Origin of the sequence: Dietzia papillomatosis NBRC 105045 (assembly GCF_001570845.1) — a bacterium.
GTDB lineage: Bacteria > Actinomycetota > Actinomycetes > Mycobacteriales > Mycobacteriaceae > Dietzia > Dietzia cinnamea.
Genome location: NZ_BCSL01000024.1, coordinates 1 through 55,192, shown reverse-complemented (window position 1 = coordinate 55,192; position 55,192 = coordinate 1). Strand labels below are relative to the sequence as shown.

Annotated in this window: 55 protein-coding genes; 20 read left to right on the top strand and 35 right to left on the bottom strand. The window is 69.9% G+C overall.

Translation table 11 applies throughout. From position 1 onward, the window contains the following. From DPA01S_RS10100 to dmpG, 3 genes are all read left to right on the top strand, one after another. Nucleotides 1-1,139, top strand: a 1,139-nt coding sequence (locus DPA01S_RS10100; RefSeq protein WP_061916020.1) for an HNH endonuclease signature motif containing protein, incomplete at its 5' end; no start/stop codon positions are given. 83 nt (nucleotides 1,140-1,222) lie between these two features. Further along, complete coding sequence (locus DPA01S_RS10095) at nucleotides 1,223-2,140, top strand: acetaldehyde dehydrogenase (acetylating) (protein WP_061916017.1); 918 nt, start codon at nucleotides 1,223-1,225, stop codon at nucleotides 2,138-2,140. A gap of 5 nt (nucleotides 2,141-2,145) precedes the next feature. Further along, the gene (gene dmpG / locus DPA01S_RS10090; protein ID WP_061916013.1) at nucleotides 2,146-3,210 is read left to right on the top strand and encodes a 4-hydroxy-2-oxovalerate aldolase; all 1,065 of its coding nucleotides are present in this window, start codon (nucleotides 2,146-2,148) and stop codon (nucleotides 3,208-3,210) included. Nucleotides 3,211-3,266: 56 nt separating this feature from the next. Here the strand turns inward: dmpG and DPA01S_RS10085 are convergent, their stop codons facing one another. The 4 genes from DPA01S_RS10085 to DPA01S_RS10070 all read right to left on the bottom strand — a co-directional run bounded on the left by DPA01S_RS10085 (nucleotide 3,267) and on the right by DPA01S_RS10070 (nucleotide 6,509). Continuing rightward, nucleotides 3,267-3,686, bottom strand: coding sequence for an NADPH-dependent FMN reductase family protein (locus tag DPA01S_RS10085; RefSeq protein ID WP_061227426.1), 420 nt, complete (start codon nucleotides 3,684-3,686; stop codon nucleotides 3,267-3,269). A gap of 24 nt (nucleotides 3,687-3,710) precedes the next feature. Continuing rightward, entirely contained in the window at nucleotides 3,711-4,772 is a 1,062-nt protein-coding gene (locus DPA01S_RS10080) for a ferredoxin--NADP reductase (protein WP_061916010.1), read from the bottom strand. Between the two features lie 118 nt (nucleotides 4,773-4,890). After that, a complete protein-coding gene (locus DPA01S_RS10075; RefSeq protein WP_007627940.1) occupies nucleotides 4,891-5,286 on the bottom strand; it encodes a hypothetical protein in 396 nt (131 codons plus the stop codon). Beyond that, nucleotides 5,286-6,509 carry a 3-ketosteroid-9-alpha-monooxygenase, oxygenase component gene (locus DPA01S_RS10070; protein WP_061916007.1) on the bottom strand — a complete coding sequence of 408 codons (1,224 nt, stop codon included), beginning with the start codon at nucleotides 6,507-6,509 and terminating at the stop codon, nucleotides 5,286-5,288. Before DPA01S_RS10070 ends, DPA01S_RS10075 begins: the two co-directional genes overlap by 1 nt. A 190-nt stretch (nucleotides 6,510-6,699) precedes the next feature. Between DPA01S_RS10070 and hsaA the strand changes: the two genes are divergently transcribed. The 5 genes from hsaA to DPA01S_RS10045 all read left to right on the top strand — a co-directional run bounded on the left by hsaA (nucleotide 6,700) and on the right by DPA01S_RS10045 (nucleotide 11,861). Further along, complete coding sequence (hsaA, locus tag DPA01S_RS10065) at nucleotides 6,700-7,875, top strand: 3-hydroxy-9,10-secoandrosta-1,3,5(10)-triene-9,17-dione monooxygenase oxygenase subunit (protein WP_061916004.1); 1,176 nt, start codon at nucleotides 6,700-6,702, stop codon at nucleotides 7,873-7,875. Between the two features lie 33 nt (nucleotides 7,876-7,908). Further along, complete coding sequence (gene hsaC / locus DPA01S_RS10060) at nucleotides 7,909-8,811, top strand: iron-dependent extradiol dioxygenase HsaC (protein ID WP_061916000.1); 903 nt, start codon at nucleotides 7,909-7,911, stop codon at nucleotides 8,809-8,811. 88 nt (nucleotides 8,812-8,899) lie between these two features. Next, nucleotides 8,900-9,484: a 3-hydroxy-9,10-secoandrosta-1,3,5(10)-triene-9,17-dione monooxygenase reductase subunit gene (hsaB, locus tag DPA01S_RS10055; protein ID WP_061915997.1), complete on the top strand. Its 585-nt coding sequence runs from the start codon at nucleotides 8,900-8,902 to the stop codon at nucleotides 9,482-9,484. Further along, the gene (locus DPA01S_RS10050) at nucleotides 9,481-10,665 is read left to right on the top strand and encodes a hypothetical protein (RefSeq protein WP_084374748.1); all 1,185 of its coding nucleotides are present in this window, start codon (nucleotides 9,481-9,483) and stop codon (nucleotides 10,663-10,665) included. The genes hsaB and DPA01S_RS10050 overlap by 4 nt, the downstream gene beginning before the upstream one ends. A gap of 14 nt (nucleotides 10,666-10,679) precedes the next feature. After that, the gene (locus DPA01S_RS10045) at nucleotides 10,680-11,861 is read left to right on the top strand and encodes a sulfotransferase family protein (RefSeq protein ID WP_061915989.1); all 1,182 of its coding nucleotides are present in this window, start codon (nucleotides 10,680-10,682) and stop codon (nucleotides 11,859-11,861) included. A gap of 3 nt (nucleotides 11,862-11,864) precedes the next feature. On the opposite strand, the gene DPA01S_RS10040 is transcribed toward DPA01S_RS10045, so the two are convergent. The 8 genes from DPA01S_RS10040 to DPA01S_RS10005 all read right to left on the bottom strand — a co-directional run bounded on the left by DPA01S_RS10040 (nucleotide 11,865) and on the right by DPA01S_RS10005 (nucleotide 20,510). Continuing rightward, nucleotides 11,865-12,686, bottom strand: coding sequence for an inositol monophosphatase family protein (locus DPA01S_RS10040; RefSeq protein WP_061915986.1), 822 nt, complete (start codon nucleotides 12,684-12,686; stop codon nucleotides 11,865-11,867). 23 nt (nucleotides 12,687-12,709) lie between these two features. Next, a complete protein-coding gene (locus DPA01S_RS10035) occupies nucleotides 12,710-13,876 on the bottom strand; it encodes an acyl-CoA dehydrogenase family protein (protein WP_061915983.1) in 1,167 nt (388 codons plus the stop codon). Next, nucleotides 13,873-14,895, bottom strand: a complete 1,023-nt coding sequence (locus DPA01S_RS10030) for an acyl-CoA dehydrogenase family protein (RefSeq protein WP_061915979.1) — start codon at nucleotides 14,893-14,895, stop codon at nucleotides 13,873-13,875. The genes DPA01S_RS10035 and DPA01S_RS10030 overlap by 4 nt, the downstream gene beginning before the upstream one ends. 19 nt (nucleotides 14,896-14,914) lie before the next feature. Beyond that, nucleotides 14,915-16,084 (bottom strand): acyl-CoA dehydrogenase family protein, encoded by a 1,170-nt coding sequence (locus DPA01S_RS10025; RefSeq protein WP_061915976.1) that lies wholly within the window; start codon nucleotides 16,082-16,084, stop codon nucleotides 14,915-14,917. 4 nt (nucleotides 16,085-16,088) lie between these two features. Then, entirely contained in the window at nucleotides 16,089-17,039 is a 951-nt protein-coding gene (locus tag DPA01S_RS10020) for an enoyl-CoA hydratase (protein WP_061915973.1), read from the bottom strand. 79 nt (nucleotides 17,040-17,118) lie between these two features. Beyond that, on the bottom strand, nucleotides 17,119-17,928 hold the full coding sequence (locus DPA01S_RS10015) for an SDR family NAD(P)-dependent oxidoreductase (protein ID WP_061915969.1): 810 nt from the start codon (nucleotides 17,926-17,928) through the stop codon (nucleotides 17,119-17,121). Further along, nucleotides 17,925-19,562: a FadD3 family acyl-CoA ligase gene (locus DPA01S_RS10010; RefSeq protein WP_061915965.1), complete on the bottom strand. Its 1,638-nt coding sequence runs from the start codon at nucleotides 19,560-19,562 to the stop codon at nucleotides 17,925-17,927. The genes DPA01S_RS10015 and DPA01S_RS10010 overlap by 4 nt, the downstream gene beginning before the upstream one ends. 96 nt (nucleotides 19,563-19,658) lie before the next feature. Next, nucleotides 19,659-20,510 (bottom strand): mycofactocin-coupled SDR family oxidoreductase, encoded by an 852-nt coding sequence (locus tag DPA01S_RS10005; protein ID WP_061915962.1) that lies wholly within the window; start codon nucleotides 20,508-20,510, stop codon nucleotides 19,659-19,661. A gap of 77 nt (nucleotides 20,511-20,587) precedes the next feature. On the opposite strand from DPA01S_RS10005, the gene DPA01S_RS10000 reads away from it, so the two are divergent. The 4 genes from DPA01S_RS10000 (at nucleotide 20,588) to DPA01S_RS09985 (ending at nucleotide 24,564) form a co-directional block, all read left to right on the top strand. Then, entirely contained in the window at nucleotides 20,588-21,835 is a 1,248-nt protein-coding gene (locus DPA01S_RS10000) for an acyl-CoA dehydrogenase family protein (protein WP_174705773.1), read from the top strand. Next, complete coding sequence (locus DPA01S_RS09995) at nucleotides 21,832-22,638, top strand: SDR family oxidoreductase (RefSeq protein WP_061915959.1); 807 nt, start codon at nucleotides 21,832-21,834, stop codon at nucleotides 22,636-22,638. The genes DPA01S_RS10000 and DPA01S_RS09995 overlap by 4 nt, the downstream gene beginning before the upstream one ends. 147 nt (nucleotides 22,639-22,785) lie before the next feature. Further along, nucleotides 22,786-23,367, top strand: a complete 582-nt coding sequence (locus DPA01S_RS09990; RefSeq protein WP_061227407.1) for a TetR/AcrR family transcriptional regulator — start codon at nucleotides 22,786-22,788, stop codon at nucleotides 23,365-23,367. A gap of 27 nt (nucleotides 23,368-23,394) precedes the next feature. Then, nucleotides 23,395-24,564, top strand: a complete 1,170-nt coding sequence (locus DPA01S_RS09985; RefSeq protein ID WP_061915956.1) for an acetyl-CoA C-acetyltransferase — start codon at nucleotides 23,395-23,397, stop codon at nucleotides 24,562-24,564. A gap of 85 nt (nucleotides 24,565-24,649) precedes the next feature. On the opposite strand, the gene DPA01S_RS09980 is transcribed toward DPA01S_RS09985, so the two are convergent. From DPA01S_RS09980 to DPA01S_RS09955, 6 genes are all read right to left on the bottom strand, one after another. Continuing rightward, nucleotides 24,650-25,207: a hypothetical protein gene (locus DPA01S_RS09980; protein WP_061227405.1), complete on the bottom strand. Its 558-nt coding sequence runs from the start codon at nucleotides 25,205-25,207 to the stop codon at nucleotides 24,650-24,652. 166 nt (nucleotides 25,208-25,373) lie between these two features. Beyond that, nucleotides 25,374-25,967 (bottom strand): hypothetical protein, encoded by a 594-nt coding sequence (locus DPA01S_RS16795; RefSeq protein ID WP_061915953.1) that lies wholly within the window; start codon nucleotides 25,965-25,967, stop codon nucleotides 25,374-25,376. Nucleotides 25,968-26,129: 162 nt separating this feature from the next. Then, entirely contained in the window at nucleotides 26,130-27,212 is a 1,083-nt protein-coding gene (locus DPA01S_RS09970; protein WP_061915949.1) for an NAD(P)H-dependent flavin oxidoreductase, read from the bottom strand. After that, nucleotides 27,209-27,979, bottom strand: a complete 771-nt coding sequence (locus DPA01S_RS09965; RefSeq protein WP_061915946.1) for a CoA-transferase subunit beta — start codon at nucleotides 27,977-27,979, stop codon at nucleotides 27,209-27,211. The genes DPA01S_RS09970 and DPA01S_RS09965 overlap by 4 nt, the downstream gene beginning before the upstream one ends. After that, entirely contained in the window at nucleotides 27,979-28,836 is an 858-nt protein-coding gene (locus tag DPA01S_RS09960; RefSeq protein WP_375544766.1) for a CoA transferase subunit A, read from the bottom strand. The genes DPA01S_RS09965 and DPA01S_RS09960 overlap by 1 nt, the downstream gene beginning before the upstream one ends. A 68-nt stretch (nucleotides 28,837-28,904) precedes the next feature. Then, nucleotides 28,905-29,699 carry an enoyl-CoA hydratase family protein gene (locus tag DPA01S_RS09955; protein ID WP_061915940.1) on the bottom strand — a complete coding sequence of 265 codons (795 nt, stop codon included), beginning with the start codon at nucleotides 29,697-29,699 and terminating at the stop codon, nucleotides 28,905-28,907. 77 nt (nucleotides 29,700-29,776) lie between these two features. On the opposite strand from DPA01S_RS09955, the gene DPA01S_RS09950 reads away from it, so the two are divergent. Both DPA01S_RS09950 and DPA01S_RS09945 read left to right on the top strand, forming a co-directional pair. Beyond that, a complete protein-coding gene (locus DPA01S_RS09950) occupies nucleotides 29,777-30,550 on the top strand; it encodes an SDR family oxidoreductase (RefSeq protein ID WP_061915937.1) in 774 nt (257 codons plus the stop codon). Nucleotides 30,551-30,573: 23 nt separating this feature from the next. Then, nucleotides 30,574-31,491: an SDR family oxidoreductase gene (locus DPA01S_RS09945; protein ID WP_061915933.1), complete on the top strand. Its 918-nt coding sequence runs from the start codon at nucleotides 30,574-30,576 to the stop codon at nucleotides 31,489-31,491. A 166-nt stretch (nucleotides 31,492-31,657) separates the two neighbouring features. Here DPA01S_RS09945 and DPA01S_RS09940 read toward each other — a convergent pair whose 3' ends face one another. The 4 genes from DPA01S_RS09940 to DPA01S_RS09925 all read right to left on the bottom strand — a co-directional run bounded on the left by DPA01S_RS09940 (nucleotide 31,658) and on the right by DPA01S_RS09925 (nucleotide 35,671). Then, nucleotides 31,658-33,079, bottom strand: a complete 1,422-nt coding sequence (locus DPA01S_RS09940) for a hypothetical protein (RefSeq protein WP_061915930.1) — start codon at nucleotides 33,077-33,079, stop codon at nucleotides 31,658-31,660. A gap of 339 nt (nucleotides 33,080-33,418) precedes the next feature. Continuing rightward, nucleotides 33,419-33,922, bottom strand: a complete 504-nt coding sequence (locus DPA01S_RS09935) for a nitroreductase family deazaflavin-dependent oxidoreductase (RefSeq protein WP_061915927.1) — start codon at nucleotides 33,920-33,922, stop codon at nucleotides 33,419-33,421. After that, a complete protein-coding gene (locus DPA01S_RS09930) occupies nucleotides 33,919-34,503 on the bottom strand; it encodes a GNAT family N-acetyltransferase (RefSeq protein WP_061915925.1) in 585 nt (194 codons plus the stop codon). The genes DPA01S_RS09935 and DPA01S_RS09930 overlap by 4 nt, the downstream gene beginning before the upstream one ends. Nucleotide 34,504: 1 nt before the next feature. Then, nucleotides 34,505-35,671 (bottom strand): steroid 3-ketoacyl-CoA thiolase, encoded by a 1,167-nt coding sequence (locus tag DPA01S_RS09925; protein ID WP_061915920.1) that lies wholly within the window; start codon nucleotides 35,669-35,671, stop codon nucleotides 34,505-34,507. Between the two features lie 166 nt (nucleotides 35,672-35,837). Here DPA01S_RS09925 and DPA01S_RS09920 point away from each other — a divergent pair, with 166 nt between their 5' ends. Beyond that, nucleotides 35,838-37,082, top strand: a complete 1,245-nt coding sequence (locus DPA01S_RS09920; RefSeq protein ID WP_061915918.1) for a cytochrome P450 — start codon at nucleotides 35,838-35,840, stop codon at nucleotides 37,080-37,082. A gap of 250 nt (nucleotides 37,083-37,332) precedes the next feature. Here the strand turns inward: DPA01S_RS09920 and DPA01S_RS09915 are convergent, their stop codons facing one another. Genes DPA01S_RS09915 through DPA01S_RS09895 form a run of 5 tightly spaced genes read right to left on the bottom strand, consistent with a single transcriptional unit; the run spans nucleotide 37,333 to nucleotide 42,062 of the window. Further along, entirely contained in the window at nucleotides 37,333-38,238 is a 906-nt protein-coding gene (locus tag DPA01S_RS09915; protein WP_061915913.1) for a TIGR03619 family F420-dependent LLM class oxidoreductase, read from the bottom strand. 1 nt (nucleotide 38,239) lies between these two features. Further along, entirely contained in the window at nucleotides 38,240-38,758 is a 519-nt protein-coding gene (locus tag DPA01S_RS09910; protein WP_061915910.1) for a nuclear transport factor 2 family protein, read from the bottom strand. Then, on the bottom strand, nucleotides 38,758-39,948 hold the full coding sequence (locus DPA01S_RS09905) for a thiolase family protein (RefSeq protein WP_061915907.1): 1,191 nt from the start codon (nucleotides 39,946-39,948) through the stop codon (nucleotides 38,758-38,760). Before DPA01S_RS09905 ends, DPA01S_RS09910 begins: the two co-directional genes overlap by 1 nt. Further along, on the bottom strand, nucleotides 39,945-41,006 hold the full coding sequence (locus DPA01S_RS09900; protein ID WP_061915904.1) for a thiolase family protein: 1,062 nt from the start codon (nucleotides 41,004-41,006) through the stop codon (nucleotides 39,945-39,947). Before DPA01S_RS09900 ends, DPA01S_RS09905 begins: the two co-directional genes overlap by 4 nt. 12 nt (nucleotides 41,007-41,018) lie before the next feature. Continuing rightward, nucleotides 41,019-42,062: a Zn-ribbon domain-containing OB-fold protein gene (locus DPA01S_RS09895; RefSeq protein ID WP_232303096.1), complete on the bottom strand. Its 1,044-nt coding sequence runs from the start codon at nucleotides 42,060-42,062 to the stop codon at nucleotides 41,019-41,021. A 125-nt stretch (nucleotides 42,063-42,187) separates the two neighbouring features. Between DPA01S_RS09895 and DPA01S_RS09890 the strand changes: the two genes are divergently transcribed. The 3 genes from DPA01S_RS09890 to DPA01S_RS09880 all read left to right on the top strand — a co-directional run bounded on the left by DPA01S_RS09890 (nucleotide 42,188) and on the right by DPA01S_RS09880 (nucleotide 43,842). After that, entirely contained in the window at nucleotides 42,188-43,222 is a 1,035-nt protein-coding gene (locus tag DPA01S_RS09890) for an LLM class F420-dependent oxidoreductase (RefSeq protein WP_061915901.1), read from the top strand. 123 nt (nucleotides 43,223-43,345) lie between these two features. Further along, a complete protein-coding gene (locus DPA01S_RS09885; protein ID WP_061227387.1) occupies nucleotides 43,346-43,606 on the top strand; it encodes a ribbon-helix-helix protein, CopG family in 261 nt (86 codons plus the stop codon). After that, complete coding sequence (locus tag DPA01S_RS09880) at nucleotides 43,588-43,842, top strand: BrnT family toxin (protein WP_061227386.1); 255 nt, start codon at nucleotides 43,588-43,590, stop codon at nucleotides 43,840-43,842. Before DPA01S_RS09885 ends, DPA01S_RS09880 begins: the two co-directional genes overlap by 19 nt. A gap of 9 nt (nucleotides 43,843-43,851) precedes the next feature. Here the strand turns inward: DPA01S_RS09880 and DPA01S_RS09875 are convergent, their stop codons facing one another. From DPA01S_RS09875 to DPA01S_RS09865, 3 genes are all read right to left on the bottom strand, one after another. Then, nucleotides 43,852-44,163, bottom strand: a complete 312-nt coding sequence (locus tag DPA01S_RS09875) for a hypothetical protein (protein WP_157076971.1) — start codon at nucleotides 44,161-44,163, stop codon at nucleotides 43,852-43,854. Further along, a complete protein-coding gene (locus tag DPA01S_RS09870) occupies nucleotides 44,133-44,789 on the bottom strand; it encodes a DUF1707 SHOCT-like domain-containing protein (RefSeq protein ID WP_061915893.1) in 657 nt (218 codons plus the stop codon). The genes DPA01S_RS09875 and DPA01S_RS09870 overlap by 31 nt, the downstream gene beginning before the upstream one ends. A 70-nt stretch (nucleotides 44,790-44,859) precedes the next feature. Then, entirely contained in the window at nucleotides 44,860-45,738 is an 879-nt protein-coding gene (locus tag DPA01S_RS09865; RefSeq protein ID WP_061915890.1) for a DUF1707 SHOCT-like domain-containing protein, read from the bottom strand. Nucleotides 45,739-45,844: 106 nt separating this feature from the next. On the opposite strand from DPA01S_RS09865, the gene DPA01S_RS09860 reads away from it, so the two are divergent. Continuing rightward, the gene (locus DPA01S_RS09860) at nucleotides 45,845-47,440 is read left to right on the top strand and encodes an acyl-CoA synthetase (protein ID WP_181366016.1); all 1,596 of its coding nucleotides are present in this window, start codon (nucleotides 45,845-45,847) and stop codon (nucleotides 47,438-47,440) included. 102 nt (nucleotides 47,441-47,542) lie between these two features. Here the strand turns inward: DPA01S_RS09860 and DPA01S_RS09855 are convergent, their stop codons facing one another. Beyond that, complete coding sequence (locus tag DPA01S_RS09855) at nucleotides 47,543-48,382, bottom strand: hypothetical protein (RefSeq protein ID WP_061915886.1); 840 nt, start codon at nucleotides 48,380-48,382, stop codon at nucleotides 47,543-47,545. Nucleotides 48,383-48,556: 174 nt separating this feature from the next. Here DPA01S_RS09855 and DPA01S_RS09850 point away from each other — a divergent pair, with 174 nt between their 5' ends. Next, nucleotides 48,557-50,017, top strand: coding sequence for an aldehyde dehydrogenase family protein (locus tag DPA01S_RS09850; RefSeq protein ID WP_061915883.1), 1,461 nt, complete (start codon nucleotides 48,557-48,559; stop codon nucleotides 50,015-50,017). Nucleotides 50,018-50,023: 6 nt separating this feature from the next. On the opposite strand, the gene DPA01S_RS09845 is transcribed toward DPA01S_RS09850, so the two are convergent. The 4 genes from DPA01S_RS09845 to DPA01S_RS16345 all read right to left on the bottom strand — a co-directional run. After that, a complete protein-coding gene (locus DPA01S_RS09845; protein WP_061915880.1) occupies nucleotides 50,024-51,568 on the bottom strand; it encodes a sensor histidine kinase in 1,545 nt (514 codons plus the stop codon). Then, nucleotides 51,565-53,007 (bottom strand): glycosyltransferase family 2 protein, encoded by a 1,443-nt coding sequence (locus DPA01S_RS09840; RefSeq protein WP_061915877.1) that lies wholly within the window; start codon nucleotides 53,005-53,007, stop codon nucleotides 51,565-51,567. The genes DPA01S_RS09845 and DPA01S_RS09840 overlap by 4 nt, the downstream gene beginning before the upstream one ends. Beyond that, nucleotides 53,004-54,260, bottom strand: a complete 1,257-nt coding sequence (locus DPA01S_RS09835; RefSeq protein ID WP_061915874.1) for a HEAT repeat domain-containing protein — start codon at nucleotides 54,258-54,260, stop codon at nucleotides 53,004-53,006. Before DPA01S_RS09835 ends, DPA01S_RS09840 begins: the two co-directional genes overlap by 4 nt. Nucleotides 54,261-54,362: 102 nt before the next feature. Continuing rightward, the coding region (locus DPA01S_RS16345; protein WP_157076970.1) for an IS3 family transposase at nucleotides 54,363-55,192 on the bottom strand (830 nt) is incomplete at its 5' end.

The window sequence follows — 55,192 nt, the reverse complement described above, 5'->3', positions numbered from 1 at the left end:
CCATCGATATCGCCTGCAAGTTGGCTGCAGTGCCCGACTCGATCCTCTCCGACGTGGAAGACGAGTTGATAGCCGGGCTCACCGGAGACCTGGGGGGCGGGGACCGGCCGAGCCGCACCGAGGTGGACTCGCGGATCGACGAGCTCGTCGGCCGGTTCGACCCCGCAGGGGCGGAGGAGGCGGAGGCCGAGGCTCTCGCTACCCGCATGGTGCGGTTTCGGACCGGCCGCAACGGTATGGCCGACCTCGTGGCGAAACTGCCCCCGGCGGAGGCTGAGTTGCTGCGCGGGCGCATCGAGGCCGAGGCCCGCGCCGCGTCGGCGGACGGCGTTCCCGGGACGCTGGACCAGCTTCGCGCAGACGCCCTCGCGTCGCTGGCTGTGTACCCGAACAACGGCGATTCGAGCTGCGCGAGTGGCGGTGACGCGGTCAGCGGTGAAGCCGCGGGCGAAGAAGCGATCGAGCTAGGCGATGTCCGAGCGGGCGCGGACCTGCCGCGGCCGTCGCTCGGTAACGCCGCGAACGCCGGGCAGGCGATCCGGATCAGCGTGATCGCCTCGGCCGCGCAGGGGCTCCCCAACCGGGTCGAGTTCGTCCACGGCGCGTACAGCAGCTACAACTGGCTCTGCCAGCAGCTCCTGGAGGGCGACGACGCCAGCGTGCGCTTCGAGCTGATCGACCCCGCGCCCGGCGCCGTCGACTCGCCGGACCACGCACTGCGATACCTGATCAGCCCGGCCATGGCGGAGCGGATCCGCCTCCGGGACGGTACGTGCCGGCACCCGGGGTGTTCGGTGCCGGCGAAGGACTGCGACGTGGATCATGTGATCGCGTTCAACAAGCGCGATCCGGAACTCGGTGGCCCGACCCTCGAATGGAACCTCGTGTGCCTCTGCCGCAAGCACCACCGCGAGAAGACGTTCGGTACCAACGCCTACCGTCCCGGCCCGCTCGGTGAGCTGATCATCCTCACAGAGACCGGTCACCGGCACCGCACCAGACCACGGGGCCCGTTGGCCCGCGCCCGCGACGGTATTCGGGAACGGGCGTGGGAGGACTACGCCGACCGGCTGATCTCCGCGGACGGGTACATCACCAACCCGCCGGGGACGGAGCGGTCCCGCGGGCGACCCGCCTAGCGAGCGCCACCGGACCAGGTCGTTGTGCCGTTGAGTGGCACAGCTGTTTGTGGCGTGCGTTCCCCGCGCGCGACACTGCTCTCATGACAGAGAAGGCCAAGCTCACAGCAGCGATCGTGGGGTCCGGCAACATCGGCACCGACCTGATGTACAAGCTCGAGCGCAGTGAGTACATCGAGCCCAAATGGATGATCGGCATCGACGCCGAATCCGAGGGTATGAAGCGCGCCGCCGAACACGGCCTCGTCTGCATGGCCGGCGGCGCTGACGAACTGCTCGCCTCCATCGAGGCCGGCGGCGAGAAGCCCGACCTCCTCTTCGAGGCCACCAGCGCATACGTGCACAAGGACTACGCGCCCAAGTACGAGGCCGCCGGCATCGTCGCCATCGACCTGACGCCCGCGGCCGTCGGTCCCATGGTGATCCCACCCGCCAACCTCCGCGAGCACCTCGGCGCGCCCAACACCAACATGGTCACGTGCGGCGGCCAGGCCACCATCCCGATGGTCCACGCCGTCTCCTCGGTCGTCCCCGTCGACTACGCGGAGATCGTCGCCTCGGTGTCCAGTGCGTCCGCTGGCCCCGGCACCCGCGCCAACATCGACGAGTTCACGCAGACCACCAAGCTGGCCATCGAGAAGGTCGGCGGCGCCAAGCAGGGCAAGGCGATCATCATCCTCAACCCGGCCGAGCCGCCCATGATCATGCGCGACACGATCTTCTGCTCGATCCCTGAGGACGCCGACCACGACCTCATCACCACCGCCATCCGCAAGCGCGAGAAGGAGATCCAGGAATACGTGCCGGGCTACCGGCTGCTCCAGGAGCCGCAGTTCGACCCGCCCACCGAGATCACCGGCGGCATGGCCCGCGTGGCGATCTTCGCCGAGGTCGAAGGCGCGGGGGATTTCCTGCCGCCCTACGCCGGCAACCTCGACATCATGACCGCCGCCGCCGCGAAGGTCGGCGAAGAGATCGCCAAGAGCAAGCTCGGAGTGTGACAGACATGGGCAAGACCAACCCCCACAACGCCGACGCACGGGCGTACAGCTCCGAGCTCGACATCCGCATCACCGACTCGTCGCTGCGGGACGGCTCCCACCACAAGCGGCACCAGTTCTCGGTCGAGGACGTCCGCAACGTCGTCGGCGCCCTCGACGGCGCGGGAGTCCCCGTCATCGAGGTCACCCACGGTGACGGGCTCGGCGGCGCGTCGTTCAACTACGGCTTCGCCAAGTCCTACGACCAGGATCTCATCAAGGCCGCGGCAGAGACCGCCAAACAGGCCAAGATCGCGTTCCTCACGCTGCCCGGCCTGGGTATCAAGGACGACATTCTCGCCGCGCGCGACAACGGCGGCTCCATCTGCCGCGTCGCCACCCACTGCACCGAGGCCGACGTCTCGATCCAGCACTTCGGCTACGCACGCGAGCTCGGTCTGGAGACCGTCGGCTTCCTCATGATGAGCCACACCCAGCCGCCGGAGGCGCTCGCCAAGCAGGCGCGCATCATGACCGACGCCGGCTGCCAGTGCGTCTACATCGTCGACTCGGCCGGCGCGCTGGTAATGGACCAGGTCTCCGACCGTGTCTCCGCGCTCGTCGCGGAGCTCGGTGACGACGCCCAGGTGGGCTTCCACGGCCACGAGAATCTCGACATCGGCGTGGGCAACTCGATCATGGCCATCCGCGCGGGTGCGCAACAGATCGACGGTTCAACCCGCCGCTTCGGCGCGGGCGCGGGCAACACGCCTGTCGAGGCGCTCGTCGGGTGCTGCGACAAGCTCGACATCCGCACCGGCATCGACTTCTTCAAGATCGCCGACGCGGCCGAGGACGTCGTCCGTCCGCTCATGCCCACCGAGTGCGTCGTCGACCGCCAGGCCATGATGCTCGGCTACGCGGGCTGCTACTCGTCGTTCCTCAAGCACGCCGAGGGGCACGCGCAGCGCTACAACGTGCCCGCGTCGGAGATCCTGCTCCGCGCCGGCGAGCGTCGTCTGGTCGGCGGTCAGGAGGACCAGCTCATCGACATCGCGTTGGAGATCCAGAAGGAACTGGCGAACGCCTGATCCTCACCCCGCCCGCCGCAGTCGCGCACCCGGGGCGGGGCGGGGCGTCGTGGCTGTCACGGGTCGACCCTGACCCCGCCGAGTGCCCAGGTCACGACCGGCTCGAGGGTCGCCGCGTCGACCAGTTGGAGGCGGCGGGAGTGCAGTAGCAGCTGCGCGGCGGGAGCCTCGGGCGTCCTGCGGAGTTCGCGGCGCAGGGCGGCCAGGTCACCGCGCCCGGGGTCGTCGGCGGGGGAGAGTCCGACGACGACGAGGGCTGCGCGCCCGGGAGCGGAGCGGATCGCCCGGATGATCCGACGTCGCCCGAGGATGCGGGTCGCGTTGACAGGTGCGAGCACGATCAAGGGGTCGGCGTCGTGGGCGGTGGTCAGCGTCGACAGTTCGACGGCGGGCGTGCTGAGCTGCTCCGCTAGGGCGACGGCGTAGCGGCGCGTGGAACCGTACTTCGAGGTGAAGGCGACGAGCGGGGAGTTCACGCTCCCCAGTCTGTCACCGTGGACTTACTCGGAGTAGGAAACCTCGACGCGGTCGGTCTTGGGCAGGAGCTGACAGCTCAGGACGTAACCCTCCTCGACCTCCTCGGGGTCGAGGATCCCGTTGTGGATCATCTCGACCTCTCCGGACTTGAGGATGCAGGCGCACGCGGAGCACTCGCCCTTGCGGCAGGAGAACGGCGCCTTGATGCCCTTGGAGAGCAGGACGTCGAGGAGGGGGGTCTGACGTGGCCAGGGCACCTCGTGCACCTCGTCGTCGAGCTCGACGATCGCGGTGGCCGGGCCGGCCCCGTCCTCGCCGGGGGAGTCGTCGATGACGATCTCCGCGAACGGGTCGCCCTCGATGGAGGAGAACACCTCGGTGTGGATGAGGTGCATGTCGGCGCCGGAGCGGCGCAGGCCGTTCTTGACGGTCTCCATGAACGGCGCGGGGCCACAGATGTAGGAGTGGCGCTTGGCGGCGACCGGCTGGAGGAGGTTGCCGATCATCTCGGCGGTGGGGATGCCGGAGACGGACTCGAGCCAGTGGACGACCGTGAGGCGGTCGGGGTTGTTGCGCTGCAGGTCCTGTAGCTCGTCCTTGAAGATGACCGACTTCTCGTCACGGTTCGCGTACACCATGACGATGTGGCCGGTGCCCTGCGCGAGCGCGGACTTGAGGATCGACATGACCGGGGTGACGCCCGACCCGGCGGACAGGAGGATGAAGTCCTGGTCGAGGTTCTTGGGGGTGAAGATGCCGGACGGCGCGAGCACGTGCATGCTCATGCCGGCCTCGGCGTTGTCACACAGCCAGTTGGAACCGTAGCCGTCGATCGTGCGCTTGACGGTCACCTTGAGCCGGGCGTCCTCGGTGGGGGAGCTCGACAGGGAGTAGCAGCGCGCGACCGAGCCGGTCTGCTCGCTCGGGATGCGCAAGGTGAGGAACTGCCCCGGGGTGTACCTGAAGTCGTCCTCGCAGCCGGCGGGGATGTCGAAGACGATCGACTTGGCGTCGGCGGTCTCCTCGATCACGTCCGCGATCGTGAGTTCGCGGACGAAGGAGCCGAGCTGTGGGGTGTCGGTCATGGATGCGGAGCCTATCGCTTTGATACGCGGGGACGGGTGGTCGCAGGGCACTATGGCAGACGGCGGCGACCTCCTCCGAGCGTTTCTCACTCAGTGGAAGTCGCCTGCCGTCAGGGTGTTACTCGGGTACGAACAGCGGGTTGACCATGTGTTCGTCGTCGGCCGGGTCCACGCCCTCGGAGATGGTCAACAGACCCTCCGCGTAGGCGTAGCGGATGCTCGCGAGCATCCGGGGGCAGGTGTCCTCGCCCTCGGGCCGTTCGCCACCCGCGCGCCAGTCGGTGAGCACGGGGCACTTGCGGTCGCTGCCCTCGGTCCACTGGATGGACGTGTGCTTTTCGCTGTTCTTGCGAACCGAGACGCACGTCCCGCAGCTACGACACTCGACGGGCTGGAAGCCCGCGCGGGTGTACGTCTCGCGGTCGAGGTCGGTGTACGAGTGGAGTCGCGCGGCGCGCGCCGGGTCGGTGTCGTCCCAGGTCGGCGCGCGCCGCGAGTCGTTCTTCTTGAACATCAGTGCTGCGACCGGGTGGCGTTGGCCTCGCCGGCGACCTCGGCCATGCCGGTGTACTGGGTCTGCTCGTCGGAGATCTCGGCCTCTCCGGCCTCCTGCTTGCGCATGTTCTCGGCGACCTCCTTCTCCCAGTACTGGTTGGCGGCGGTGGTGTCGACCTCGAACTCGAAGCGCTCGGTCATCTCGGGCGTCACCTTGTCGCGGTCCACGTAGAACTGCTCGTACCAGCGGCGGAGCTGGTAGACGGGACCGTCCTCCTCGCAGAGGAGGGGGTTGGCGATCTGGGACTTGCGCTGCCAGATGCGGACGTCCTGGAGGAAGCCCTCGCCGAAGAAGGTCGCGATCTTGGCGGCCATCTTCTCGGAGGTGGCGTCGTCGAAGCCCTGGGGCTTCTTGACCGAGAGCCCGTACATGAGCACGAACGAGTTCTGGTCGATCGGGTAGTGGCAGTTGATGAGGATGGCCTCGGTCTCGAACCCGCCGTACATCTGCTTGAGCGGGTTGATCATGTAGGCCGGGCCGAAGTAGGAGGCCTCGGACTCCAGCAGCGTGTCCCCGTACTTGCCACCGGACGGGTCGTGATCGGGACGGCCCTTGGTGTTGAGGTACTGGGTGGCCTTCTGGCCCTCGAAGACGTTCTTGAAGTACGTCGGGAAGGCGTAGTGGATGTAGTAGAAGTGCGCCATGTCGACTACGTTGTCGACGATCTCCATGCAGTTGGAGCCCTCGATGACGAGGCGGTTCCACTGCCAGTCGGTCCACTCGCCGGTCTCGTACTCGGGGATCGCGGGGATGGCGTCCTCGGGCTGCGGCGGCTTGCCCTCGTGGTCGTGCCACACGAAGACCTGGCCGGACTGGACGTTGGTGATCCACGAGCGGGTCTTGGCGCGCAGGGGCACGCGCTTGGCGTACGGGATGCCCTTGCACTTGCCGTCGCCACCCCAGCGCCAGTCGTGGAACGGGCAGGCGATGTTGCCGTCCTTGATGGAGCCGTCGGACAGGTCCCCGCCCAGGTGGCGGCAGTAGGCGTCGAGCACGTTGATCTCGCCCTCGTCGTTCGCCCACACCACGAGCTTGGTGCCGAAGGCCTGGATGGAGTGGGGCTTGCCGTCGGTGAACTCCTTGACGGTGCCGATGCAGTGCCATCCGCGCGCGTAACGATCCCGGACCTCGCCGGTGTCGATTTCGCGGACGGCTCCGGGGGCCGAACCGGGTGCGGTCATGATGATCCTCCTGAGGGGCGCGAGCCGTATGAGAACAGGTTATAGAATGAGGTGGCGGGCCACAACCAGGGAGCGTTAGCGCTGGCCCGGGGTGCCAGGGTCTTTCTTCCGGGAGGGGCTGCCTGGTGCGAAACTGTAACGTGTTCTAGTCTAGACCGCATCACCCCCACGCACTGCCAGAGAGGTACACATGAGCGAGTACGCCTCCCACGAGGTCATCGACCGCATCAAGGCCCTGCTGCCCGGCTTCGCCGAGCGCGCGCAGGAGACTGAGGACCTGCGCAAGGTCCACCCGCAGAACATCGCGGAGCTCGACGAGGCCGGCTTCTTCAAGCTCTGCCAGCCGGCCCAGTGGGGCGGGTACGAGGCGGACATGGAGACCTTCTACACCGCCGCCATGACGATCGCGACCGCGTGCCCGTCCACGGGCTGGTGCGCGAGCATCCTCGGCATCCACAACTGGCACCTCGCGCTGTTCCCCCAGCAGGCGCAGGAGGACGTCTGGGGCGAGGACCCGACCGTGCGGATCTCGTCGTCGTACGCCCCGATGGGCGCGGCCAAGAAGACCGCCGACGGGCTGGTGCTCAACGGCAAGTGGTCCTGGTCCTCGGGTAGCGACCACGCCGACTGGGTCTTCGTGGGCGGTCCGGTCCTCGACGAGAACGACAAGATGGTGGACTTCTGCACCTTCCTGGTCGAGAAGTCGCAGTACGAGATCGTCGACGTGTGGCACGTCGTCGGCCTCAAGGGCACCGGGTCCAACGACATCGTGGTCAAGGACGCGCTGATCCCGGAGCACCGTGTCCTGTCCTTCGGCCTCATGGCCGCCACCAAGGCGCCGGGGCTCGAGGTCAACACCAACCCGATCTACAAGATGCCGTGGGGCACCATCCACCCCACCACCATCTCCACGCCCATCGTCGGCATGGCGTTCGGCTGCTACGACGTGCACCGCTCGCACCAGCAGGACCGCGTCCGCGCCGCGTTCGGGACCAAGGCCAAGGACGACCCGTTCGCCAAGGTCCGCCTGGCGGAGGCCGCCGGCGACATCGACGCCGCGTGGCTGCAGCTCATGCGCAACGTGCGCGAGGAGCAGGACCTCATCAAGGCCGGGGACTTCCCGGGCATGGACATCCGCACGCGTGCCCGTCGCGACCAGGTCCGCGCCACGCAGCGCGCGATCGACGCGATCGGTCTGCTGTTCCAGAACTCCGGTGCCCGCGCGCTCGAGGTGAGCTCGCCGATCCAGCGGTTCTGGCGCGACGCCAACGCGGGTAGGGTCCACGCCGCCAACGAGGCGACGAAGGCGTTCATCATGTATGGACAGAACGAGTTCGGCGAGAAGGTCACCGACTCGATGGTCTGATCCGTCGTCGGCGGATCGAGAGGACTGGCAAATATGGCGATCAGCAATTTCGGGTACGTCCGGGTCTTCGCCACGGACATGGACGCCTGGCGGGAGTACGGCACCAAGGTGCTGGGCTTCGTCGTGGGCTCGGGGGAGGACCCCGACGCCCTCTACTTCCGCATGGACGACCACCCCCACCGGTGGATCATCGTCCCCGGCGAGGAGGACAAGCTCTCCGCCATGGGCTGGGAGTGCGCCAACGAGGGCGAGTTCGAGGACGTCAAGCGGCGCCTCGACGCGGCTGGCGTGCCGTGGGAGGACGCGCCGGCCGAGGTCAAGCGTGACCGCAAGGTGCGGGGGCTGATCACCTGCCAGGACCCGGCCGGGTTCACGCTGGAGATCTACCACACCATCGCGCTGCAGCACCGCCGCATCCCGACGCCCTACGGCCACGAGTTCGTGACCGGCGACCAGGGCGCGGGCCACATCGTGCTGTCCACGCCGGACGAGGCCGCCGCGCTCGAGTTCTACCGGGACGTGCTGGGGTTCTCCCTGCGCGACTCGATGAGCCTGCCGCCGGAGATCGTCGGCCGCCCGGCCGACGGCGAGCCGGCGTGGCTGCGGTTCCTCGGGTGCAACCCGCGGCACCACTCGCTCGCGTTCACGCCGTTCCCCAACCCGACCGGCATCATCCACCTCATGGTGGAGGTCGGCACGGCGGACGATGTCGGGCTGGCGCTCGACCGGGCCATGCGCAAGAAGGTCCGGCTGTCGGCCTCGCTCGGTCGGCACGTCAACGACAAGATGCTGAGCTTCTACATGAAGACGCCCGGCGGCTTCGACTGCGAGTACGGGTGCGAGGGCCAGCAGGTGGAGGACGACGAGAAGTGGGTCGCCCGTGAGTCCACGGCCGTGAGCCTGTGGGGTCACGACTTCTCCGTCGGCCGCAAGTAGTTCCCTAGGCTGGGCCCCGTACCCCCGCGGGGCCCGGCTGCCGCCGCGCCCGTCCCGACGATCTTGAGTCCAGGAAGGACCGACCCCCATGAGCAGCACCGACGAACGCCCGGAGGGGCAGTCCTTCAGCAGCCGTGAACTGCGCGACGCGCTGGGCCAGTTCTGCACGGGCATCACCGTCATCACCGCGGTCGAGGACGACAAGCCGGTGGGCTTCGCCTGCCAGTCGTTCTCGGCGTTGTCGCTCGAACCGCCGCTCGTGCTGTTCTGCCCGATGAAGACGTCGGGGTCGTGGAAGGGCATCGAGAAGGCGGGCCGGTTCGCGGTGAACATTCTCTCCGAGGACCAGGAGGACGTCTCCTCGACGTTCGGCCGCCGCGGGGACGACAAGTTCGCCGAGATCGACTGGGGACCGAGCCCACTCGGTTCGCCGGTGATCAAGGGCGTCATGGCGTGGTTGGACTGCGAGATCGACCAGGTCCTCGACGGCGGGGACCACTGGATCGTGCTTGGTCGGGTCGACAACCTCGGCCCGACCAAGCGGGACATCCGCCCGCTGCTGTTCTACCGCGGCGCCTACCTCAGCATCGAGGAAGACGTCGTGGATCCGACGCCCGAGCAGGAGGAGTTGGCCAACTTCATCACCTCTGCCGACAGTTACACCTGGCTGTGAGCGGGGTGACCGGGCCGCTGGCGAAGGCGCTGGCGGAGGCGGAGGAGGTCATCAGGTCGGCGCCGCACGTGCGCACCGACGAGGACGTGGCCGAGGGACTCGAGTACCTGCTCGGGACGATCCGCGGGGCGATAGAAACGGGCCAGCACCGCGGACGCACGCACCCGCAGCTGTTCGAGGCGACGGGGCCGTACACCAAGATGGGACTGGATAACCCGGACACGCTGTACTACTACGCCAACCTCGCCGACGGCGCGGAGTACGCCATCGAAGGCCGCCGTGGCACCACGGCGGACCTGTCGTTCCAGGTCATGGCCGGGACGTATTCGGCCGACGAGCGCGCCGCGTCGCACGCGGCGTTCGACGACCGTGCCTTGGAGATCGACGCCGACGGCCGGTATCGCTTCCGATTGGGACCGGCGAGGTACGACGACGACGAGGGCGACGCCGGCTACGTGGTGCTCCACCCGGGATCGTCCATGATCGCGGTCCGCGAGGTGTACTCCGACTGGAGCCGTGAGGAGGCCGGGTCGGCGATCATCCGCAGACTCGACACGGTCGGCACCGCGCCGGAACCCGTCTCGCTCGCGGGGCAGGAGAAGTTCTACGCCAAGCTCGCCGAGGCGCTCGTCGGGCGGCTGCGGACGTGGCTGGCCTTCCCCGGTTGGTTCTTCGGCGAGCAGCCGCGCAATACTCTCAACGTGCCCCGGCAGACCCCGGGGGGGCTCACCACCCAGTTCTCGTCCGCCGGGATCTTCGAGCTCGGCCCGGACGAGGCGATCGTCATCTCGGTGCCCGATGCCGGCGTGCCCTACCAGGGCTTCCAGCTGGGCAGTATGTGGTACGCCTCGCTGGAATACGTGCACCAACAGACGAGTCTCACCGCGGACCAGGCGCAGGTCACCTCCGACGGGCTCATCCACCTTGTGGTGTCCGAGCGCGATCCCGGGCTGGCCAACTGGGTCGAGACGCTCGGCCGCCGCGAGGGCATCATGCAGTTCCGGTGGCAGCGGACCGACGGGCCCATCGGCCCGGAGCTCGGCCCGACGGTGAAGGTCGTGCCGTTCGACCGGGTGCCGGACGAGGTCCCGTGCCACGACGAGCTGAGGGTGACCGGGGAGCAGTGGCGCGAGCGGATCGCCGCGCGTCAGGACGCCTTCGCCCGGCGCGGATTGTCGTGAGATCGGGGACTGTCGTGAGCGATGAAGACCGGGTGAACGTCGGCACGGTCGAGGACCTGCACGCCAGCGCCTCGCGCACCGTGGGTCTCGAGGACTTCGGCGACGGCGAGGACCGCCACCGGGAGGCTCTGGGCGTTCTGCTCGACTCCCTGCACTCGGACGCGGGGCTGACCCCAGCCGGGAGCAAGTACTGGCGCTCCGTGCTCAAGGGAGCGCTGACCGCGAGGCTCCTGTCGACGTCGGCCCTCGCGTCCGACCCCGCGGGAGCGGAGGTGGCGATCGAGCGGCCCGTCGTCGTCACCGGGTTGCCCCGCACCGGCACCACGGCGTTGCACCGGCTCCTGGGAGCCGACCCGGCCAACCAGGGGCTCGAGCTGTGGTTGACCGAGGTCCCGCAGCCACGGCCCCCGCGCGAGACGTGGGAGGACGACCCCGCCTACGTCGGCCTGCGCGACCTGTACTCCGGATTCATGGCCGAGAACCCCGACTACGGTGGTGTGCACTACCTCTCCGCCGACGACCTCGAGGAGTGCTGGCAGCTGCTGCGGCAGTCGCTGACCTCGGTGTCGTACGAATGCCTGGCGCGGCTCGACGGCTACTCGCAGTGGCTGACCGGCGTCGACTGGGTGCCCGCGTACCGCCGGCACGAGCGCAACCTGCAGCTCATCGGGGGAGACGACCCCGACCGGCGCTGGGTGCTCAAGAACCCCAGTCACCTGTTCGCGCTCGACGCGCTGCTCGAGGTGTACCCCGACGCGGTGGTGGTGCAGACGCACCGCGACCCGCGGAAGTCGATGGCGTCGATGTGCTCGCTCGCGCACCGGACGGCCGCCGACTGGTCCACGCGCTTCACCCCGGAGTACATCGGCTCCTCGCAGCTGGACCTGTGGGCACGGGGGGTCGAGACGTTCGACGCCGCGCGTGCCCGCCATGAGGCGGACCCGGCGTCGCGGGCGACGTTCGTCGACGTCGACCACCACGAGTTGCTGGACGACCCCGCCGGCGTGGTCGAGCGTGTATACGCCGCGGCGGGCACGGAACTGTCGGAGGACGTGCGCGCGGCCGTGGTCGCGGAGAACGAGCGCAGCCTCTCCGGGGGCCGGGCGCCTGCTCACCGCTACACCCTGGCCGACTACGGCCTCAGCGAAGAGCGGATCGCCGAGCGCTTCGCCGGCTACCGCGGCCTCGACGCCTGACGCTCAGAGGTACTCGGCGACCGCCTCGATGACGCGGTCGGCGACTTCGCGGGTGCAGACGAGCAGATCGGGGTACTCGATCTGCTCGACGTTGTAGACCAGTTCGCTGCCGTCCAGGGCGCTGGCGTGAAGGCCGCGCTGCTGCACCACTCCGACGGTCGCGGCGGAGTCCCACTGGTGGTGACCGCTGGTGTGGATGTACGCGTCGCACTCGCCCTCGAGCACGGTGGCGGTCTTGCCGCCGCCGGACCCGAGGTGCACAAGAGACGCGTCGAGTTTGGCGGCGAGATCCTCGGCGAACGCGGGCGGCTCGGCCTCGGAGACGGCGATGCGCAGACGGTCGTCATCGCGGGGCGGCACGAGAGGCCCGGGCCGGGGGCCGCGGATGATCGACATCGGCTGGTACGTGGTGGCGCCGCGTCCGGTGAGGACCCTGCCGTAGGCGGGCATGGCGATCGCGCAGGCGGTGATCCCGCCGACGCCATCGGGGCCGGACTCCCACAGCGCGACGTGCACGGCCCAGTCGGGGCGCCCCTCGGTCACGTAGGAGCGCACCCCGTCGAGGGGGTCGACGAACCACACCCGGTCGGCCTCCAGCCGGGCGCGGGAGTCGGGGTTCCACTCGCCGTACACGAGGTCATCGGGCCGCGCGACCGCGAGGCGGTCGAGGATGACGGACCGGGCCTCGCCCTCGGCGAACTCGCCCAGATCTTCGGGCGCCACCCTGGAGACCCGGAGGTCGGTGAGCAGGCGTCCGGCCTGGGCCGCGAGGTCCTCGGCCGACCGCTGGTCATTGGTCCGTCCATGCGCGGGGAAGGGGGTCATGCGGCCGATTCTAGAGGCCCCGCCTACATGCCCGCCGCCACCTCGAGCGCGGAGAGGAGCTCGTGGGGCTGCCCGAGCAGCTGCGCCGTGCCGTGCGCCCGCTTGAAGTACAGGTGCGCGTCGTACTCCCAGGTGATGCCGACGCCACCGTGGAGCTGGATCGACTCCCCGGAGATCCACTGCAGTGCCTCCGAGCAGTAGACCTTGGCGGCGGCCGCCTCGATCTCCGCGGCGAAGGCGGCCTCGTCGGCGTCGGGTCCGTCGCCGAGGGCCTGGAACTGCGCCACCAGCGCGGCGGCGGAGTAGGACAGCGAGCGGGCGGTCTCGACTTTGACGTACATGTCGGCCATGCGGTGCTTGAGCGCCTGGAACGAGCCGATGACCCGGCCGAACTGCTTGCGCTCCTGCGTGTACCGCACGGTCGAGTCCAGCACGGCGCGCGCGGCGCCGACCTGCTCGGCGGAGATCGCCGCCCACGCCGCCGCGCGCAGGCGCGACAGGAAGCTCGGCCGGGTCGCGATCGCGGTCGCGCTGGCGCCGTCGAACTCCACGCGTGACAGGGTGCGGGTGGGGTCCATGACCGGTACGCGGGTGATGGTGACCCCGTCGGCGTCGGCGGGCAGCTCGAACAGCCCCACGGTGTCGCCCGCGACGGCCACGACCAGCAGCGTCGCGGTGGTGTCGGCGCCGAGCACGTGGTGGGCGGTGCCGGACAGCGTCGCACTCGCAGCCTCGGGGCCACCGTCCGCGCGGACGCCCGGGGTCGCCCAGCCGCCACGGTCGGCCCAGCACAGCGCGGCGAGTTCGCCGGCGGCGATGCCGGGGAGCAGGCGCGCGCACGCGGCCTCGTCGCCGGAGGCCAGGACGGCCTGGGCGGCGAGGACCGCGGAGCCGAGCATCGGCGACGGCGTGAGCCGGCGGCCCAGCTCCTCGCACACGAGGTGCGTCTCGACCCAGGTCGCCCCGGCCCCGTCGAAGTCCTCGGGGACGGACAGGGCGGCGGCGCCGATCTGGTCGACCAGCGTCGACCAGAGGGCGGGGTCGTACCCCTTGGCGGAGGCGAACGCCGCGCGGACCGCCGCGGAGTCGGACTTCTTCTCGAGCAGCGCGGCGACCGACTGCCGCAGCGCGGCCTGCTCCTCGGTGTCGACGCCGGGGGATGCGGTCGCCGGGGAGGCGGGGGCGCTCATCGGGCCGCCCCCGCGGCGTCGGTGGTCGCGGAGCCGGCGCGCAGCGAGCCCAGGACCCTGCCGCGGTGGTAGCTCTGCGTGCCCCACGCGGTCTGCAGGGCGCGGGTCTTTGTCAGCCACAGGCCGAGGTCGTGCTCGAGCGTGTAGCCGATCGCGCCGTGGACCTGCAGAGCGGTGCGCGCGGACAGGTAGGCGGCGTCGGCCACGGCCACGCGGGCGGCGGAGACGTCGCGGACCGCGGCGTCGGGGTCGCCGGGGTTCTCGGCGATCGCCAGCGCGCCGGCCCACAGCAGCGGGCGGGCCATCTCGAGCGCGATCGCCACCTCGGCGAGCTGGTGCTTGAGCGCCTGGTACTCGCCGATGAGCTTGCCGTACTGCTTGCGCTGCTTGGCGTAGTCGACGCTCATCGTGAGCATGGCCTGGCCGAGCCCCTGGAGCTGGGCCGCGGTGCCGAGGGCCCCGTGGTTGATGAGGTCCGTCGTGCTCACCGCCGCCGCGCGGGCCCCGGCGGTCGGCGCGGCCACCGTGCGGGCCCGGTCGACCGAGCGACGGGTCTCGCCGGCCTCGGCCGTGAACACCTCGTCGTCGGACACCGCCCACAGGTACTGCGCGACGTGGGGGTCCGGCGCGAACGGCGACACCCCGGGCGCGGCGACGGAGGCCAGCGCACCGCCGGCGATCTCACCGGCGACGTCCCCCGCGTCGGAGTCGCCGCCGAGGGCGGCGGCGATGCGCGGCGCCACCATGACGGTCTCCACGACGGGACCCGGCACCGCGTGGCGGCCCAGGATCTCGAGCGCGGCCACGGCCTCGACCGCGGTGGCCCCGGCGCCGCCGGCGGCCTCGTCGATGAGCAGTGCGGCGGCGCCCGTCTCGGCGACGCGGCCCCACACAGCCGCGCCGGGGGCGGTGTCACCGGCGGCCCACGAGCGGATCACCGCGGGCATGTCCGACTTGGCCAGCAGTGAGTCGATGCTGCCGGCGAAGTCGATGATCTCGGGATCGGGTGCGAACTGCATGATGTGTGAAACCGCCTTCTCAGCCGCGCGGGAGGCCGAGGAGTCGCTCGGCGATGATGTTCTTCTGGACCTCGTTGGTGCCCGCGTAGATGGGGCCGGCGAGAGCGAACAGGTAGCCGTCCATCCACTGCTCGCCGGCGAGCTCGCCGGTGGTGTCCAGGACGTCCAGGGCGGTCTCGTGGGTCGCGATGTCCCAGTTCGACCAGAAGACCTTGTTGATCGAGGACTCGAAGCCGAGGTTGGCACCGCCCGTGAGCTTGGTGACGGTGTTCCACGTGCTCAGCTCATAGGCGCGGGAGCCGATCCACGCGTCCACCACGCGGTCCGCCAGGGCGCCGCGGGTGCGCTCGTCCAGCTCGGTCTCGGCGTCGGACCACAGCTCCAGCAGCCGGTCCGTGGTGGCCAGGAAGCGGCCGGGGGAGCGTAGGGACAGGCCGCGCTCGTTGTTGGCGGTGGACATGGCCACCTTCCAGCCCTGGTTGACCTCGCCGATCACGCCCGACTCGGCGGGGTTCGCCGGGTCGTCGGGCACGAAGACGTCCTCGAGGAACAGTTCGGCGAACCCGGGCAGTCCGTCCAATTGGTCGATGGGGCGCACGGTGACGCCCTCGGCGCGCAGGTCGAACATGAAGTACGTCAGGCCCTTGTGGCGGGGCTCGTCCGGGTCGGTGCGGAACAGTCCGAAGCCCTTGTCGGCGAAGGAGGCACGGGTCGACCACACCTTCTGGCCGTTGAGGATCCAGCCGCCGTCGACCTTCTTCGCGGTCGAGCGCAGCGAGGCCAGGTCGGAGCCGGCTTCGGGCTCTGACCACGCCTGCGCCCAGATGTCGTCGGCGCGGGCCATGCGCGGCATGATGTGCGCGAGCTGCTCGGGGGAGGCGTGGTCGAACAGGGTGGGGGCCAGCAGGAAGATGCCGTTCTGGCTCACGCGCAGCGGCGCGCCGGCGCGGAAGTACTCCTCCTCGAAGACGACCCAGTTGACCAGGCCGCAGTCGCGTCCGCCGAACTCCTCGGGCCACGAGACGACCGACATGCGGGCGTCGGCCATCGTCCGCTCCCACTCGCGGTGGGCCTCGAAGCCCTCGCGGGTGTCCATGTGCGGCAGCGGCTCGGACGGCACGTTCCCGGCCAGCCACTGCCGGACCTCGAGGCGGAACTCCTGCGTCGAGGCGTCCAGATCCAGATCCACGGTGTCAGCCTTCCTTCTTCTCGCCGGACGGCGCGGGTTCACCGGTCGAACCGGTGTTGGCGCTGTCGCGCATCGAGCGGGCGTCCATCCCACCCAGCGAGGCGGAGAACGAGTCGGTGTCGTCGGGCTCGGCGTTGGCCGAGTGGGCGAACATGTGCCAGCCGAACGCCGTGTCCAGCGAGGTCTGCAGACCCATCTGGTCCTCGTTCGAGTTGATGACCTTCTTGGCGAGCGTCAGCCCGAACGCCGGCATGGTCTTGATCTCCTCCGAGATCGAGTCGACCTTGGCCTGCAGCTCGTCGCGGGGCACGACGTGGTTGAGCATCCCCCACTCGAGCGCCTCGGCCGCGCCGAACCTGCGACCGGTGTAGAGGATCTCCTTCGCGCGGCGCGGGCCGAGCACGAACGCGTGAGCGAAATACTCGACGCCCGGGATGCCCATCTTCACGACGGGGTCGGAGAAGAACGCGTCGTCGGCGGCCACGATGAAGTCGCAGACCCACGCGAGCATGAGCCCGCCGGCGATGCAGGCGCCGTGCACCTGGGCGATCATCGGCTTGGGGATCTCCCGCCAGCGGCGGCACATCTGGACGTAGACCTCGGTCTCACGCGCCAGGCGCCGGTCGCCGCCGCCGCGGGTGGTGTGGTCCCACCAGATCGCGGCGCGGTTGGCGTACTCGACGTGGTGGTCACGCTCGGGCGTGCCGATGTCGTGACCGGCCGAGAAGTGCATGCCGGCCGCGCGCAGAACGATCACCTTGACCGAGTCGTCCCCCACGGCCTTGATGAACGCGTTGTCCAGGGAGTACGTCATCACCGAGTTCTGCGCGTTGCGGAAATCGGGGCGGTTGAGCGTGACGTACGCGGTGCCGTCGGAGACCTCGTAGGCCACCGGCTGCGTGTCCGGCCCGAGGTCGTCGACCCCGAGGACCGGAGGGATGGGTGCATCGGTCATGACCTGCAACTCTCCTTACCTAGCAAGTGCTTGGTTGGTACTGTACCGGACCGGCGTCCCGCGCCGTAGCCGCCGTCGTTCAGACGCCGTATCCACCGTCCACGTCGAGCTTCTGGCCCGAGATGAACCCCGCGCGGTCCGAGGCCAGGAACGCCACCGCCTCGGCGATGTCGTCGGCCGTGCCGAACCGGCGCAGCGGGATGTTGGCGCGCGTGACCTCCAGTGCCCGCTCGTCGAGGTCACCCGAGGCGATGAGCCGGGACGCCATGCCGTCGGTGAGCATCCCCGGGCCCACGCAGTTCACCCGCACCCCGAAGCGCCCCTCCTCGGCGGCGAGCCCGCGCACGAGCTGTTCGACCGCGCCCTTGGGAGCCGCGGACAGGCCGTCGCGCACGGGGTAGCGGGTGGTGGCGGCGGTGGTGACGACGACGACGTTGCCCCCCACCGCGCGCAGGTGCGGAAGCGCGGAATGCGCGAGGGCGAAGAACGCCCCGGCGTCCTCGTCGAGCTGCCGGCGGAACTCGGCCGGCGCGATCCGCGACAGATGCACCATGGGCACGTGCGGACCGGCGCAATGGGCGAGCACGCGGATCCCGCCGTGCCGGGAGGCGATCCCGTCGATGGCGGCGGCGACCTCGTCGTCGTCACCGTCGTCGCTCGTCCCGCCGCCGCTCGTCCCACCACCAGGGGCGAGGCGGACGCACTCCACGGCCCGCGGCGACCCGTCCGCCAGCTCGGCGGCCAGGTCGGCCGGTTCGGTCGAGCGGTACCCGAGCACCACCGGCGCGTCAGGGAACTCGGCGGCCAGGCGGCGGGCGACGGCCGCGCCGATCCCGCCCGACGCCCCGGTGACCACCACGGCGCCGCGCCGGCCCACCGGGGCGCTCATCGCAGCTCGGTCTTGAGGACCTTGCCCGACGCGTTTCGCGGGAGTGACTCGACGAACTCCACCGTCCGCGGCCGCTTGAAGTTGGCAAGGTGCTCTCTACAGAAGTCCAGCACGTCCTGCTCGGTGAGGGTCGAGCCCTCGCGACGGACGATGAACGCCTTGCCGACCTCGCCCATCCGGTCGTCCGGCACGCCGATCACGGCCGACTCCACCACGCCGTCCAGGCGGGCGAGGGTCTGCTCGATCTCCGCCGGATAGACGTTGAAGCCGCCATTGATGTACATGTCCTTGAGCCGGTCGGTGATGCGCAGGTTGCCGTCGGCGTCGATCTCGCCCACGTCGCCGGTGTGCAGCCACCCGTCCGGGTCGATGGTCTTGGCGGTGTTCTCCGGGTCGTCGAGGTAGCCCTGCATGACCATCTCGCCGCGGGTCAGGATCTCGCCGTGCTCGCCGATGCGGATCTCCATGCCGGGGTAGGCGCGGCCACACGTGGTGGAGACCGTGACATCGTCGTCGCCGGTCCGGGTGGTGGTGATGAAGCCCATCGTCTCGGTCTGTCCGTACGCGGTGATAACCGTCTCCAGGCCCAGGTCGGACTGCATCCGCTCGATGAGCGCCACCGGCACGACCGACGCGCCGGTCACCGCCACGCGGAGCGACGACAGGTCGTAGTCGCCGCGGGCCGGGTCGTCGAGCAGGGTCTGGAAGATCGTCGGCGCACCGGTGAGGATCGTGATCTTCTCGTCTCGGATCAGCCGCATGGTCTCGGTGGTCGAGTAGACCGACAGCGGGACGATGGTCACCCCGAACAGGACGCACGCCAGGAAGCCCGCCTTGTAGCCGAAGCTGTGGAAGAACGGGTTGGCGATGAGGTAGCCGTCCCGGTCCGTCAGCCCGTTGTTTGAGCCCCACGCGCGCGAGCCCGCGACGGTCTGGCGGTGCAGGGCCACGACACCCTTGCTCTTACCGGTGGTGCCTGAGGTGAACAGGATGTCGGCGACGTCGTCGCCCGTCACCGCGTCCGCGCGGGCGTCCGCCCGGGCGAGCAGGTCGTCGGTGGCCAGCGCGCGGAGGTCGTCGAAGTCGAGGACGTCGACGCCCCCGGCGGCGCCCGCGCCCGCGCGGACCGTATCGCCGGCGTCGAGAGGGATGCGGACGATCGTCCGCAGGGTGGTCGCGCCGGCGAGCGGGCCCTCTGCCGCCCCGGTGGTTCGGGCTGCGTCGACGAGGTCGACGATCCGCTCGGAGCCGAGGAACGCCCCCGCGACGACAGCCGCGACCGCGTTGGTGCGCTGGACGATCTCGAGCGTCTCGCTACCGGTGTAGCGGGTGTTGGCCGGGACCATCGTCGCGCCCGCGAACTGGACGCCCAGCGACGCGACCACCCAGTGCCGCGTGTTCGGCGCCCAGATGACGACCCGGGCGCCCGGCTCGACCCCGCGCGCGACGAGCCCCGCGGCGAAACGGCGCACCTCGTCGAGCAGCTGCGACCACGTCCACCGGGTGTGCTGGCCGGGCTGGACGTCGGCGATCGCCTCACGCTCCGGCCACGTCTCGGCGGCCCGGCGCAGGGCGGCGGGAGTGCTCTCAACAGGAGAGGTCTCGACTGGCGTGGTCTCGACGGTGGTGGTCATCGCGGACTCCTCGGTGGGGCTGCGGGTGTGGCGCGGGCAACCCTACCAAGCAAGTGCTTGGTACGGATGCCCGGCACGGACCGCGGGAGCCGGGCGCTAGTACTTCAGGGCCCCGCGGTCGACAGTGAGTTGGACGCCGGAGACCGACCGCGAACCGTCGCCGGCGAGATACGAGACCACCTCGGAGACCTCCTCGGGCGGCATGAAGTCGGAGAGGGTGCTCGCGCCGTCTCTCCGCGCGTTCTTCAGCGGCATCGGCGAGAAGCTGTGGAGGAACGAGGGGAATCGGCCGAAGAGCTCGCCCATCGCCTCGGGGTCGATCATCGGGGTGTCGACCGAGTAGGGGTGGATCGAGTTCACGCGGATGCCGTACTCGCCCACCTCGAGCGCGAGGGCGTTCGTCAGTGCCACCAGCCCCGCCTTGGAGGCCGAGTAGTGCCCGTTGCCCGGCGTGGCCTTGAGCCCCGCGGACGAGCTGACGACGATGATCGAGCCCCCGTTGCCCGCCTCGATCATCGCCGGGACGGCCGCACGGATCGTCCGCCACGTCCCGCTGAGGTTGACGCCGATGACCGTGTCCCAGTCGTCCTCCGGCATCTCCCACAGCCGGCCCCAGCTGAGCACGGCCGCGTTGGCGACCAGGATGTCCAGCCGCCCGAAGGTGTCGATCGTGCGGGAGACCAGGTCCTGTAGCGCGGCGAGGTCCCGGATGTCGAGGACCGCCGAGATCGCGCGGCGGCCGGTCTCCTCGACCAGGCGGACCGTCTCGGCGAGGTCGTCCGGCGTGGGTGCGGGGTACGTCGCGGCGTCGGAGACCGGCGCGCAGACGTCGGAGACGACGACGTCGGCGCCCTCCGAGGCGAGCCGGACGGCGTGGGCCCTGCCCTGGGCCCGGGCGGCGCCCGTGATGAACGCGACTCTGCCGGTGAGGGGAGTGGGGGAGGTCATGGCGATATCCAACTCCACGTCGCCCCGGGGAGAGGGCGGTTCCGGCGAACCAAGCAAGTGCTTGGTAGTGTGTGGGCATGACCGAGAGCACGGCATCCGAGAAGGGCACGCCCGCGGCGGAGATGACCGACGACGAATTCGCCGCGGAGTTCCGCGACTGGCTGGACGCCAACCTCGTGGGCGAGTTCGCCGAGATCAAGGGCGTCGGCGGGCCGGGGAGCGAACACGAGTTCTTTCCCCAGCGCCTGGCGTGGGAACGGCACATGGCGGCCGCCGGCTGGACGTGCGTCGGCTGGCCCGTCGAGCACGGCGGACGCGGCGCGTCGCTGAGCCAGCAGGTTCGCTTCCACGAGGAGTACGCCAAGGCCGACGCCCCCGCGCGCGTGTCCCACCTCGGCGAGACCCTGCTGGGCCCCACGCTCATCGCCCACGGCACGCAGGAGCAGAAGGACCGCTTCCTGCCGCGGATCATCGACGTCACCGAACTGTGGGCGCAGGGCTATTCGGAACCGGGCGCAGGATCCGACCTGGCCAACGTCGCCACCACCGCCCGGCTGGGCGAGGACGGCAAGTGGCACCTGCACGGTCAGAAAGTGTGGACCTCGCTCGCCCACCTGAGCCAGTGGGCGTTCGTCGTGGCCCGTACCGAGGAGGGGACGAGCCGCCACAAGGGCCTGAGCTTCCTGCTCGTCCCGCTCGACCAGCCCGGCGTGGAGATCCGGCCGATCCAGCAGCTCACCGGGACCTCCGAGTTCAACGAGGTCTTCTTCGACGACGCCGTCACCGATGCGGAGATGATCGTGGGGGAGCGCGGCGAGGGCTGGAAGGTGGCCATGACCCTGCTCGAGTTCGAGCGTGGCGTGTCCACGCTCGGCCAGCAGGTCGGCTTCGCCCGCGAACTCGAGCAGATCACCGCCATGGCGCGCGCCAACGGCAGCGCCGAGGTGCCCGCCGTGCGCGAGCGCATCACCCGCGCGTGGATCGGCCTCAAGGTGATCCGCGCCCACGCGCTGCGCACGCTCGCCGAGCGCGACTCCTCCGGCGGCAACGCCTCCGCGGCCAAGCTGCTCTGGGCCAACTGGCACCGCGACCTGGGAGAACTCGCGATGGAGGTCCAGGGCGCCGAGTCGCTCACCGGGCCCACCCATACCTCCGAGGGCGTCCCCAACGACCTCCGCGACCCGGAGAACCTCGAGCTCGCCCAGTGGCAGCGACTCTTCCTGTTCACCCGCTCCGACACCATCTACGGCGGATCCAACGAGATCCAGCGCAACATCATCTCCGAGCGCGTGCTCGGACTACCCCGAGAGGCCAGGCCGTCATGACCCAACACAAGTCCCCCCTCGCAGCGGTCCCCGAGGAGACCCCGGGCCACGGGCTGCTCAAGGGCAAGAAGGTCATCGTGACGGCCGCCGCCGGCACCGGCATCGGCTTCTCCGCGGCCCGTCGAGCCGCGCTCGAGGGCGCCGACGTCCTGGTCTCCGACTTCCACGAGCGGCGCATGAACGAGGCCCGCGACGCGCTCGCCGCGGAGTTCCCCGAGAAGCAGTTCGAGGCGATCACCTGCAACGTGCAGTCCACCTCCGATGTCGACGCGCTGATCTCCGGCGCCGCCGAGAAGCTCGGCCGCGTTGACGTGCTCATCAACAACGCCGGACTGGGTGGCGAGACCGAGCTGGTCGACATGACCGACGAGGATTGGGACCGCGTCCTCGACATCACGCTCAACGGCACATTCCGCGCCACCCGCGCCGCGCTGCGCTACTTCCGCGACGCCCCGCACAACGGTGTGATCGTCAACAACGCCTCCGTCCTGGGCTGGCGCGCCCAGCGCGCCCAGGCCCACTACGCGGCCGCGAAGGCCGGTGTCATGGCCCTGACGCGGTGCTCGGCCATCGAGGGCGCGGACTTCGGAGTGCGTATCAACGCGATCGCCCCGTCCATCGCGCGCCACAAGTTCCTCGAGAAGTCCGCCTCGGCCGAGCTGCTCGACGAACTCGCCGCCAAGGAGGCCTTCGGCCGCGCCGCCGACGTGTGGGAGGTCGCCGCCACCATCGCGATGCTCGCCAGCGACTACACCACCTACCTCACCGGTGAGGTCGTCTCCATCTCCTCGCAGCGCGCCTGACGCCGCTTCCACTAACCAGCCGGATTGCTGGATGAATGTTATCCACACCATGAGCGACAGGGCTCTGGCGTCCCAGGGCGTCTCGATCGCACGAGATGCGGAGGGCACGCCGTTACCTAGCAAGTGCTTGGTTGGTAGTGTGGGCGCATGAGCAGTACGACCAGGCGTGAGGAACTCCTGTCCATCGCGGCGGAACTCTTCGCAGAACGCGGCCTGCGCGCGACCACCGTCCGCGACATCGCCGACGCCGCGGGCATCCTCTCGGGAAGTCTGTACCACCACTTCGCCTCCAAGGAGGCGATCGTCGACGAGATCCTGCGTGGCTTCCTCGACGCGCTCTTCGGCGAGTACCGAAGGATCGTCGGCTCCGGGCTCGGCCCGCGCGCGACCCTGGAAGCGCTGGTCCGCGCGTCGTTCGAGGCCATCCACCGCGACCGCAACGAGGTGGCCATCTACCAGGACGAGCTCAAGCACCTCCGCGGCAACCCGCGATTCGACTACCTGCGCGAGCGCAACACCGAGTTCCGCGAGATGTGGACCGACGTGCTGAGGCGGGGGATGGAGTCCGGGGATTTCCGGGGCGACCTCGACGTGCGCCTGACTTACCGCTTCCTCCGCGACACCGTGTGGGTCGCCGTCCGCTGGTACCGGCCAGACGACGACAACGACCACGCGGCGATCGCCGACCAGTACCTCAACATCGTTCTCGACGGCCTCACCGTCGGCTGACCTTTCTCACCCACCCCGAGGAGATCCATGACCAGCGTGACCGGCCGTGAGGCCTACGTGATCGACGCCGTCCGCACCCCCGTCGGCAAGCGCGCCGGAAGCCTGTCGGGGCAGCACCCGGCCGACCTCGGCGCGCACGTGATCCGGGCCGTCGTCGAGCGCACCGGGATCGACCCGGAGGTCGTCGACGACGTCATCTTCGGCTGCGTCGACACCATCGGCCCCCAGGCCGGAAACATCGCCCGCTCCGCGTGGCTCGCCGCCGGGATGCCGCTCGGCGTGCCGGGCACCACCGTCGACCGCCAGTGCGGCTCGAGCCAGCAGGCCATCCACTTCGGCGCCCAGGCCATCTGGTCCGGCACCCAGGACGTCATCCTGTTCGGCGGCGTGCAGAACATGAGCGCCCTGCCCATCTCCTCGGCCATGCTCGCCGGCCGCGAGTTCGGCTTCGACGACCCGTTCACCGGCTCCACCGGCTGGGTCGAGCGCTTCGGCTCCCAGGAGATCTCCCAGTTCAACGGCGCGCAGATGATGGCCGACAAGTGGGGCATCTCGCGCGAGGAGATGGAGAAGTGGGCCCTCCAGTCGCACGAGCGCGCTCGTGCCGCGATCGCCGCCGGCCGCTTCGCGAACGAGTACGTGCCGATGGCAGGCCTCGAGGCCGACGAGACCACCCGGGAGACCACCCTCGAGAAGATGGCCTCCCTGCCGGTGCTGGCCGAGGGTGGTTCGCTCACCGCCGCCGTCGCCTCCCAGATCTGTGACGGCGCCTCCGCCGGCCTGTTGGCCTCCGCCGAGGCCGTCGAGAAGTACGGGCTCAAGCCCCGCGCCCGCATCCATCACCTCACCGTTCGCGGCGACGACCCGGTGATGATGCTCTCCGCGCCGATCCCCGCCACCAAGTGGGCGCTGGAGAAGACCGGCCTGTCGATCGACGACATCGACGTCGTGGAGATCAACGAGGCGTTCGCCCCCGTCGTCCTCGCCTGGATCAAGGAGACGGGCGCCGACCCGGCCCGCGTCAACCCCAACGGCGGCGGCATCGCCCTGGGCCACCCGCTCGGCGCCACGGGAGCCAAGCTGTTCGCCACGATGCTCAACGAACTCGAGCGCAGCGGCGGCCGCTACGGCCTGCAGACCATGTGCGAGGGCGGCGGCACCGCCAACGTCACGATCATCGAGCGACTGGACGCCTGACAGCGCCACTGACATGGAGTAGGGCCCCGCACCACCCGGTGCGGGGCCCTTCTCTCTGCGCCGGCGAGGCCGGGCATGCGGTGCGTCAGGAGCCGAGGCCGTTGAGGGAGCCGGTGGTGCCGCCGCCCTGGACGGGAGCGGGGGTGATTCCGGTGCTGCCACCAGCGCTACCGGCGAACGCGTCCAGCGGACCGCCGACCACGGCGGGGAACAGGTGCGGCTCGGCCGGGCCGTTGTTGCTCAGGCAGATCACCGCGAGCGCGTAGACGTTGGACGGCACGTTCTCGGCGACCAGCCGGCCCGGCTGACCGGGCAGCGTCATGGGGAGGGTGAAGATGCCGGGCACGCCCGGGCCGCGCAGCGCGACCACGTCGCCGCGGTTGCCGAGCGTCCGGATGATGGCCATGAGATCGCCGCCCCCGGCGATGGCCGCGCCGGCCACGTCAGCACCCGCGGCGGGCGGGACGAGCATGCCGAGGCACGTCTGGCCCGGCAGCGGCTGCGTGATGTCGACGACGACCTGGTTGCCGAACACGTGCGGAACCGGGACCGCGGCGTTCGCGGCACCGGCGCCGGCTACGGTGAGGCCGGCGGCCATGCCGACGGCGGCGAATCCTGCGGCGATCTTCTTTGCGAGGGACATGGGCACTCCTACGTGAGGTAAAGGATGGTCGGTGGTGCTCATCACACCTGTCGCTCAGGTTGCGCTCAGTGTTACACAGGCGCAGGCCGTCCGCCCGGTGAACGACGATGCCCGGCCGGGGCGGACCCGGCCGGGCAGCGTGGGACGCGATTTAGCGCGATTGAGGTCAGTTCTCGGTCTCGCCCTGTGCAGAAGAGAGAGTGCCCAGGTCGAGTGCGCCTTCAGTGTCTCCTCCGCCGAGGACGGACGAGAGGGTGTCGAGGCCAGCACCCTCGCCGGAGCTCATCGCGCCCAGGCTGCCGAGAGCTGCGTCAAGCGGGTTGCCGACGACGACGAGCGGGGTGATGGACGGCTCGCCGGGCACGCAGTAGGTAACGGCGGAGTAGACGCCGGACTCGACCGTGGCCGAGACGGTCACGTCGCCGAGAGTGACATTGGCGATGGGTGAATTCAGCGGGCTGCGAAGGAACGTGGCGACGGTGTCGCCACTCAGAAGCTCGGTGATTGCACCGAGGTCGAGGGTCGAGATGGCGGCGAGCTTGCTGGCGAAGGTTGCGGCTTCAGCTGTGGGTGCGACGGCGGCGACGCAGGTAGCGACATCTCCGAGACCGTCATTCTCGAAGGTGATGGAAATCGTGTTGCCCTCGACGACAGGGCTCGATGCGGTGGCGGCCGACGCCGCGCCGGCACCGGCGACGGTCAGGGCGGCGGTGGCGCCGAGGACGGCGGCCGCGCGGACGGCGGTACGAACAGAAGGCATGGGGTCCTCCGGGAGGGGTGGGGGATATGAGCCCGCGCGTGCGGGGACGTTTCTCAGGATATGCCAAGACTCCCCTCATGTTCCGGGTACGCACCAAATGCGACGAACCCGCCGACCCAGCGGGCCGTGCGGGTGCGTCGGTGGCGACGGTCGAGCGGGCCGTCAGCCCAGGGCGCGGAGCGCCGCGAGGCGCTCGTGCGCCTGCGCCATGATCCGCTGGATCAGCTCGTCGCAGCTCGGCAGGTCGTCGATCATGCCGACGACCTGCCCGGATGCGAGCACACCGGCATCGGTGTTGCCCTCGACCAGGCCGGCCTTGAGCAGCATGGGCGTGTTGGCGGCCATGACGATCTGCTGCCAGGTGCGGTCGGTGGCCTTCTTCATGTTGAGGCCGTCCCTGGCGAGCTGCTGCCACTTCATGCCCGTCATGGACTTGAACTTATTAGCGTTCTGCACCGCCGCGGTCAGCCCTTTGAGGGGGCTTGCGGACTCCAGCGCGTTGACCAGGCCCGTCCGCAGGACGCGGTGCGGCATGCCGTCGACGCGGGTGGAGACGACCGTTTCCTGCAGGCCCCGCTCGAGGTATTGCTTCTTCACCGCGTCCGGCACCTTCGAATCGCTGGTGAGGAGGAACCGTGTTCCCATCGCGACGCCGGCGGCGCCGTAGGACAGCGCCGCGACCAGGCCGCGTCCGTCGAAGAACCCGCCGCCGGCCACGACGGGGATCGAGGTGTTCCCCGCGCCGCCGAGCGCGTCGATGACGCTGGGGAGCAGGAGGGTGGTGGCGACCTGGCCGGTGTGTCCGCCGCCCTCACCGCCCTGGACGATAACCGCGTCGGCGCCCCAGGAGGCGACCTTGACGGCGTGCTTAGCGGCACCGATGGAGGGGACGACGACGAGGCCGTTCTCCTTGAGCCTGGCGATCAGCTCCGGCTTGGGCGCGAGGGCGAACGACGCGACCTTCACCCCGTGGCGGATCATCAGCTCGCACCGCTCGGCGGCGTCCTCGGCGTCCGCCCGGAGGTTGACGCCGAAGGGCTTGCCGGTGAGCTTCTTCGTCCGCACGATGGCGTCCTCGAGCTCGGCGTAGGTCATCGTGGCCGAGGCGATGATGCCCAGACCGCCGGCGTTGGCGGTCGCGGCGGTCAATTCGGGTCCGGAGACCCAGCCCATGCCCGTCTGGACTATGGGGTATTGGACGCCGACGAGCTCGGTGAACGCGGTCGTGATGGTGGGAGCGCTCACGCGGCTGACACCTCACGGTCGCGGAACCCGCGGGGGTCCAGCACCTCACGAATGATGCGCAGCTCCTCGGCCGAGGGATCGCGGGTGACCGCTGCGTCGGCGAGGCCCTCGATCACGAAACCGGTGCTCTCGGCGACCTCGTCGGCGGTCACGCCCGGGTGCAGGCTCAGCGCGCGCATGCTGTGGTCGGTGCCGCCGAAGTCGAACACGCCGAGGTTGGAAACCACGCGGTGGAGATGGTGGTAGCGGAACGCCGGGTCGCCCTCGGTGTAGCGGTCGTAGCCGATGCCGCAGACCACGTCGACCTTCTCGGTGAACACGCGCGAGGAGTGCTTGCCGACCCAGTAGCTGGTGGCGTGGTTGATCGTGTTGCCGGGGGCCCCGCGCAGGCCGAACATCTGGCGGGTCGGCTTCTGCACGTCGTCACCGAAGGCGGACAGGTTCTGGTTGCCGAACCGGTCGATCTGGTTGGCGCCCATCACGACATGGCGGGTGCCGGCCTGCAGGACGTCGAAGACGCGGGGAAACGGGATGTAGCCCTCGAAGTCGATGGTCTTGCCCAGCGGCGGGGTCTGGCCGAGGAAGCGGTACTCGCCGTCGGTGATGAGCAGGTCGGGCTCGGTGGTGAGTCGGGCCAGGCGCGCCCCGATGGTGGCCATCGGGGTCATGGGCGAGGCGAAGATCTCACCGGCGCCGGCGAAGATCTCCGCGCACGCGACAGCGCAGTACTCGGCCCTCGTGGCGGACTGGGTGGTGACGTCGGACATCACTTGGCTCCCTTCTCGGCGGCCTTCTCGGCAGCGGCCTTCTCCGCGAACGCGGTGACGGCCTTCTGGTAGTCCTCCTCGGTCCCGGACAGGAACTCGTCGACGAACGCCTTCCACGAGTCCTCTTCCTTCGCGGACGCGGCGTAGTGCTTCTGGAACGCCTCGTCGCGGGCGTAGCCACCGGCGAAGGTGAAGTGGGCGCCATTCGGTGCCTCGGAGACGGTGTCGACGAACATGCGGCTGATCAGCATGCGCTGCGGTCCGACCTCGTTCATGAGTGCGTCGGCGGAGTCGACGATCTCATCGGCCTCGAGCAGGACGGTGTCGGCGGCCATGGCGTACAGGTCGTCGAAGTAGCCGTCGGCACCGGTGAACGCCGCGTTGCCGTGCTTGTCGGCCTTATCCAGGTGGATGAGCGCGGCGTCCATGCGCAACGCGGGCATCGCGACCAAGGTCTCGGTCTTGCCCTCGAAGTCGTACGGGGAGTCGATGGTTTTGAGCTCGTCGCCCCAGAAGCGGAAGACGTCGGAACCCAGACCGGCGCGCGTGGGCAGGAACGGCAGGCGCTGAGCGGCGGCGGTGAGGCCGGCGCGGACCATGCCCTCGTCCATCTCACGGGAGATGATCGAGCCCTCGGTGCGGCGACGGGCGAACCACGGGTCGTAGAACGGAGCTGAGTCCAGGGTGACGAAGCCGTAGTAGGCCTTGGAGACCTTGCCGGCCGAGCAGAGCAGACCGAGGTCCGGGCCACCGTAGGTGATGACGGACAGATCGGTGAGATCCTCGCGGCGGAGGATCGCGCGGACCAGGGCCATCGGCTTGCGACGCGAACCCCAGCCGCCGATACCGATGGTCATACCGCTCTCGAGGCGCGCGACGGCCTCGTCGAGGCTCGTGCGCTTGTCGCGCGGGGTGGGGGTGCTACTCACTTGTTCTCGCCCGTCCTCTCGGATCGCTTGACTCGTTTATCCAGATTCGTACCGCTCTTGACGAACTCGTCACGGTGCTCGTCGGCCACGCCGGCGAGGTTGAGCTCGAACGTGAAGCCCTGCTCCATGCGGTACGAGGACTTCACGTCGACCGGATCGATATGGTTGATGGCCTCCTTGGCCGCCCGGATAACGCGGGTGTCCTTGGCGGCGATCGCCTCCGCCAGCTCGCGGGCCGCGGCGTCGAGCTGGTCGCGCGGCACGACGTCGTAGACCGTGCCCCACGAGTGCAACTGCTGCGCGGTGACGTTGCGGGAGGTGTAGTACAGAGTGCGCAGCATGTGCGGAGGGACCATGCGTGACAGGTGGGTGGCGGCGCCGAGCGCTCCGCGGTCCACCTCCGGCAGGCCGAACACGGCGTCGTCGGAGGCGACGATGCAGTCCGCGTTGCCGACTAGGCCGATCCCGCCGCCGACGCAGAAGCCGTTGACCGCGGCGATCACGGGGACCGCGCACTCGTATACGGCGTTGAAGGCCACGTAGCAGCCGCGGTTGGCGGCGAGCAGGTGGTCGAAGCCCTCGAAGTCCTGCATCTCTTTGATGTCCACGCCGGCGTTGAACCCACGACCCTCGGCCCGCAGGATCACCACGTGGACCTCGGGGTCGCGGCCCGCGGCGAGGATCTGCTCACCGAGTTCGAACCATCCCGCTGACGGGATGGCGTTGACAGGGGGGTAGTCGACCGTGACGGTGGCTATCCCGTCCGCACCCGTGTCGACCTTGATGCCCATGGAGCTCCCTTCGCACGCCACCGTCGTCCTCGACGGCGCGGTGACTAACCAAACGCTTGCTTGGTAGGCTAGCACGCATGACGAACATCGATCTGGGTCTGGCGGGGAAGGTCGTCCTCATCACGGGCGGCGTGCGCGGCGTGGGTGCCGGCATCAGCACTGTTTTTCGTGAGGCCGGGGCCGTCGTCATCACGTGCGCGCGTCGTCCCGCCGACGAGGTCTCGGATGCCGCCGACCAGGAGTTCCACTCGGTCGACCTCCGCGATGCCGACGCGGTCCGCGCCCTGGTCGACGACATCGTCGACCGCCACGGCCGTCTCGACGTGGTCGTCAACAACGCCGGCGGAGCACCGTTCGCCCTCGCCGCCGACGTGAGCGCCAACTTCCACTCGAAGATCGTGGCGCTGAACCTCCTGTCCGCGCTGACCGTGGCGCAGGAGGCGAACCGCGTGATGCAGCCGACCGGAGGGGCGATCGTCAACATCTCGTCCGTTTCGGGTCATCGCCCGTCCCCGGGCACGGCCTCGTACGGCGCCGCGAAGGCGGGCCTCGACTCGCTCACTCAGTCCCTCGCCGTGGAGTGGGCGCCCGCGGTCCGCATCAACTCGGTGGTGGTGGGCCCGGTCAAGACGGAGCTGGCCGAGATGCACTACGGGGACGCCGAGGGGGTCGCCGCCGTCGACGCGACCATTCCGATGGGGCGGATGGCCGAGCCGAAGGACGTTGGCCGGGCCGCGGCCTTCCTGGCCTCGCCGTTGGCCGCCTACATCACGGGCGCCGAGTTGCTGGTCCACGGGGGCGGCGAGAAGCCGGCCTTCCTCTCGGCGTCCACAGCCGACAACAAGCACTGATCACTCAGAACAAGGAGATTGTCATGGGAATCTGCGACGGACGCGTCGTCATCGTCACCGGCGCCGGCCGCGGAATCGGCCGTGAGCACGCGCTCGCCTTCGCGGCGGAGGGGGCCAAGGTCGTCGTGAACGACCTCGGCGCCGGCCTGGACGGGTCGAACGTCGGCGAGTCCCCGGCGGAGCAGGTCGTGGCGGAGATCAAGGCCGCTGGCGGCGACGCCGTCGTCAACGGCAACGACATCTCCTCGTGGGAGGGTGCCCGCGACCTCGTCCAGCAGGCTATCGACACCTTCGGTGGGCTGGACGTGCTGGTCAACAACGCCGGCTTCCTGCGCGACAAGATGCTCGTCGGCATGAGCGAGAGCGACTGGGACAACGTCATCACCGTCCACCTCAAGGGCCACTACGCGCCGCTGCGGCACGCGGCGGAGTACTGGCGCGCCGAGTCCAAGGCCGGCCGCCCGCGCCAGGCCCGGGTCATCAACACCTCGTCTGGGGCGGGCCTGTTCGGGTCGGTCGGCCAGGGCAACTACGCCACCGCCAAGGCTGGCATCGCGCTGCTGACCATCCAGACCGCCGCCGAGATGAAGGGCTACGGGGTCACCGCCAACGCGATCGCCCCGTCCGCTCGCACCCGCATGACGACCTCCGCGGGGGAGGAGATGGCCTCCCAGATGGCAGCCCCCGAGGACGGGTCGTTCGACGTGATGGACCCGGCCAACATCTCGCCGCTGGTCGTGTGGCTGGGGTCCGAGGAGTCGTCGCAGGTGAGCGGCCGCGTCTTCGAGGTCGAAGGTGGCAACGTCACCGTCTGCGACGGGTGGCAGCGCGCGGCGTCCGAAGACAAGGGCGCGAAGTGGGATCCTGCAGAGCTCGGGTCGGTCGTGCCCCGCCTGCTCGACGAGTCGCCCACCCCGGTCCCCGTGTACGGCGCCCGCTGACGCCAGTCGCAGGGGACCGGGCACGAGAGAGCCCCGCACCGTCACGGTGCGGGGCTCTCTCGTCTGTCTACGGGCCTCTGTCTACGGCATCGTGGAGGGGCTGACGCGACTCAGCTGCCGGGAGTGCAGCGCTGGGCGTCCGCGGATCCGAGCGCTGCCAGCTGGTCTACCTGCGCCGACGGCAGGTCGCAGAGGGTCGGCAGCGGCGGGAGGGCAACGCCCCGGTCGCGGTGGCGGTGGCGATGGCGGCGCCGCCGCCGGCGACCGCGGTCACCGCGAGCACGGGCAGGAGGCTGCCGCCCGCCTCCATGGAGGCGGCGGTACCCATCGTGGAACCGAGGTTGGTGGAGGTGGTTCCCTGCGGGGAGCCGTTGGCCAGCGATCCCGTGAACGCGGTGAGCGACCCGTTGACCGTGGTCAGCTCCTCGACCGAACCGAGGAGCACGCCGGCGCCGCCGCCGGCCGAGCCGTTGATGGTGTCCGAGCTCTGCCCGGTCGATCCGCCATTGCCCGAGATCGAGCCGGAGATGTCGGACATCGAACCCGCGAGCGCCGGCAGGACGCCGCCCTCGGCGATGGAGCCGATGATCGGCGACAGTGCACCGCCGTCGGTGATCGACCCGCCCACCGGTTCGGTGATCTCGTTGGCGGAGCCGTTGGTCAGCGAGCCCTGCAGTCCCTTACCGACGAGCACGGCGGAGCCGCCGATGCCCTCGGTCGACCCATCCGGGAACTCGGCCGACAGGGCCGGCAGCTCGGCGGAGCCACCCAGCAGGTTGAGCTCGGTGGACAGCGGCTCCATGCCGACGGAGGTGATCAGCGGGGTCATGCCGGTCGACCCGGTCAGCGGAGCGAGATCCGACGACCCGCCGAGCAGGTCGGTGGACAGCGGCGCCATGTCGTCGGAGCCCGTGGCGATGAGCTCGGTCGAGAGCGGCTGCATTCCGTCCGAGCCCGTGTTGATGAGGTCGACGGACAGGACCAGCGGCGTGGTGGCCGTGGAACCGCCGATGAGATCCACCGACAGGGCGAGCGGGGTCTCAGCGGTCGAACCGGTGGTGATGAGGTCCGCAGACAGGGGGGTGTTGGCCGTCGAGCCACCGATGAGCTCGGTGGACAGCGGCTGCATCCCGTCCGAGCCCGTGGCGAACAGATCCGTGGACAGCGGCCCGAGGTTGTCCGAGCCCACGTCGCCGATGACGTCGGTGGACAGGGTGAGGGTGCTGAGCGAACCCTCCAGGCCCGGCAGCTGAGCGGACCCGGCGAGCGGCGCCGTGCTGAGCGCGGGCAGGTCCGAGGACCCGCCGAGCGGGTCGGTGCTGAGCGTGGGTTCCGAGGAGGTGAAAGCCTGCGAGCCGGCGAGCGGCTCCAGATCCGACGAGCCGGGGATGGCGCCCTCGGTGAGGTCCGAGGATCCGGCCAGTGGGTTCAAGCCCGCGGAGTCCGTGGGAAGGCCGGCTGAGTCGGTGGGGAGCCCGCCCCCCGCGGAGCCGGACTGGAGGAGCTCGCCGAGCATGCTGGTGACGCTGGCGGAGTCGATGATCTGTGCGTTGGCGACGCCGTTCGTGCCGGCCGCGGCCAGCACCACGGATGCCGCGACCGCGTCAACCTAGGTGGACTTGTTCATAAAAGTGCCTTCCCCTGAGAGCTGCCCGCCGACGAGATGGCGAGACGACGTTCGCGCAGGTCCCACGCGATTCCAAAAGTTAGAGTCTCTTAAGCCTCAATGCAAGTCAAGGTTTTATTCAGGAAGCGACAAAGATGTGCTTCCTGTTATCTAAAGGTACCGGTGAGGCGGTTCGGAAGCGCACAAAACATGGGAGCGCCCTTAACTTCCCGGCCCGCGACGGCAGGCAGTGGGAGACGACCACGGCAAAGCGGCCGGGCCTCTCGAGGGGAGGCCCGGCTGCTGGTGGGGACTGAACGCTCAGTGGGCGGGTTCGCAGATGATGACCGGGATGACCCGGCTCGTGTTGGCCTGGTAGTCGGCGAAGTCCGCGTAACGCTCGACGAGCCTCGGCCAGAGTTCGTCCCGCTCGGCCGATGTGGCCTCTCTCGCCGTCATCGCCCGGCTACGGCGACCCACCTGGACGGTGACGGCCGGGTCGGCGAGAACATTGAGGTACCACTGAGGGTGCTTGGGCAGCCCGCCCTGGGAGGCGACGAGCAATACCCGGTCGCCGTCGGGGAAGTGCAGCAGTGGGACGGTCCGGGGCTCGCCGGATTTGCGGCCCGTGGTCGTGAGCAGGCACACGGGGACCGGCGCGCGGAGCGCCGACCCCACCCGCCACGACCCACCGAGCCGTCCACCGGAGACCCGGTAGGCCCACGTGTTGACCCGCGACATCACCTTGATGACGCCGACGACCCACGGCGCGCCACGCCGCGGGTCGTCGACCCCTGTCTCGGGGCGGGAGTGGTGCTCGGTCACTTGTTCGCGGACAGGGGAGCGCGGACGATCACGTGCTTGCCGGGGAAGAACGCCGCCAGTTCGCGGCGGCTCTCCTTAAGCGACCGGAGGCCGAAGCCCTTCTTGCGCTCTTCGGGCCGGATCCAGATGGCCACGTCGACGTCGCCGTCGTTGATCTGCTCGCCGAAGACGAGGCCGACAAGGGCGTCGCGTTCGGTGTCGACGGCGACGAACCACATAGCGGATTCAGCCTCGATGCGGTCCAGGCCGTCCCGGAGCTCCTGCTCGGTCTTCTCACGGTCCCAGGCGCCTCCGGTCGCGGACGTGGAGTCCGACGAGCGAGAGTGATAGAGCGCGGTGTGGTCCTCCGACTCGGTGAACGGGCGGAGCGCGAAACCCTGCCCGGCCTCCCCGTCGGGCGCGCCGGTCGCGGAACCGGTGAACGCCTCGAGGGGGGCCTTGAGTACCTGTCGCGCCTCGTCGGCGGACACGGACAGCAGGCTCGCGACCGCCCCCACCGCGTCCTCGGGGCCGTCGGCCGACGACACCGCGGCGAAGATCTCCCGCCGCCTGCTCGTCGCCATCTGGATGACGTCGCTCATGTCAGATCCTCTCGATGATGCTCGCCGACGCCTGGGCGCCTCCCGCGCACATCGTGATGAGCGCGCGCTCGCCGTCCGTGCGCTCGAGCTCGTGTAGGGCGGTGGTGATGAGCCGCGACCCGGTGCTGCCGACGGGGTGGCCGATCGCGATGGCACCCCCGTTGACGTTGACCTTGTCCATGTCGGGCCCATGCACCTGCGCCCAGCTTAGGAGCACGGAGGCGAACGCCTCGTTGCATTCGAACAGATCGAAGTCGCCGATCGACATGCCCGAGCGGTCGAGGACGCGCTGCGTGGCCTGGACCGGGCCGTCGAGGTGGTACTCGGGCTCGCCGCCGACCAGAGCCTGGTGGACGATTCGCGCGCGGGGATTGAGGCCGTGCGCCTTGGCGACGTCCTCATCCATGAGCAGGACCGCTGCCGAGCCGTCGGACATCTGGCTCGAGGTGCCGGCGGTGTGCAGGCCGCCCTCGAGGACCGGAGTGAGGCCGGCGAGCGCCTCGGCGGTGGTCTCCCGCAGGCCCTGATCGCGGGTGACGGTCACCGTCTCGCCGGTGTAGGTGCCGTCCTTGAGGCGCTCGGGGGCGTCGACGGCGAAGGTCTCCCTATCGAACCGGCCTTCGTCCCACGCGCGCTGCGCATTGGCCTGCGACCGGACGCCCAGCTCCTCGAGGTCGGCGCGGCTCAGGCCGCGACGCTTGGCGATCCGGTCGGCGGCCGTGAACTGGTCCGGCAGATCCACCGTCCAGTCGTCGGGGCGGGGCATGCCGTTCTCGCCGTTGCCGACGGCCGCGCGGAGCGCGATCCAGCTCATCGACTCGACGCCGCAGGCGATGCCGACGTCCATGGCGCCCGCGTGGATGAGGTTGGCGATGAAGTGGTTGGCCTGCTGCGCGGACGAGCACTGGCAGTCGATGGTCGTGCACGCGGTCTGCCAGGGCAGGCCGGAGGCGAGCCAGGCGCCGCGGGTGACGTTGTTGCCCTGCGCACCGGCCTGGGTCACGCAGCCGCCGACGACCTGCTCGACCAGGGCGGCGTCGATGCCTGCGCGGCGGATGACCTCCTTCTGGGAGGCGCCCAGCAGGTGCGCGGGGTGGAGGCCCGACAGCGCGCCGCGGGCCTTGCCGATCGGGGTGCGCACGGCCTCGACGATGACGGGATTTCCCATGGTTTTCCTTCCGGGAATCCGGCCGGAGGTAGGCCTGGCCGGAGCTGAACGTGTTCTAGTATGGTGTATGGAACGTGTTCTAGATTACAGCCCGGGCGAGGGGTTCGCAGTATCCGGGTTGTGGGAGTGAACACCTGACGCAAACCGACGCGGCCAAGGAGTGCCAGTGCAGCCAGTCACCATTCCCGAGGGGTTCGACTTCACCGACCCGGAGCTCTACCAGAAGCGACTTCCGCATCCGGAGTGGATGCACCTGCGGCAGACCGAGCCGATCTGGTGGTGCGCCAACGAGCCGGGTGCGGACGGGTACGACGACGACGGCTACTGGGTCGTCACCAAGCACGCAGACGTCAAGGAGATCTCCCGGCGCACCAACGAGGTCTTCTCCAGCTGGGAGAACACCGCCATCCCTCGCTTCGCGCCCGGGACCGAGCGCGAGATCGTCGAGATGACGCGATTCCTCTTCATCAACCAGGACGGGGACGAGCACAAGAAGTACCGCCGCATCATCTCCAAGGGGTTCACCCCGCGGAACATCGAGAAGATGCGTGAGAACCTCGCCGAGAAGGCGCGGAGTATCGTGGAGACCGCCGCCGCCAAGGGCGGGGGGGACTTCATCACCGAGGTGGCCTCCGAGCTCCCGCTGCAGGCCATCGCCGAGCTCATCGGTATCCCGCAGGAGGACCGCCACCAGATCTTCGAGTGGTCCAACAAGATGACCAGCTACGACATCCCGGAACTGGCGGACGAGTCCAACGCCGCCAACGCCGAGATCCTCGGTTACGCCATGGAGTTGGCCGCCAAGCGCGAGGTCGACCCGCGGGACGACCTGGTGACCAAGCTGGTCCAGGCCGACGTCGACGGCGAGAAGCTCTCCGCGGACGAGTTCGGCTGGTTCGTGGTGCTGCTCGCGGTGGCCGGCAACGAGACCACCCGTAACGCCACGACCCACGGCATGATCGCGTTCCTGGAGAACCCGGACCAGTGGGAGCTGTTCAAGACCGAGCGCCCGGAGACCACCTACGACGAGATCCTCCGCTGGGCCTCGCCGATCTCCTCGTTCCAGCGCACCGCCACCGAGGATGTCGAGATCGGCGGCGTGACCATGAAGAAGGGCGACCGAGCCGCGATCATGTACGGCTCGGCGAACTTCGACGAGGAGGTCTTCGAGGATCCGTTCACCTTCAACATCCTGCGCGACCCGAACCCGCACCTGACGTTCGGCGGTAACGGCCCGCACTACTGCATCGGCGCCAACCTGGCGAAGCTGCAGATCGAGCTGATCTTCAACGCGATCGCCGACCACATGCCCGACATCACCTCGATGGGCGACGCGACCCGCCTGCGTTCGGGCTGGCTCAACGCCATCCAGGACTGGAAGGTCGACTTCAAGTGCCCGGTCATTCACTGAGCTGACACCCGCACCCACGGCCGCGCACCCTGCAGCGGCCGAGCAGCCCCGGTCTCGTCTGTTGTCGCAGGCCGGGCCGGGGCTGACGTGTTTCCGGGGTCGCCCTCGCACGGGGGGCAGTCGCTCCCGCGGGAGGTGGGGGGCGTACGCGGCGAAGGAGGCGCCCCGAGCGGGACCGGCTGTCCTAGCTCGGGCGGCACCACGACATCGCTGCGCGCGTGCCCGCCTGAGCGGCACCGCAGGCCGGGTGTCAGCCGGGGAGGCCGTACTTCTCGCCGAACCGGTGGAGCGAATCGATCTTCTGCTGGGCCGTGGCGTCGTAGCCGAGTCCCTCGATCATCCACGGCAACACGATGATGTCCGTGACCCCGGCCTCGGCCAGCTCGGTGAAACCACGGGTGCCGAACCTGTCCAGGCAGACCACCTGGATGGCGAAGGGCTTGCCGTCGCCGCGGTCGGCGAGCGAGCGGCCGCTGGCCTCGAGCAACTCGCGCAGGCGCGTGACGGTGGCCGCGATCTCGTCGAACTTCATCATCGCGCTGGTCCAGCCCTGGCCGATCCGTGCCGCACGTTTGAGGGCTATCTCGGTGTGTCCACCCACGTAGAACGGCACCTGCTCGGACGGGGCCGGGGTGAAGATGAGCTCATCGAAGTCGAAGTGGTCGCCGTGGAACTTCATCCACTCGCCCTTCAGTCCCTCGCGCATGATCATCAGCGACTCGTCGACCCGCTTGCCGCGACCTTTGAACGGGGCGCCGCACCATTCGAACTCGTTGGGGTCCCAACCGATCCCCACGCCCAGGTCGAGCCGGCTGCCGGTCATCAGTGCGACGGAGGCGACCTGCCGGGTCAACAGCAGCGGGTTCCGCGGCCCGACCTTGAGCACCTGCGGGGAGAACCGGATGGTCGAGGTGGCCCCGCCCATCGCGGCGGAGGCGATCAGTGGCTCGACCCACTCGGTATTCTCGTCCCACATGCGCGAGCCGTCCGGCGTGTACGGGTAGTCCTTGTCCTGACGACGCGGATGGAACAGGGAATCCGGCAGGACGACCCGGTCGAATCCGGCGGCCTCGGCGCCGCGGGCGATCGAGATGTACTGGTCGACGGGGGAGAAGGAGACCGGGACGGAGAATTCGACGTCCACTACGCGTGCCATTTCAGTTGTCCTTCCGGAGTGCGCCGGCGATGGCGGCTTTGTCGTCGTCGGTGAGCGGCCGCAGGCCCGAGGTCAGCGCGACGTCCTGTTCCCAGAAGGCGCGGAGGGAGACCAGGCGGCCGTCGGAGTCGACGCGGTAGTCCACGGCGATGTCGATGTCCATGATGTTCTCGCCCATATGCGTGCGCATGGTGCCGATGCACAGTAGTTCGTCGCCGGCGGCGATCCCGCGGTCGAAGCGGAACTCGATGTGGTCCGGGGTGGCCACTGCCTTTTCCCAGAACTCCAAAAGCCGCTCGGTACCGCGGTGGCCGACGCCCTCAGCGTCGAACATCGACGGACCGACGGGGTCCTCGATGCAGCCCTCGGGCGCCCAGCCGGCGATCCAGGCGTCACGGTCACCGGCGTTGGTCGCGGCCCACGAGCGGCGCGCGGCGGCGTAGGCGGGACTCGCCAGGGCCGAGTCGCTCATCTCGATCGGGCGGTACTGCCCGTCGTCGTCCAGATAGGGGTTGCTCATTAGTGACGCTCCGGACGATCGGTCCCCACTACCCACATGGAGAAGTACTGCGAACCCCCGCCGTAGGCGTGTCCGAGGGCCTTTCGGGCGTCGGGGATCTGGTGCTCGTCTGCGCGGTTCATCACCTGGCGGGCCGCCTCGGCGAACCGCAGCATGCCGGAGGCGCCGATCGGGTTGGAGCACAGGACGCCGCCGGACGGGTTGACCGGTAGCGAGCCGCCGCGCGCGGTGGCGCCGGACTCGGTCATGCGCCAGCCCTCGCCCGGGGCGGCGAACCCCAGGCTCTCCAACCACATGGGCTCGAACCAGGAGAACGGGACGTAGATCTCGGCGGCGCCGATTTCCTCGGCCGGGTTGGTGATCCCGGCCTCGGCCCACAGTGCGGCCGCGGCATCGCGGCTGGCCTGCGGGTTGGCGTAGTCGCGCCCGGCGAAGGTGCCCGGCTCGGTGCGCAGGGCGGTGGCGTGGATCCAGGCGACCTGGCGGCCGGCGGACCCCACGGCCTCGGCGGCCTCGGCGTCGCCGATCACGATCGCGCACGCGCCGTCGGAGGACGGGCAGGTCTCGTCGAAGCGGATCGGGTCCCACAGCATTTGGCCCTCGAGCACCGTGTCGACGGTGATGTCGGGCTGCTTGAGGTGCGCGTACGGGTTGATGGAGCCGTTGAGCCGGTCCTTGACCGCGACCATGGCGCCCACGTGCTCTGGGGCGCCGGTGCCCCGGATGTAGGAGCGCACGTGCGGGGCGAAGTAACCGCCGGCGCCGGCGCCGACCGGTGCGGTGAACGGCACGGGCAGCGACAGGGCCCACATGGCGTTGGACTCGGACTGCTTTTCCCACGCCACGGCCAGCACGCGCCGATACCGCCCCGACTGGACGTGGGCGGCGGCCACGATCGCGGTGGATCCGCCGACGGAGCCGGCGGTGTGCACGCGCAGGAGCGGCTTGCCCACGGCGCCCAGGGCATCGGCCATCATCAACTCGGGCATCATGACCCCCTCGAACAGGTCGGGGGCCTTGCCCACGATCACCGCGTCGATGTCGTCCCAACCCACACCGGCGTCGGCCATGGCGGCGTCGATGGCCTCGCGGCAGAGGCCGGCCATGGAGACGTCGGTGCGGCGCGAGACGTGGTGGGTCTGACCGGTGCCGAGCACGGCGGCGGGCAGGCCGGAGCTGTGGGCGCTCATTCGGCGCGTCCTTCCAGGAGGCAGATGAGGTTCTGCTGCAGCAGATGGCCGCTGGTCGCGTGGGCCAGGGCGCGCTCGGTGCCTCCGGACCAGATGGCCTCGGCGGCGTAGCCGATCCGCTCGAGCCCGGCGGAGAACAGCGGGTCGGCCAGCAGGGAGCCGCCGGAGGGGGTGACGGCGACGTCGCCCGTGATCCCCAGTGCCCGCCGCAGGAGCAGCTCCTGGTGCGTGTACTGGGTGTGCAGCTCGACCACGGCGACCCCGCCGAGATCCGGCCGGTCCCCGCTCGCGCCGGTGACGCGGGCCGCGGCGGCGCGCGTCGAGGGGGAGTCGGTGAGGTCGCGGGCGCCGAACTCGGCCGAGTCGATGATGTGCTCCATCCCGGCGATGTAGGCGGGGGTGTCGCACAGTTCGGGGGCGCGGTCGCCCGAGGCGAGGATGATCGCGGCGGCGCCGTCGGTGACCGGCGGGCAGTCGTGCCGTCGCAGCGGGTCGGCGAGGTACGGCTCGGCGAGGAGCTCGCGCTGGTTGCGGCCGGTCGCGCGGGCGGCGACCGCGGCCATGTCCTGCTCGGACCACAGGCCGGCGTCGATCCCGGCGCGCGCCTGCAGGGCGGCCAGGTGGTGGCGGCCGGGCCACAGGGGGGCGACGGTGTACGGGTCGAGTTGCAGCGCGAGCGCCGTGTCGAGGTCCGTGCTGGCCGAGGCCTTGCCGAAGCCGTAGACCAGGGCCGTGTCGGCTTGGCCGGAGGCGATCTTGAGCCAGGCCTCGAAGAGCGCCCAGGCGGCGTCCATCTCCACGTGCGACTCGACGATCGACGGCGTGGCGCCGATCGAGTCGACGGCGGAGATAAAGGAGAAGGCGCGGCCCGCGAGGTAGTCCGACGAGCCGGAGCACCAGAAGTCGATCTGCGTGCGGTCCAGGCCGGTCTGCCGGTAGCACTCGGCGAAGACCGGGGCGAGCATCTCGACGCCGTTGGTGGTGCCGAAGGTGGACTCGGTGTGGCGGGCGTGGGCGAAGCCGACCACGGCGACGTCCCGGGGTGCTGATGGTGTCACGGTGGGCGTCCTTTACAGGTGCTTCGCGTAGGTGTGGGGCTCGGCGTCGGGCTCGCCGCTGGGCTCGAAGTGCGTGATCGCCTGCATCGACGCGGGCCGCTCGCCCTCGGGGCGCCAGGCGGCGCGCACGCGCATGCCCATGCGGACCTCGGAGGCCTCGCAGCCCAGCACGAGGTGCTGGATGGGCACGTCGGCGCCGTCGAGCAGGATGTACGCGGTCACGTAGGGGGGCGTGATGGACTGCCCGGCGAACGGCACGTTGACGATCCCGAACGTCGTCACCGTGCCGTGGTCGGCCACCTCCACGTACTCGCCCATCGCGACGCCGTCGGAGGGGCAGTAGTCGCGCGGCGGCACGTACACCTCGGGGCCGTTCGAGCGTCGGCGCCCGAGTAGGCGGCCCTCGACGATCGCCCGGAGAAACGCGCTCTCCGCGGGCGCCGCCGTGTGGGTCACGGACAGCCCGATGGGCGTGACGAGGGTCGTGACCGGCTCGGAGTCGCCGGCGGACGCGACGGCGACCTCGTCGTCGTCACCCTCCGCGCCACTCCCCGTGGCACTGCCCGCGTCGTCGACGGGGACCACGCAGGCGATGTCGCGGATCGACCCGACGCGCTCGGCGGCCCACCGCACCCGCACCCGCATCCCGGTGGACACGGCGTCGGGGCCGTCGGCGGCCAGGGGGAGGAGGGTGGCGGTGTCGGCGCCATCGAGCCGCACGAGCGCCCACGCGAAGGGCTCGGCGAGCGGGTGCACGTCGGCGGGGGAGTGGACCCAGGTCCATGTGACGACGAGGCCCTCGATCCCCTCCCCGCGACCGATCTCGACGATCTCGTCCAGCGCCTCGTGCGTGTGGGGGTCGTACTCGACGGGGGGCACGTGCACGGTGCCGCGGGAGTCGCGGCACCCCACGACGCGACCGTCGCGCAGGCCGGTGAAGAACGCGCCGAGGACGGGGCCCGTCGAGCGCGTGTAGTCGAACGAGGGCGTCAGTGGGGCCGAGAGCACCGGTTCCTCGGGGGGAGCGATGTCGACCACGATCTCTCTGGACGTCACGCCCGCAAGTAGAACACGTTCCACTCGTCGAGCGGAGGAGTTCCGGCAAACGGGTTGTGCCCGCGCCGGAGGGCCGGTGCCACAACGTCGGCTCCATCGGCCGGGTGAGGGTGCATGATGGGCGTATGAAACTCGCCTTGCAGCTGGGGTACTGGGGCGCGCAGCCGCCCACCGATCACGCCGACCTCGTAGTGGCCGCCGACCGGGCGGGGTTCGACACCGTCTTTACGGCCGAGGCGTGGGGGTCGGACGCGTTCACGCCGCTGGCCTGGTACGGCTCCATGACGGAGAACATCCGCCTGTCGACGGCCGTCGTGCAGCTCTCGGCGCGCACGCCCACGGCCACCGCGATGAGCACCCTGACGCTCGACCACCTGTCCGGCGGCCGCTTCTGCCTGGGCCTGGGCGTCTCGGGGCCGCAGGTGGTGGAGGGCTGGTACGGCCAGCCGTTCGCCAGGCCGCTCGCGCGGACGCGGGAGTACATCGACATCATCCGCAAGGTCCTGCGGCGCGAGGAACCCGTGACCTCGGACGGCCCGGCCTACACGCTGCCGTACGCCGGCGACGACGCCTCCGGTCTGGGCAAGCCGCTCAAGTCGATCGTCCACCCGCTGCGCGAGGACGTACCCATCTGGCTGGGCGCCGAGGGCCCCAAGAACGTGGCGCTGGCCGCGGAGATCGCCGACGGCTGGCTGGGCTTCCTCGCCTCCCCGCGCACGGCGTCGGAGTTCAACGCCTGGCTCGACGAGGGCTTCGCCCGCCCGGGCGCGCGCCGCACCCGCGAGGACTTCGAGGTGGCGTTCCTCTGCCAGCTCCACATCACCGACGACCGCCGCGCGGTGCTCGACGCCTACAAGCCGTTCACCGCTCTGTACGCCGGCGGCATGGGCGCGGAGGAGAAGAACTTCCATGCCGAGGCGTTCCGCCGCATGGGCTTCGCGGACGAGGTCGAGGAGATCACCCGCCTGTTCCGCGCCGGCCGCAAGGACGAGGCCGCCGCCGCGGTGCCGGACGAGATGGTGGAGGCCACGGCGATCATCGGCGACGAGGCGTCGGTGCGCGAGCAGATCGCCGAGTGGGAGGCCGCCGGCATCACGATGCTCGTCGTGACCTGCCGGTCGGTCGAGGAGATCGAGAAGCTCGCCACGCTCCTCGACTGAGGGGCTTCGGCGGGGCCCCCGGCGCGGCGGCGCGCTGACCTGGGGTGCCCTGGAAGGGGCGTCTAGGGCACGGCACGTGCGCGGGGGTGACCGCCGAGGACAATTCGTATTACACTAGTCGCCATGGAGCGGAAGATCGAGGGTCGCGATGTGACCGAGAGCCAGATCGACAAGTGGGTCGACGAGGCGGAAAAGGGATATGACCCGGAATGGCTCCGCCCGCGAATGGGCAGGCCGGTTCGCGCGGGTGGCACGTCCAAGGTCGTCCCCGTCCGTTTGACGGACGCTGAGCTCGAAGCCGTGATGGCACGTGCGGAGCGCGAGCACCTCAACCGGTCCGACGCGATCCGCAGGGCACTCGCGGAGTGGGCCTCGGCCTCGTGATCCTTCGGCGGTCGGCGTTCAAGCATGGCCTGACCGAAGGGGAGATTCGCACCGCATTCGATTCTCCGCTGTTGACCGGTCCACTCGACGATGACCATCCACAACGCATTCTTGCCCTGGGGTTCGACACTGTGGGTCGGGTGCTCGAGATCGTCGCGTTGCGGTATGACGATGGTTCTATCGAGATCATCCACGCAATGAAGGCTCGGAAGGCTTACCTGGATCTTCTCGACTGAGGAGGCCGTCTACGGGGCGTGGATGCTCTTGGGCTCTCCGGTGTGGTCCACGAGTAGGTAGCCGCTCAGGTGGACCTCGTTGCTCACGTACACCCGGTACTGGGGCAGGCCCTGCTCGTCGGCGTCGATGATGACGTACGTGCTGGTGGGGTCGGGGATCCCGAGGGTCTCGGGGGCGCCGCGGACCACGGAGGCGACGAGGGCCGGGTCGATGTCGGCGATCCGGAACGTCGGGTCGGGCAGGGGTGAGGCGGGCGAGTCGTCGCGGTCGTCCCAGCCCCCGCGGTAGGTCATGCGGAACTCGCGGCTGGGGTGCTCCACGTCGGGCCAGGTGAGGACCGCGTACTCGGGGTACACCACGAGGTCGGTGGCCACCTCGGAGCCGGCGGCGTCGGGTGCGGTGTCGCGGATGCGGGTGAGGCCCTCCGCCGAGAGCGCCGAGGGGGTGTCGAAGACGCGGGCCTCGCCGTCGTCGCCCCCGGCCCCTCGTCCCCCGCGGGCGCGGGCCGGGCGATCACGGACTCGCCGGGGTCGTCGATCGGCCGCGTGTCGTCGCTCAGCGGCGCCAGCGCGAGGAACAGGCCCAGCGCCCCGGCGAGGACCACGGCGGCCACGCCGACGCTCTTGCGGGTGGACCACTGCGTCGGCACCTCGATGTCGCGGATCTGCTCGGCGGAGAGGGGGGTGGTGCGGTGGGGTGACGACGACGAGGTGTTCGTCCGACGGGCGGGCGTGCGGCCGGCGGGGAGGCGGACCTTGCCCTGGAGGTCGGCCACCAGCGGGCGGAGGTCGTCGAGGTGGCGGGCGGCGGTGGCCGCGCGGACGCGTTCGTAGTGCTCCACGCGGTCGAGATGCCCGGAGTCGTGGGCCGTGTCCAGGGCGTCGAGCACGGCGGCGCGATCGGCGTCCGTGGCCCGGAGGGGCGCCGGACCAGAGGTGGTGGCCATGGCCCCGAGGATAGCCGCGGGTGAGAATTCCGTTACCCCCGCGCGGGCCCGGCCGGGTCCGGTGGCGGGATCAGTTCGGGGCGTCCACGCGCAGGACGTCGCCGTCGTGGTCGTAGCGGACCGTGCCCAGGCGTTCGCCGGCGTGCACGGCGACGGTGAACTCGGGCTCGCCCAACACGTCGGCGAACACCGAGACGTGACTGACCGGGGCGCCCTCGCGGCCCAGCTCGGCGGGCGCGGACTCGAGTGCGTCCATGACCGTGGTGGCGTCGATCCCGTCGAGCCGGAAGGTCGCCGACTCGGTGCGCGAGTGGAACGAGGGTTCCTGCCACTCGCCCCCGCTGAACTGGTGCGACAGGCGCTTGCCGGGCTCGGTGGGGTCCTCGTACATCAGGGTCGCGCGGTTGCCGTGGACGGTGAGGACGTCGATCGGGGCGTCGCCGAACTCCTCGCGGGCGGCGGCGAGCATCCGCTCCAGGCCTTCGCTGGTGTGGAGCGGGCCCGGCTCGGCGGGGGCGGAGATCGACGGGAGGCCCGGGCCCGGGGTGTCGTGGGGCAGGGAGGCGACCACCGCGACGCCCAGCACGACGAGGGCGGCGGCGACGCCCGCCACGACCGGCCACTGACGCCGGCGCGTGTCGCCCGCGGGCTTCTCGCCCCCGTGCTTCTCGAGCCCGGCGGCGTCCCCGGCGCGGGCCGGGCGGCCGCTCTCGTCGGGCAGGTCGGTGGTGACGCCCTGCAGGTCGGCCACGAGGGGGCGCAGCTCGTCCACGTAGGTGGTGCGGTGGACGGCGCGGGTGCGCTCGAGGTGCTCGAAGCGGTCGAGTTGGCCGTCGGTCATGGCGGCGTCGAGGGCCTTCCACACCGAGTCGCGCTGGGCGTCGGTCGCGCGGAGTCGGCGGCGCGGCGACTGGTGAGAGCGCGAGGGGCGTTGGGGATTCGGGCTCATGACGACGAGGATAATCCCGCCTCCGGCGCCCGGCGTGTGGCCGTCGTGTGCCGCGCTGGGCCGAAGTTCCGACGTCGTGGCGATAACACGTTCTAGTGTGGAGGGCATGACTGCGTCCGCCCCGTCCGTTCCCGCCGACGCCGGCATCCTCGACCCCCGCACCGGGGAGCACGTGACCAGCGTCTATCGCATCGCCCAGGCCGAGCCCGGCCGCACCGCCGTCATCGAGGCCTCGGGCCGCCAGGTCATTTTCGGCGAGCTGGCCGACGCCGCACACGGCTACGCGCGCGGCCTGCAGGCGCTGGGCCTGACGGCCGGCGACGGCATCGTGCTGCTGGCGCCCAACGGGATCGGCTTCCTCGAGGTGTACTTCGCCGCCCTGGAGATCGGCCTGTACGTGGCGCCGGCCAACTGGCACCTCACCGGGCCGGAGGTGGCGTACATCCTGGAGAACTCGGGCTCGACGGTGTTCGTGGCCGACGAGCGGTTCGCCGACGTGGCCACCGCCGCCGCGAGCGAGGCCGGGCTCGACCCCGCGCGCTGCTACGCGATCGGCGACGTCCCGGGCTTCCGGCCGCTGGCCGAGCTCACCGCGCCCGCCGAGGGCTCCGACCCGCTGCCGCGGGACCGCACGCTCGGCGCACCGATGCTCTACACCAGCGGCACCACCGGCCGGCCCAAGGGTGTGCGGCGCCCGCTCACCGGGGCGAGCCCGGACCAGGTGACGGTGCCCAACTACTACTTCTTCGCCGGCTTCGGCATCGAGGGCTCGGACAACGTCCACATCTGCGGCTCGCCGCTGTACCACACGGCCGTGCTCAACTTTGTGGCCATCTCGCTCAACCTGGGCCAGGCCGTGGTGCTCATGGACAAGTGGACGCCGGAGGAGATGCTGCGGCTCATCGACGCCCACGGCGTCACGCAGTCGCACATGGTGCCCACGCAGTTCTCGCGGCTGCTCGAGCTGCCGGAGGACGTGCGGGCGACGTACGACGTGTCGAGCCTGCGGACGATCGTCCACGGCGCCGCGCCGTGCCCGCAGCACGTCAAGCAGGCGATGCTCGACTGGTGGGGGCCGGTGCTCACGGAGTATTACGCCGGCACCGAGGGCGGCGGTTGCACCATCACCGGCGAGGAGTGGTTGCGCAAGCCGGGATCGGTGGGGCGGCCGTGGCGCACCACCACCCTCAAGATCCTTGACGACGACGGCAACGAGGTGCCCACCGGGGACACCGGCAACGTGTACCTCCAGATGCACGGCTCGCGATTCGAGTACCACCAGGACGCCGAGAAGACCGCCAAGACCTACGTGGGCGATCTGTTCACGATGGGCGACATCGGGTACGTCGATGAGGACGGCTACCTGTTCCTCTGCGACCGCAAGAACGACATGATCATCTCCGGCGGCGTGAACATCTACCCGGCCGAGATCGAGGCGGAGATGACCCGCCACGACGCGGTCCGCGACGCCGCCGTGTTCGGCATCCCGCACGCCGACTGGGGCGAGGAGGTCAAGGCCGTCATCGAGCTGGCGGAGGGCTACACCGAGTCCGACGAGCTCACGGCGCAGATCCTCTCCGACCTGAGCGCCCGGCTGGCCAAGTACAAGATGCCGCGCTCGATCGACGTGGTGGACGAGCTGCCCCGCCAGGCCAACGGGAAGCTGATGAAGCGCACGCTGAAGGATCCGTACTGGGCGTAGCCGGGGACCTGGACCGGCCCTGAGAACGACCGCACCCCCTGCCGATCGGCAGGGGGTGCGATGTTCGGTGTCAGCGCTGTGCTGCGCTCGGGTGCGGCGGGATCAGCTGCCGAGGTCGCCGAGCGAACCGGCGAGCGAGCCGAGCGGGGTGCCGGCGATCGAGCCCTGCACCGGGGTGCAGGTGCCGCTGCCGACCGGGTAGGTGCCGGTCAGGGTGGCGGTGCCGGTCATCGAGTTGGTCTCGGGGGCGACGGGGCCGCCGACCTGGACGCCGACGCCCGTCTTGGCGTCGAGATCGCCGAGCTTGTAGGTGAGCGTGAAGCCCTCCTCGACCGAGCCGGAGACGGTGGGCTCTCCGGCATTGTCGGACCAAGCGTAGTCCGGCATGCCGAACACACTCGCACGCGGCTTGAAGAACGACACGCCGACGTCCTGGGAGGTGGGCGCCGCGGTGAAGGTGTTCGGCTGGAACGTCAGGGTGAGGACCGCGTCATTGATCGGCACCTGGGTGGCGACCGGCGTACGCCAGTAGAAGGTGTTGCCGTTGATCCAGTGCTGGAGCTGCAGCTCGCCGGGGCTGTCGAAGCCGGAGCTCAGCTCGGAGACGAAGCCGCCATTCGCGGGGCTGTTGACCGGCTTGCCGTCGCGGTCGAGGTAGAGGTCGCCCTCGCCGACCGTGCGGGCGTTGATCGCCTCGGCGACCCAGTTGACGTCGCAGCCGACCGAGCGGTCGCCGTCGACGGTACCCAGGTTGGTGCCGAGAGCGGGGCCGTCGTCCTCGGGCGCGCCGATGGAGCCGAGCGAGCCGGCCGGGATGCTGGAGCCGGCCGCGGTCGAGGCGGCCTGGGCCTCGAACATGAACTCGGCGGACTGGGCGTTGGCGAGGGGAGTGGACGCCAGGGCGGCGACCGCGAACGCGGCGAGAGTGACGCGAGTGCGCATGGATTCTCCTCCTTACGTGTGGAGGAATGTGACATGGGCGATGTAAGCACGTCCCCAAGCGATTGGCTACTCGATAAGAGTTTTGTGAAAATATTCACCTATTTAGAATCTTCTGTAACGTCCCGTGCTTCCAGCCGGCTCGCACATGGCGAGAACACGTTCTACCCTGGGGGCATGGCCACGACCCCCACCGCCCGCGACCTCACGCTCGCGCAGATCCTCGAGCGGCAGCAGCAGGCCTTCCTCGCCGACCCGCAGCCCGGCGCCAAGATCCGCCGCGACCGCATCAGCCGGCTCAAGAAGCTCGTCCTGGACAACGCCGCCGAGCTCACCGAGGCCATGCGCGAGGACTACGGCTCCCGCCCCGAGACGCTCTCCACGCTCTCCGACATCGCCTCCTCGATCCCGGACCTGGACCACCAGCGCGGCCACGTCCGCAAGTGGATGAGGCCCACCCGGCCTTCGCGCGCCCTGGACCGCCTGGGCTTCACGCAGCAGATCCGGCACGACCCCAAGGGCGTCGTGGGGATCATCGGCCCCTGGAACTTCCCGCTCTACCTCACGATTGTCCCCGCGGGCTCCGCGCTGGCCGCCGGCAACCGGGTGATGATCCGCCCGAGCTCGGTCACCGCGCACACCACGGAGGTGCTCTGCAGCCGGGCGCCGGAATACTTCGCCGTCGACGAGCTGGCCTTTGCCGGCCCCGAACACGGCCGCGGGTCCGACTTCTCCCGCCTCCCGTACGACCACCTGTTCTTTACCGGCTCGCCCGGCGTCGGCAAGTCCATCGCCCGGGACGCCGCCGAGAACCTCACCCCGGTGACCCTCGAGCTCGGCGGCAAGAACCCGGTGGTCGTGGACGCCTCCGCCGGCCTCGAGCGGGCAGCGCGCAACATCGCCTCCGCCCGCCTGGTCAACGGTGGTCAGGTCTGCATGTGCCCGGACTACGTGTTCGTGCACGACGACCAGTACGACGCGTTCTGCGAGACCGTGTTGGACCAGTGGCGTCGCACCCTGCCGGCGATCGTCGGTAACCCGGACTACACCGCCACGGTCAACACCTCGAACTACGAGCGGATCGTCGGGCTGGTGGACGACGCCGTGGCCAAGGGCGCGACCAAGCGGGAAGCCGCACCGGCGGGGGAGAGTCTGCCCGACCCGGTCACCCGCAAGATCGCGCCCACCCTGCTCACCGGCGTCACCCCGGAGATGGACATCGACTCCGACGAGGTGTTCGGCCCCGTCCTCACCGTCTTCGGCTACCAGAGCGTCGAGGAGCCCATCCGGTACATCACCGACCGTCCCAGCCCGCTCGTCCTCTACTGGTACGGGGAGCAGAACGACCGCTTCGACACCGTCGCCGACCGCACCCGCTCCGGCAACATCTACGGCAACGACTTCGGCATCGGCATGGTCTCCTCCGCCATCCCCTTCGGCGGCGTCGGCAACTCCGGCATGGGCAACTACCACGGGCACCACGGCTTCCGGACCTTCACCCACGAGCGGGCCGTGGCCATGCACCGCTTCGACTACTCGGCCGCCGAGTTCATGGTCCCGCCGTTCGGGCCGGACAAGAAGCGGCAGGCGTCGATGTACTTCGGCGCGATGAAACTGCGGACGCGGCTGGGGTTGTAGCCCGGCTCAGGTGGTGGGCGACCCGGCGCCGGCGCTCCACAGGGGGACCGCCAGCCGGAACGTGGTGCCCTCGCCCTCCACCGAGTCGAAGTCGAGGCCGCCGCCGTGCGCGTCGGCGATCGCCTGCACGATGTTCACCCCCAGGCCGGTCCCGGGGATCGAGCGGTGCTGGGCGGTGCTCGACCGGAAGAACCGGGTGCCGAGGTGTTCCTGTTCGGCCTCGGGGATGCCGATGCCCGTGTCGGCGACCGTGACGGTGGCGACGTGCTCGTCGACGGTCAGGCCGACGGTGACCGATCCACCTCCGAGCGTGAACTTTATCGCGTTGCTGACGAGGTTGGTCACGGCCCGCTCCAGCTGGAGGGCGTCACCGATGACCTCGGCCGGCTCGACCTGTTCGACCAGCGCCAGGCCCGCGCGGTCGGCCGCGGGCTGCAGCGACTCGGTCACGTTCCTCACCACCTCGCCGAGGTCCAGCCGCTCGTGGGCGATATCGAGGTTCTGCGCCTCGATGCGGCTGAGGATCAGCAGGTCCTCGATGAGACCGCGCAAGCGGTCGGCATTACGTTGGACCACCCCGACCAGGCGATGTTGCGCGCTCGTCAGCTCCCCGCCGTCGCCGTCGCAGAGCATCTCCGTGTAGCCCACGATCGACGCGAGCGGAGTGCGCAGCTCGTGACTGACCGTGGAGACGAATGCGTCTTTCTGCCGGTCCAGCTCCTCGAGCCTGCTGAGCTGCTCCTCGCGCCCGGCCTCATAGTCGTCCCGCGTGTCGAGCAGGGTGTTGAAGGCCTCGGCCAGCGCGCGTACCTCGGCCGGCCCGTGGTCGGTGCGCGCCCGGGTGCCCCGGCCGCCAACCGTGTCGAGTCGGGCCACGGCGGCCAGCTCCTCGATGGGGTCGACGATCTCTTCGGCGGTCCGACGGGTCCCGCGGACGATCGCGAGGGCGTCGGCGAGGGTCATCGCTAAGGCCGCTGCCGAGCCGCCGACCAGCACCCGGGTCCGTAGGCCACGCATCCGGACGCGCTCGTCACTGGCGAGGGTGTGGATCGAGTCCGCTGCCGCGATCATCTCGGAGAAGTCGGCCAGCGCGCTGACGGATTGCGCGCGGCCGGTCGGATCGTCGGCGGCCGAGTACCCCTCCTCCATCCCCACGATCGAGTCGGCGTACGACCACCAGCTCGCGGACGATGCGGTCAGCCTTGCCAGGGCGGGGGTGAACTCGGCGTCGTCGCCGATCAGCCGGTCCAACTCGGCGAGCGTCTCGTCGGAGTCGGTTTTGAGCGCCCGCAGTCGGTCCTCCGCCCCCGTTACGTCGTAGACGCGATCGATCCGCAGGTCGGACTGGGCCCACCGCATCGCGATCACCAGGTGGCTCGTGGCGTCGACGACCGGCGTGTAGACGGTGCTGGTGCGCTGCGAGAGCTTGTACTGGAGGAGCAGCATCAGCGGCCCCAGCAGCGCCACCACCACGACGAGGATCAGCATCCGGCGGCTCTTGTCGCGCAGGATCCGCGAGACCTCGGGCGCCTGCTTCTCGCGCGGGCTCATGACACGTTCTCGGTCGTGAATCCGCGTCGCGTCATGACGCCCCAGTTCTGCTCGGTCCCGCGGAGTGCCTGCCACCAGCCGCGCAGTCGCCACACCACGTGGAGCTGGCGGTAGCCGATGTTCTCGAGGACGGCCGAGCTGATGAGCGAGAGCAGACTCCCGAAACGGTAGTAGCGCGAGAAGTACACCTCGTCGACGGCGGCGGCCGCCAGCGCCACGACGATCGCGTATCCGTAGGCGACCGCCAGGAACAGCCAGAACGTGGTGGGGTTGACCAGGTCGAGAGCGAATCCGAGGACCATGAGGACCAGGCCGACGGCCTCGATGAGTGGCGCGAACAGTTCGAAGGCCCAGTAGTAGGGCACGGCCAGGACCCCGGCCCGCCCGTAGCGGGGGTTGCCGAACATGACGCGGTGTTTGACGAGGGTCTCCCACAGTCCCCGGTGCCAGCGGGCGCGCTGCTTACGTAGGACCGGCAGCGTTTCCGGCACCTCGGTCCAGCACACCGGCTCGGGCACGAATGTGACACTGTACTCTTGGTCGCGCTCCCGCAGCAGGCGGTGGATGCGCATGACCAGTTCGAAGTCCTCTCCGATGGAATCGGGGTCGAGGCCGCCGACCTCCACCAGCAGATCACGGCGGAAGCAGCCGAAAGCCCCGGAAATGAGGATGAGGGCGCGGAGCTTGGACCATCCGGAGCGGCCGAGGAAAAACGATCGCAGGTACTCGAGCGCCTGGATCTGGGCGAGCACGTTGCGGGACATCCGGACGTCGATGATCTGTCCGGAGCGGATGGTGCACCCGTTGACGACCCGGACTACGCCGCCGGTAGCGGCCGTGCGGAGCGGGTCGTCGGCGAAGGGTTCGGTGACGACGAGCAGGGCGTCGGGGTCGAGCAGGGAGTCACCGTCGACGCAGATGATGAGGTCCTCGACGGAGGCGTTGATGCCGACGTTGATCGAGTCGGAGCGGCCGGAGTTGGCTTTGTCGATGACCGTGAGGCGGGTGTAGCCGTCGCGGGGGACGTAGATGCCGCGGGGGGTCTGCCGGGTGGGGATCTCGTAGGGCACCTCGCGGTCGGCGCGGACCAGGTCGAACGCCTCGATGAGGACGCGGAGGGTGTTGTCGGACGACCCGTCGTTGACGACGATGACCTCGTGGCGGTGATATCGGAGGCCGAGGAGGGACCTGGCGGCCTCGACGACGCCGGCCTCCTCGTTGTAGGCGGGGACGACGACCGACACGCCCGGCGCCGTGTGGCTGCCGAGCCGTTCGACACGACCGGAGTGACGACGACGACGACGCGTTCCCCTGAAGTCGACGGCCGCGGCGATCACGAGCACCAGGTACGAGGAGTTGATGAGCAGGAAATAGACGAGGATGGGCCAGGCGATCACGTCGAGCAGCGTCGCGATCACCACGCGGAGGGTCTCGATCACGGGGTGGGCTCCTCCTCCTGTGGGGCACGTTCCGGGTCGTTCTCGGTGGCCCGGCGGGCGGTCGCGGCCATCTCGTACAGGTCCGGCGTGCGGTCACGGATGCCGAGTGCGGTGACCGCGCCGAGCGAGGCGAGGGCCGCGAGGTCGGCGGGTGACGTGGCCGCGGTGTCGCGGACGGAGATCTCCGGCGGGAGCACGCCCTGCCGGAGGGTCTCGACGAGAACCTCGCGGCCGGTCCTCCCGAGGGAGGCCAGGGCTCCGGCGGCCACCTCGGCGAGTCGGCGGTCGCCGGCGGCCAGCACCGAGCGCAGGAGCGGGACACCTGCCGGGGCACCGATCTCTCCGAGGGCCGTGGCCGCGGCCAGGCGGACGGCCGCCGGTTCGCGGGGGGCCAGTGCGCGGCCGAGATCGTCGATGACGCGGGCGTCGCCGATCACCCCGAGAGTGCGCGCGGCCGCCGCGCGGACCCGCTCGTCCCGATCGGTGCGGAAGATCTGGAGGACCCTGGGCAGCAGCGAGGCCATGCCCCCACGCGAGGCGACGGTGGCAGCGACGTACCGCACGCCGGGGTCCGGGTCGTCGAGCCCGCGCCGGACCGCCTCGCGGACGTCGTCGCCCATGGCGAGCAGCGCGTCGGCGGCGACGTAGGCCGGGACGCCGGACAGCCCCTTGACCTCGCGGACCGCACGGAGCACCGCGTCGGCGTAGGTGGCGTCGCCGAGGACCCCGAGGGCGCGCACCGCGGTCGAGCGCACGGCCCGGTCGCGGTCGGAGATCATGCCGGCCAGCACGGGGGAGTACTCGGTGCGCCGGGTGGCACCGAGGACCTGGGCGGAGCGGGCGCGGGTGGTGGCGGACCACGAGTGGACGCCGCGGAGGGCGCTCTCGACGGTGCCGTGCCGGTCGAGGATGTCGACCAGCGCGGTGGCGGCCCCGCCGCGGACCTTGCCGAGTAGGTCGAGGACGGCCCGGTCGACGACCCGCTCGCGGTATCTGCCGAGTTTCCCGAGCGACTCGTCGTCGGACTCCTCGTCTGCGGCGAGCGCCAGCAGGCGCGGGCGGAGTGGCTCGAGGACGCGTGCGATACGGCGACTGCGGCTGACCCGTGCTACGTGCGCCCAGATCATCACCACGACGAGTACGCCGATCGCGGCGATGAGGACCCACAGGGAGGCCGTGAGGACGCCGGAGGCGATCTCCGGCGCGACGTCGTCGAGCAGGGAGGGCGAGGGGTCGTCGTAGGAGGGCAGCACGGTGTGGATCCCGCGGGGCTAGCGGCCGAGCAGCGCGTCGACCCGGCGGAGCAGCTCCCGCGGACTGAACGTGGAGTGTTCCCGACAAAGTGGCCACCTGAATTAGGCCGCGAGTTCGTAGATGTCTCTGAATCCTAGTTCGAACTCGGCTGGTGTCAAGTAGCCGAGTGTTGAATGTCGCCGCGCTCGGTTGTAATACTCCTCGATCCAAGTGAATGTGCTCTTTGTGAGCGCTTTGAGTGTGGGCCATGGACGCGTGTGGATGAGCTCCTTCTTGTAGCTCGCAAAAAACGATTCTGCGACCGCATTATCGAAACAAATGCCGGTGCGTCCCAGTGATCGCCGAATATTGTTCTTCGTACAATACTTGTCGAATTCAGTGGACGTGTATTGGGTTCCGCGGTCGCTATGGAATACGACTTTGCCGGGCGGTCGCCGTCGAGCGATGGCCATTTCCAGTGCGTCGGTGACCAACTCGGTACGCATGTGGTCGGCCACGGCCCATCCGACGACCATCCGGGAGTGCAGATCGATCACAGTGGCCAAGTACGCCCAGCCGTTCCAGGTCCGCACGTAAGTGATATCGCCGCACCACTTGGTGTTCATCTCTGCCGCGGTGAAGTCGCGACCGATGAGGTCGGGGGCGGCGACAGGGTCGTCGCCAGCGACGGTGGTTCGCTTCCACGCTTTCGGGTGGCGACCCTCCAAGCCTGCTGCTTTCATCAGCCGCCACACCCGCTTGTGAGAGACCCGGTGACCGCCGGCGGCGAGCTCCGCGCGCATACGACGAACGTCGGGGCGGCCGTTGAGACGCTTGTAGAGGCACTCGATCAGCGTGGTCAGTTCGTCGTCCCGGAGGTCTCGCGATGAGCGGGACTTTCCACGCCATTTGTAATAGCGGCTTATATCGTTTTCGGTGCTGGGTTTTCCGG

Excerpts from the sequence above, each read along its gene's own strand:
- DPA01S_RS10095 (WP_061916017.1), top strand. The coding sequence starts at position 1,223 with ATGACAGAGAAGGCCAAGCTCACAGCAGCGATCGTGGGGTCCGGCAAC.
- dmpG (WP_061916013.1), top strand. The coding sequence starts at position 2,146 with ATGGGCAAGACCAACCCCCACAACGCCGACGCACGGGCGTACAGCTCC.
- DPA01S_RS10080 (WP_061916010.1), bottom strand. The coding sequence starts at position 4,772 with ATGACCGACACCCCACAGCTCGGCTCCTTCGTCCGCGAACTCACGATC.
- DPA01S_RS10075 (WP_007627940.1), bottom strand. The coding sequence starts at position 5,286 with ATGTTCAAGAAGAACGACTCGCGGCGCGCGCCGACCTGGGACGACACC.
- DPA01S_RS10070 (WP_061916007.1), bottom strand. The coding sequence starts at position 6,509 with ATGACCGCACCCGGTTCGGCCCCCGGAGCCGTCCGCGAAATCGACACC.
- hsaA (WP_061916004.1), top strand. The coding sequence starts at position 6,700 with ATGAGCGAGTACGCCTCCCACGAGGTCATCGACCGCATCAAGGCCCTG.
- hsaC (WP_061916000.1), top strand. The coding sequence starts at position 7,909 with ATGGCGATCAGCAATTTCGGGTACGTCCGGGTCTTCGCCACGGACATG.
- hsaB (WP_061915997.1), top strand. The coding sequence starts at position 8,900 with ATGAGCAGCACCGACGAACGCCCGGAGGGGCAGTCCTTCAGCAGCCGT.
- DPA01S_RS10040 (WP_061915986.1), bottom strand. The coding sequence starts at position 12,686 with ATGACCCCCTTCCCCGCGCATGGACGGACCAATGACCAGCGGTCGGCC.
- DPA01S_RS10035 (WP_061915983.1), bottom strand. The coding sequence starts at position 13,876 with ATGAGCGCCCCCGCCTCCCCGGCGACCGCATCCCCCGGCGTCGACACC.
- DPA01S_RS10030 (WP_061915979.1), bottom strand. The coding sequence starts at position 14,895 with ATGCAGTTCGCACCCGATCCCGAGATCATCGACTTCGCCGGCAGCATC.
- DPA01S_RS10020 (WP_061915973.1), bottom strand. The coding sequence starts at position 17,039 with ATGACCGATGCACCCATCCCTCCGGTCCTCGGGGTCGACGACCTCGGG.
- DPA01S_RS10015 (WP_061915969.1), bottom strand. The coding sequence starts at position 17,928 with ATGAGCGCCCCGGTGGGCCGGCGCGGCGCCGTGGTGGTCACCGGGGCG.
- DPA01S_RS10010 (WP_061915965.1), bottom strand. The coding sequence starts at position 19,562 with ATGACCACCACCGTCGAGACCACGCCAGTCGAGACCTCTCCTGTTGAG.
- DPA01S_RS10005 (WP_061915962.1), bottom strand. The coding sequence starts at position 20,510 with ATGACCTCCCCCACTCCCCTCACCGGCAGAGTCGCGTTCATCACGGGC.
- DPA01S_RS10000 (WP_174705773.1), top strand. The coding sequence starts at position 20,588 with ATGACCGAGAGCACGGCATCCGAGAAGGGCACGCCCGCGGCGGAGATG.
- DPA01S_RS09995 (WP_061915959.1), top strand. The coding sequence starts at position 21,832 with ATGACCCAACACAAGTCCCCCCTCGCAGCGGTCCCCGAGGAGACCCCG.
- DPA01S_RS09990 (WP_061227407.1), top strand. The coding sequence starts at position 22,786 with ATGAGCAGTACGACCAGGCGTGAGGAACTCCTGTCCATCGCGGCGGAA.
- DPA01S_RS09985 (WP_061915956.1), top strand. The coding sequence starts at position 23,395 with ATGACCAGCGTGACCGGCCGTGAGGCCTACGTGATCGACGCCGTCCGC.
- DPA01S_RS09980 (WP_061227405.1), bottom strand. The coding sequence starts at position 25,207 with ATGTCCCTCGCAAAGAAGATCGCCGCAGGATTCGCCGCCGTCGGCATG.
- DPA01S_RS16795 (WP_061915953.1), bottom strand. The coding sequence starts at position 25,967 with ATGCCTTCTGTTCGTACCGCCGTCCGCGCGGCCGCCGTCCTCGGCGCC.
- DPA01S_RS09965 (WP_061915946.1), bottom strand. The coding sequence starts at position 27,979 with ATGTCCGACGTCACCACCCAGTCCGCCACGAGGGCCGAGTACTGCGCT.
- DPA01S_RS09960 (WP_375544766.1), bottom strand. The coding sequence starts at position 28,836 with ATGACCATCGGTATCGGCGGCTGGGGTTCGCGTCGCAAGCCGATGGCC.
- DPA01S_RS09955 (WP_061915940.1), bottom strand. The coding sequence starts at position 29,699 with ATGGGCATCAAGGTCGACACGGGTGCGGACGGGATAGCCACCGTCACG.
- DPA01S_RS09950 (WP_061915937.1), top strand. The coding sequence starts at position 29,777 with ATGACGAACATCGATCTGGGTCTGGCGGGGAAGGTCGTCCTCATCACG.
- DPA01S_RS09945 (WP_061915933.1), top strand. The coding sequence starts at position 30,574 with ATGGGAATCTGCGACGGACGCGTCGTCATCGTCACCGGCGCCGGCCGC.
- DPA01S_RS09930 (WP_061915925.1), bottom strand. The coding sequence starts at position 34,503 with ATGAGCGACGTCATCCAGATGGCGACGAGCAGGCGGCGGGAGATCTTC.
- DPA01S_RS09925 (WP_061915920.1), bottom strand. The coding sequence starts at position 35,671 with ATGGGAAATCCCGTCATCGTCGAGGCCGTGCGCACCCCGATCGGCAAG.
- DPA01S_RS09915 (WP_061915913.1), bottom strand. The coding sequence starts at position 38,238 with ATGGCACGCGTAGTGGACGTCGAATTCTCCGTCCCGGTCTCCTTCTCC.
- DPA01S_RS09910 (WP_061915910.1), bottom strand. The coding sequence starts at position 38,758 with ATGAGCAACCCCTATCTGGACGACGACGGGCAGTACCGCCCGATCGAG.
- DPA01S_RS09905 (WP_061915907.1), bottom strand. The coding sequence starts at position 39,948 with ATGAGCGCCCACAGCTCCGGCCTGCCCGCCGCCGTGCTCGGCACCGGT.
- DPA01S_RS09890 (WP_061915901.1), top strand. The coding sequence starts at position 42,188 with ATGAAACTCGCCTTGCAGCTGGGGTACTGGGGCGCGCAGCCGCCCACC.
- DPA01S_RS09885 (WP_061227387.1), top strand. The coding sequence starts at position 43,346 with ATGGAGCGGAAGATCGAGGGTCGCGATGTGACCGAGAGCCAGATCGAC.
- DPA01S_RS09870 (WP_061915893.1), bottom strand. The coding sequence starts at position 44,789 with ATGGCCACCACCTCTGGTCCGGCGCCCCTCCGGGCCACGGACGCCGAT.
- DPA01S_RS09865 (WP_061915890.1), bottom strand. The coding sequence starts at position 45,738 with ATGAGCCCGAATCCCCAACGCCCCTCGCGCTCTCACCAGTCGCCGCGC.
- DPA01S_RS09860 (WP_181366016.1), top strand. The coding sequence starts at position 45,845 with ATGACTGCGTCCGCCCCGTCCGTTCCCGCCGACGCCGGCATCCTCGAC.
- DPA01S_RS09855 (WP_061915886.1), bottom strand. The coding sequence starts at position 48,382 with ATGCGCACTCGCGTCACTCTCGCCGCGTTCGCGGTCGCCGCCCTGGCG.
- DPA01S_RS09850 (WP_061915883.1), top strand. The coding sequence starts at position 48,557 with ATGGCCACGACCCCCACCGCCCGCGACCTCACGCTCGCGCAGATCCTC.
- DPA01S_RS09845 (WP_061915880.1), bottom strand. The coding sequence starts at position 51,568 with ATGAGCCCGCGCGAGAAGCAGGCGCCCGAGGTCTCGCGGATCCTGCGC.